Origin of the sequence: Gemmobacter nectariphilus DSM 15620, from assembly GCF_000429765.1 — a bacterium.
GTDB classification, from domain to species: Bacteria; Pseudomonadota; Alphaproteobacteria; order Rhodobacterales; family Rhodobacteraceae; genus Wagnerdoeblera; species Wagnerdoeblera nectariphila.
In genome coordinates this window covers 510,144-565,945 of the sequence record NZ_AUCM01000003.1, presented here as the reverse complement: position 1 = coordinate 565,945, position 55,802 = coordinate 510,144, and the positions used below count along the sequence as shown (strand labels likewise).

General features: G+C 67.1%; 55 protein-coding genes (2 of these 55 cut by a window edge). 31 read left to right on the top strand and 24 right to left on the bottom strand.

The genetic code is table 11. The features are described 5' to 3' along the window. Positions 1-243, bottom strand: partial view of a dual-specificity RNA methyltransferase RlmN gene (gene rlmN / locus G481_RS0102705; protein WP_028028630.1) — the 5' portion only. It extends 939 nt beyond the left edge of the window; the window shows 243 of its 1,182 coding nt (coding positions 1-243); it begins with the start codon at positions 241-243; the stop codon falls past the left edge of the window. Between the two features lie 152 nt (positions 244-395). Between rlmN and exbB the strand changes: the two genes are divergently transcribed. The 3 genes from exbB to G481_RS22665 are packed head-to-tail and all read left to right on the top strand — an operon-like array spanning position 396 to position 2,791. Next, the gene (gene exbB / locus G481_RS22675; protein ID WP_051294254.1) at positions 396-1,385 is read left to right on the top strand and encodes a tonB-system energizer ExbB; all 990 of its coding nucleotides are present in this window, start codon (positions 396-398) and stop codon (positions 1,383-1,385) included. Between the two features lie 3 nt (positions 1,386-1,388). After that, a complete protein-coding gene (gene exbD / locus G481_RS22670; RefSeq protein ID WP_035024809.1) occupies positions 1,389-1,814 on the top strand; it encodes a TonB system transport protein ExbD in 426 nt (141 codons plus the stop codon). Beyond that, positions 1,811-2,791, top strand: a complete 981-nt coding sequence (locus tag G481_RS22665) for an energy transducer TonB family protein (protein ID WP_035024806.1) — start codon at positions 1,811-1,813, stop codon at positions 2,789-2,791. The genes exbD and G481_RS22665 overlap by 4 nt, the downstream gene beginning before the upstream one ends. Before the next feature lie 183 nt (positions 2,792-2,974). Here G481_RS22665 and G481_RS0102685 read toward each other — a convergent pair whose 3' ends face one another. After that, the gene (locus G481_RS0102685; RefSeq protein ID WP_028028629.1) at positions 2,975-3,505 is read right to left on the bottom strand and encodes an invasion associated locus B family protein; all 531 of its coding nucleotides are present in this window, start codon (positions 3,503-3,505) and stop codon (positions 2,975-2,977) included. A gap of 187 nt (positions 3,506-3,692) precedes the next feature. Here G481_RS0102685 and G481_RS0102680 point away from each other — a divergent pair, with 187 nt between their 5' ends. Together G481_RS0102680 and G481_RS0102675 are read left to right on the top strand one after the other, a co-directional pair. Next, a complete protein-coding gene (locus G481_RS0102680; protein WP_035024803.1) occupies positions 3,693-4,685 on the top strand; it encodes an asparaginase in 993 nt (330 codons plus the stop codon). Positions 4,686-4,735: 50 nt separating this feature from the next. Beyond that, on the top strand, positions 4,736-5,641 hold the full coding sequence (locus G481_RS0102675; protein WP_028028627.1) for a DMT family transporter: 906 nt from the start codon (positions 4,736-4,738) through the stop codon (positions 5,639-5,641). Here the strand turns inward: G481_RS0102675 and G481_RS0102670 are convergent. From G481_RS0102670 to G481_RS0102660, 3 genes are all read right to left on the bottom strand, one after another. Next, the gene (locus tag G481_RS0102670) at positions 5,638-6,840 is read right to left on the bottom strand and encodes a UbiH/UbiF family hydroxylase (protein WP_028028626.1); all 1,203 of its coding nucleotides are present in this window, start codon (positions 6,838-6,840) and stop codon (positions 5,638-5,640) included. The two genes, G481_RS0102675 and G481_RS0102670, sit on opposite strands and share 4 nt — an antisense overlap. Before the next feature lie 75 nt (positions 6,841-6,915). Then, entirely contained in the window at positions 6,916-7,149 is a 234-nt protein-coding gene (locus tag G481_RS0102665; protein WP_028028625.1) for a hypothetical protein, read from the bottom strand. A gap of 81 nt (positions 7,150-7,230) precedes the next feature. Next, positions 7,231-7,887, bottom strand: coding sequence for a pyrimidine 5'-nucleotidase (locus tag G481_RS0102660; protein ID WP_028028624.1), 657 nt, complete (start codon positions 7,885-7,887; stop codon positions 7,231-7,233). Between the two features lie 81 nt (positions 7,888-7,968). On the opposite strand from G481_RS0102660, the gene G481_RS0102655 reads away from it, so the two are divergent. After that, a complete protein-coding gene (locus G481_RS0102655) occupies positions 7,969-8,649 on the top strand; it encodes a GntR family transcriptional regulator (RefSeq protein ID WP_051294253.1) in 681 nt (226 codons plus the stop codon). Here G481_RS0102655 and G481_RS22660 read toward each other — a convergent pair. Then, positions 8,553-10,691 (bottom strand): glycosyltransferase, encoded by a 2,139-nt coding sequence (locus tag G481_RS22660; RefSeq protein ID WP_084450594.1) that lies wholly within the window; start codon positions 10,689-10,691, stop codon positions 8,553-8,555. The two genes, G481_RS0102655 and G481_RS22660, sit on opposite strands and share 97 nt — an antisense overlap. Positions 10,692-10,759: 68 nt before the next feature. Continuing rightward, positions 10,760-11,917 carry a glutamine-hydrolyzing carbamoyl-phosphate synthase small subunit gene (gene carA / locus G481_RS0102645; RefSeq protein WP_028028622.1) on the bottom strand — a complete coding sequence of 386 codons (1,158 nt, stop codon included), beginning with the start codon at positions 11,915-11,917 and terminating at the stop codon, positions 10,760-10,762. 168 nt (positions 11,918-12,085) lie between these two features. Between carA and G481_RS0102640 the strand changes: the two genes are divergently transcribed. Next, positions 12,086-12,544, top strand: a complete 459-nt coding sequence (locus G481_RS0102640) for a GatB/YqeY domain-containing protein (RefSeq protein ID WP_028028621.1) — start codon at positions 12,086-12,088, stop codon at positions 12,542-12,544. 283 nt (positions 12,545-12,827) lie between these two features. Here G481_RS0102640 and G481_RS0102635 read toward each other — a convergent pair whose 3' ends face one another. Next, positions 12,828-13,142, bottom strand: a complete 315-nt coding sequence (locus tag G481_RS0102635; protein ID WP_028028620.1) for a DUF1476 domain-containing protein — start codon at positions 13,140-13,142, stop codon at positions 12,828-12,830. A gap of 145 nt (positions 13,143-13,287) precedes the next feature. Here G481_RS0102635 and G481_RS0102630 point away from each other — a divergent pair, with 145 nt between their 5' ends. After that, positions 13,288-14,049, top strand: a complete 762-nt coding sequence (locus G481_RS0102630; RefSeq protein WP_028028619.1) for a phosphoribosylaminoimidazolesuccinocarboxamide synthase — start codon at positions 13,288-13,290, stop codon at positions 14,047-14,049. Between the two features lie 18 nt (positions 14,050-14,067). Continuing rightward, a complete protein-coding gene (gene purS / locus G481_RS0102625) occupies positions 14,068-14,307 on the top strand; it encodes a phosphoribosylformylglycinamidine synthase subunit PurS (protein WP_028028618.1) in 240 nt (79 codons plus the stop codon). 158 nt (positions 14,308-14,465) lie between these two features. On the opposite strand, the gene G481_RS0102620 is transcribed toward purS, so the two are convergent. The 3 genes from G481_RS0102620 to G481_RS0102610 are packed head-to-tail and all read right to left on the bottom strand — an operon-like array spanning position 14,466 to position 16,195. Beyond that, on the bottom strand, positions 14,466-15,230 hold the full coding sequence (locus G481_RS0102620; RefSeq protein ID WP_028028617.1) for an RES family NAD+ phosphorylase: 765 nt from the start codon (positions 15,228-15,230) through the stop codon (positions 14,466-14,468). Further along, positions 15,190-15,570 (bottom strand): antitoxin Xre/MbcA/ParS toxin-binding domain-containing protein, encoded by a 381-nt coding sequence (locus G481_RS0102615; protein WP_028028616.1) that lies wholly within the window; start codon positions 15,568-15,570, stop codon positions 15,190-15,192. Before G481_RS0102615 ends, G481_RS0102620 begins: the two co-directional genes overlap by 41 nt. Positions 15,571-15,625: 55 nt before the next feature. Next, on the bottom strand, positions 15,626-16,195 hold the full coding sequence (locus G481_RS0102610) for a MarR family transcriptional regulator (RefSeq protein ID WP_028028615.1): 570 nt from the start codon (positions 16,193-16,195) through the stop codon (positions 15,626-15,628). Between the two features lie 83 nt (positions 16,196-16,278). On the opposite strand from G481_RS0102610, the gene G481_RS22655 reads away from it, so the two are divergent. Then, complete coding sequence (locus tag G481_RS22655; protein WP_051294252.1) at positions 16,279-17,163, top strand: sigma-70 family RNA polymerase sigma factor; 885 nt, start codon at positions 16,279-16,281, stop codon at positions 17,161-17,163. Between the two features lie 106 nt (positions 17,164-17,269). Here G481_RS22655 and G481_RS0102600 read toward each other — a convergent pair whose 3' ends face one another. The 3 genes from G481_RS0102600 to gloB all read right to left on the bottom strand — a co-directional run bounded on the left by G481_RS0102600 (position 17,270) and on the right by gloB (position 21,467). Then, complete coding sequence (locus tag G481_RS0102600) at positions 17,270-18,229, bottom strand: M23 family metallopeptidase (RefSeq protein ID WP_028028614.1); 960 nt, start codon at positions 18,227-18,229, stop codon at positions 17,270-17,272. After that, on the bottom strand, positions 18,229-20,547 hold the full coding sequence (gene clpA, locus G481_RS0102595; RefSeq protein ID WP_028028613.1) for an ATP-dependent Clp protease ATP-binding subunit ClpA: 2,319 nt from the start codon (positions 20,545-20,547) through the stop codon (positions 18,229-18,231). The genes G481_RS0102600 and clpA overlap by 1 nt, the downstream gene beginning before the upstream one ends. Positions 20,548-20,705: 158 nt before the next feature. Further along, positions 20,706-21,467, bottom strand: a complete 762-nt coding sequence (gene gloB / locus G481_RS0102590) for a hydroxyacylglutathione hydrolase (RefSeq protein ID WP_028028612.1) — start codon at positions 21,465-21,467, stop codon at positions 20,706-20,708. A gap of 61 nt (positions 21,468-21,528) precedes the next feature. Here gloB and G481_RS0102585 point away from each other — a divergent pair, with 61 nt between their 5' ends. From G481_RS0102585 to G481_RS0102555, 7 genes are all read left to right on the top strand, one after another. Further along, complete coding sequence (locus G481_RS0102585) at positions 21,529-22,299, top strand: class I SAM-dependent methyltransferase (protein WP_028028611.1); 771 nt, start codon at positions 21,529-21,531, stop codon at positions 22,297-22,299. A gap of 376 nt (positions 22,300-22,675) precedes the next feature. Next, a complete protein-coding gene (locus G481_RS0102580) occupies positions 22,676-23,236 on the top strand; it encodes a F0F1 ATP synthase subunit delta (RefSeq protein WP_028028610.1) in 561 nt (186 codons plus the stop codon). Continuing rightward, complete coding sequence (gene atpA / locus G481_RS0102575; RefSeq protein ID WP_028028609.1) at positions 23,236-24,774, top strand: F0F1 ATP synthase subunit alpha; 1,539 nt, start codon at positions 23,236-23,238, stop codon at positions 24,772-24,774. Before G481_RS0102580 ends, atpA begins: the two co-directional genes overlap by 1 nt. A 22-nt stretch (positions 24,775-24,796) precedes the next feature. Next, positions 24,797-25,666, top strand: a complete 870-nt coding sequence (locus G481_RS0102570; RefSeq protein ID WP_028028608.1) for a F0F1 ATP synthase subunit gamma — start codon at positions 24,797-24,799, stop codon at positions 25,664-25,666. Positions 25,667-25,687: 21 nt separating this feature from the next. Continuing rightward, a complete protein-coding gene (gene atpD, locus G481_RS0102565; protein ID WP_028028607.1) occupies positions 25,688-27,115 on the top strand; it encodes a F0F1 ATP synthase subunit beta in 1,428 nt (475 codons plus the stop codon). A gap of 12 nt (positions 27,116-27,127) precedes the next feature. Continuing rightward, positions 27,128-27,520 (top strand): F0F1 ATP synthase subunit epsilon, encoded by a 393-nt coding sequence (locus tag G481_RS0102560; protein ID WP_028028606.1) that lies wholly within the window; start codon positions 27,128-27,130, stop codon positions 27,518-27,520. 318 nt (positions 27,521-27,838) lie between these two features. Then, a complete protein-coding gene (locus tag G481_RS0102555; protein ID WP_035024799.1) occupies positions 27,839-28,906 on the top strand; it encodes an ornithine cyclodeaminase in 1,068 nt (355 codons plus the stop codon). Positions 28,907-28,917: 11 nt separating this feature from the next. Here the strand turns inward: G481_RS0102555 and G481_RS0102550 are convergent, their stop codons facing one another. Beyond that, entirely contained in the window at positions 28,918-30,102 is a 1,185-nt protein-coding gene (locus G481_RS0102550) for a cytochrome P450 (protein ID WP_028028604.1), read from the bottom strand. A 40-nt stretch (positions 30,103-30,142) separates the two neighbouring features. Further along, on the bottom strand, positions 30,143-31,282 hold the full coding sequence (mnmA, locus tag G481_RS0102545) for a tRNA 2-thiouridine(34) synthase MnmA (protein ID WP_028028603.1): 1,140 nt from the start codon (positions 31,280-31,282) through the stop codon (positions 30,143-30,145). A 119-nt stretch (positions 31,283-31,401) separates the two neighbouring features. Here mnmA and sciP point away from each other — a divergent pair, with 119 nt between their 5' ends. From sciP to recG, 4 genes are all read left to right on the top strand, one after another. Then, positions 31,402-31,680 carry a CtrA inhibitor SciP gene (gene sciP, locus G481_RS0102540; protein WP_028028602.1) on the top strand — a complete coding sequence of 93 codons (279 nt, stop codon included), beginning with the start codon at positions 31,402-31,404 and terminating at the stop codon, positions 31,678-31,680. A 94-nt stretch (positions 31,681-31,774) separates the two neighbouring features. After that, the gene (ctrA, locus tag G481_RS0102535; protein WP_028028601.1) at positions 31,775-32,485 is read left to right on the top strand and encodes a response regulator transcription factor CtrA; all 711 of its coding nucleotides are present in this window, start codon (positions 31,775-31,777) and stop codon (positions 32,483-32,485) included. 56 nt (positions 32,486-32,541) lie between these two features. After that, a complete protein-coding gene (gene ligA, locus G481_RS0102530) occupies positions 32,542-34,929 on the top strand; it encodes an NAD-dependent DNA ligase LigA (protein WP_028028600.1) in 2,388 nt (795 codons plus the stop codon). Then, positions 34,926-37,013 (top strand): ATP-dependent DNA helicase RecG, encoded by a 2,088-nt coding sequence (gene recG / locus G481_RS0102525; RefSeq protein WP_028028599.1) that lies wholly within the window; start codon positions 34,926-34,928, stop codon positions 37,011-37,013. Before ligA ends, recG begins: the two co-directional genes overlap by 4 nt. Positions 37,014-37,098: 85 nt before the next feature. Here the strand turns inward: recG and G481_RS0102520 are convergent, their stop codons facing one another. Beyond that, positions 37,099-37,650 (bottom strand): LOG family protein, encoded by a 552-nt coding sequence (locus tag G481_RS0102520; protein ID WP_035024950.1) that lies wholly within the window; start codon positions 37,648-37,650, stop codon positions 37,099-37,101. A 104-nt stretch (positions 37,651-37,754) separates the two neighbouring features. On the opposite strand from G481_RS0102520, the gene G481_RS24970 reads away from it, so the two are divergent. Both G481_RS24970 and G481_RS0102510 read left to right on the top strand, forming a co-directional pair. After that, complete coding sequence (locus tag G481_RS24970) at positions 37,755-39,113, top strand: LysM peptidoglycan-binding domain-containing protein (RefSeq protein WP_051294251.1); 1,359 nt, start codon at positions 37,755-37,757, stop codon at positions 39,111-39,113. Between the two features lie 97 nt (positions 39,114-39,210). Beyond that, positions 39,211-41,049, top strand: coding sequence for an ABCB family ABC transporter ATP-binding protein/permease (locus G481_RS0102510; protein ID WP_028028597.1), 1,839 nt, complete (start codon positions 39,211-39,213; stop codon positions 41,047-41,049). A 49-nt stretch (positions 41,050-41,098) separates the two neighbouring features. Here the strand turns inward: G481_RS0102510 and G481_RS24965 are convergent, their stop codons facing one another. Next, entirely contained in the window at positions 41,099-42,040 is a 942-nt protein-coding gene (locus G481_RS24965; protein WP_051294250.1) for a calcium-binding protein, read from the bottom strand. 156 nt (positions 42,041-42,196) lie between these two features. On the opposite strand from G481_RS24965, the gene G481_RS0102500 reads away from it, so the two are divergent. From G481_RS0102500 to der, 3 genes are all read left to right on the top strand, one after another. Then, positions 42,197-42,865 carry a hypothetical protein gene (locus G481_RS0102500; protein WP_028028596.1) on the top strand — a complete coding sequence of 223 codons (669 nt, stop codon included), beginning with the start codon at positions 42,197-42,199 and terminating at the stop codon, positions 42,863-42,865. 58 nt (positions 42,866-42,923) lie between these two features. Beyond that, entirely contained in the window at positions 42,924-44,270 is a 1,347-nt protein-coding gene (locus G481_RS0102495) for a PQQ-binding-like beta-propeller repeat protein (RefSeq protein WP_028028595.1), read from the top strand. 73 nt (positions 44,271-44,343) lie between these two features. Further along, positions 44,344-45,831: a ribosome biogenesis GTPase Der gene (der, locus tag G481_RS0102490; RefSeq protein ID WP_028028594.1), complete on the top strand. Its 1,488-nt coding sequence runs from the start codon at positions 44,344-44,346 to the stop codon at positions 45,829-45,831. A gap of 239 nt (positions 45,832-46,070) precedes the next feature. Here the strand turns inward: der and trpB are convergent, their stop codons facing one another. Together trpB and ssb are read right to left on the bottom strand one after the other, a co-directional pair. Then, entirely contained in the window at positions 46,071-47,303 is a 1,233-nt protein-coding gene (gene trpB, locus G481_RS0102485; protein WP_028028593.1) for a tryptophan synthase subunit beta, read from the bottom strand. Between the two features lie 124 nt (positions 47,304-47,427). Continuing rightward, on the bottom strand, positions 47,428-47,973 hold the full coding sequence (gene ssb / locus G481_RS0102480) for a single-stranded DNA-binding protein (protein ID WP_028028592.1): 546 nt from the start codon (positions 47,971-47,973) through the stop codon (positions 47,428-47,430). A 168-nt stretch (positions 47,974-48,141) separates the two neighbouring features. On the opposite strand from ssb, the gene G481_RS0102475 reads away from it, so the two are divergent. Together G481_RS0102475 and G481_RS0102470 are read left to right on the top strand one after the other, a co-directional pair. After that, positions 48,142-48,750 (top strand): lytic transglycosylase domain-containing protein, encoded by a 609-nt coding sequence (locus tag G481_RS0102475; protein WP_028028591.1) that lies wholly within the window; start codon positions 48,142-48,144, stop codon positions 48,748-48,750. Between the two features lie 12 nt (positions 48,751-48,762). Then, positions 48,763-49,089 carry an ArsC/Spx/MgsR family protein gene (locus G481_RS0102470; protein ID WP_028028590.1) on the top strand — a complete coding sequence of 109 codons (327 nt, stop codon included), beginning with the start codon at positions 48,763-48,765 and terminating at the stop codon, positions 49,087-49,089. A 158-nt stretch (positions 49,090-49,247) separates the two neighbouring features. Here G481_RS0102470 and aroQ read toward each other — a convergent pair whose 3' ends face one another. The 3 genes from aroQ to G481_RS0102455 are packed head-to-tail and all read right to left on the bottom strand — an operon-like array spanning position 49,248 to position 51,310. Further along, on the bottom strand, positions 49,248-49,682 hold the full coding sequence (gene aroQ, locus G481_RS0102465) for a type II 3-dehydroquinate dehydratase (protein ID WP_028028589.1): 435 nt from the start codon (positions 49,680-49,682) through the stop codon (positions 49,248-49,250). 15 nt (positions 49,683-49,697) lie between these two features. Further along, positions 49,698-50,120, bottom strand: coding sequence for a cupin domain-containing protein (locus tag G481_RS0102460; RefSeq protein WP_028028588.1), 423 nt, complete (start codon positions 50,118-50,120; stop codon positions 49,698-49,700). Next, positions 50,117-51,310 carry a phosphoglycerate kinase gene (locus tag G481_RS0102455; protein ID WP_028028587.1) on the bottom strand — a complete coding sequence of 398 codons (1,194 nt, stop codon included), beginning with the start codon at positions 51,308-51,310 and terminating at the stop codon, positions 50,117-50,119. The genes G481_RS0102460 and G481_RS0102455 overlap by 4 nt, the downstream gene beginning before the upstream one ends. A gap of 120 nt (positions 51,311-51,430) precedes the next feature. Between G481_RS0102455 and G481_RS0102450 the strand changes: the two genes are divergently transcribed. Both G481_RS0102450 and G481_RS0102445 read left to right on the top strand, forming a co-directional pair. After that, positions 51,431-51,940 carry a peptidylprolyl isomerase gene (locus G481_RS0102450; RefSeq protein WP_028028586.1) on the top strand — a complete coding sequence of 170 codons (510 nt, stop codon included), beginning with the start codon at positions 51,431-51,433 and terminating at the stop codon, positions 51,938-51,940. Then, positions 51,933-52,487, top strand: coding sequence for a peptidylprolyl isomerase (locus tag G481_RS0102445; protein ID WP_028028585.1), 555 nt, complete (start codon positions 51,933-51,935; stop codon positions 52,485-52,487). Before G481_RS0102450 ends, G481_RS0102445 begins: the two co-directional genes overlap by 8 nt. Positions 52,488-52,526: 39 nt before the next feature. Here the strand turns inward: G481_RS0102445 and G481_RS0102440 are convergent, their stop codons facing one another. Further along, complete coding sequence (locus tag G481_RS0102440) at positions 52,527-52,997, bottom strand: YbaK/EbsC family protein (protein WP_028028584.1); 471 nt, start codon at positions 52,995-52,997, stop codon at positions 52,527-52,529. A gap of 99 nt (positions 52,998-53,096) precedes the next feature. Between G481_RS0102440 and G481_RS0102435 the strand changes: the two genes are divergently transcribed. Beyond that, a protein-coding gene (locus tag G481_RS0102435; protein WP_028028583.1) for a bifunctional [glutamate--ammonia ligase]-adenylyl-L-tyrosine phosphorylase/[glutamate--ammonia-ligase] adenylyltransferase crosses the window boundary here: on the top strand, positions 53,097-55,802 show its 5' portion. Its footprint extends 66 nt past the window's final position; only the first 2,706 of its 2,772 coding nucleotides appear in the window; it begins with the start codon at positions 53,097-53,099; its stop codon lies beyond the right edge, outside the window.

Genomic DNA, 55,802 nt, shown 5'->3' with positions numbered 1-55,802 from the left:
CAGGGCGCGGTAATCCTTGGCCAGATTGGTCATCAGCGCAAAGTCGCGCACGCCCCAGTGATAGACCCATTGCCAGATCTGCCCCAGCCGCATCTTGGCCTGCTTTTCCGGCGTGCCCGCTGCGATCAGCGCGGCGCGCAGCTGATCGCGCGTCAGGCCGACGATATTGGTGCGCCCGCCCTCTGGCAGCTTGCGCGCAATCGTCAGAACATCCTGCGTGATGGGGGCGGTCGGGGCGGTCATGGCGTAATCCTGTAGCTAAGCGGCCTTCATACACTGAAACGGGTTGTGTATGAAAGCCCCGTCGCGCATGGCACAGCTGCGCTGCCACGGGGTGTTAATATCTGACTATTTTGCTATGTAATTCCCGAATCGCTCGAACGACCGGAAGACCCATGACCCGATCCAGCCTTGTTTCGATCTGCACTGCCGCGCTGCTGGCCCTGACGCTGGCGGCCTCGGGGCAGGCGCAGCCTGCAGGCGCCCAGGACCCGGGTGCGGCGCCGCTGGCGGCAGGCGGTGCGGGAATGCCTGTCGCCCCGGCCGAGCCGCCTGCCGTCCCCAACGCCGCGCCGGTGACCGAGGCCAAGCCCGATGGCGCTGCCGGCCCCGAACCAGCGGCCATTCCCGAAGGGATCGCCGCGCCGCCGGTCCTGCAGGACTTCGCCGCACCGCAAGCCGTTCCGCAACCGCTGCCCAGCCCGCATGATCTGTCGCCCATGGGGATGTACGCGCAAGCCGACTGGGTGGTGAAATCGGTCATCCTGGTGCTGCTGGCCGCCTGTTTCCTGACCTGGACGGTCTGGCTGTTCAAGACGGTCGAAACCTTTGTCGCCCGTCGCCGTGCGCGGGGCGCAGCGCGGGTGCTGACCCGTGCCCGCAGCCTGGCCGAGGCAGCCCGCAGCCTGTCGGGCCGGCGCGATCCGGCAGCCTTCATGGCCCATGCGGTGCTCGAGGAATACAAGCTGTCGGATCCGGCCATCGACCCTTCGGGGCCGGACGGGGTGAAGGAACGCGCGGCCTCGCTGGTCGGGCGGGTCGAGGTGCAGGCGCTGGCCCGTCTGCGGCGCGGCATGGGGCTGCTGGCAACGGTCGGATCGGTCGCGCCCTTTGTCGGGCTGTTCGGCACGGTCTGGGGTATCATGAACGCCTTCATCGGCATTGCCGAGACGCAGACCACCAACCTGGCCGTGGTGGCCCCCGGCATTGCCGAGGCGTTGTTCGCCACTGCCATCGGCCTTGTAGCGGCCATTCCGGCGGTAGTGATCTATAATCACTTCACCCGCGCGATTGCCAGCTACAAGCAGGTGCTTGGCGATGCGGGGGCGGCGGTGCAACGGTTGCTCAGCCGTGATATCGACTTTCGCCATGTGACGGGGGCCTGAGCCATGGCCGGGGGCATCCGCGACAGTGGCGATGACGACGACCTGGCGGAAAGCCATGATATCAACGTCACGCCCTTTATCGACGTGATGCTGGTGCTGCTGATCATCTTCATGGTGGCAGCGCCCTTGTCGACGGTGGGGGTGCCGGTCAACCTGCCGAAATCGAACGCCAGCCCGACCGAGCGGGTCGAGGATCCGATCTACATCACCCTGCAACCCGATCTGACCGTGTCGCTGGGCGACGATGCGGTGGCGCGTGACCAGCTGGGCGCGCGGTTGCTGGCAGCGACAGGGGGCGATGTGGACAAGCGCCTCTATCTGCGCGCCGATGCGGCGGTGCCCTATGGCGAGCTGATGGGGCTGATGAACCTGATCCGCCGCGCGGGCTTTACCAAGGTCGCGCTGATCGGACTGGAGGCCAGCCCATGACCGACTGGGCCGAACAGATCGCGCGGGGCCGGGCCTGGCTCGAGACCGCGCTGTGGCTGCTGGCGGCGGCGATCATCGCGCTGATGATGTCGGGCGCCATGGCGCTGTCCTCGTGGCTGAGCGTGGCGATGGGGCGCGAGGTGGCGCCCTCGCAGGCGATGATCATCGACCTGACCGAGCTGCCGGTGACCGAGGCGGTGGCCGAGGATGCAGCCCCGCCAGCGCCACCTGCGGTCGATCAGATGGAAGAGACTGCACCGCAGGCCGAGCCCGACCCCGAACCGACCCCGGAGCCCGAGCCGGTGGTGGAACCAGTGCCCGAGCCGGTGGTCGAGCGGGTGCCAGAGCCCGTTGTCGAACCGTTGCCCGCGCCGGAACCGATGCCCGAACCCGAGCGGGTGGTTCAGCCATTGCCGGAACCCGAGCCGCTGCCCGAGCCGGAACCCGTGGCCGAGCCGATCCCGGAGCCCGAGCCGGCGAAGCTGCCGGAACCGGAGCCCGAGGTCGAACAGGTCGCGGCCATCCCCCGGATCCGCCCCGAACCGCGGCCAGAGCCGGAGAAGGTGGAAAAGCCAGAGCCGGTGAAAAAGGCCCCTGCGAAAAAGGCCGAGGCGCCGAAGAAAAAGCCCGACAGCCCCCGCACGGTTGCTGCCAGCGCGGCCAGCGCCGGGGGGGCTGCGACATCGGCCAGCGGCTCGGCCGGTGCCGATGCCATGGCGCGCTGGAAGCGGACGGTCTTTGGCCAGCTAAGCAAGCACATGCAGCGCGAGAGCTTTACCATGCGCGAGGCCAAGGCAACGTTGGAGATCCGGATTGATGGCGGCGGGCGCGTGACGGGTGTCTCGCTGACCTCGGGCACGGGGAACCCGTCGCTGGATTCCCGGATCGTCGCCCATGCGCGCACGCGGCAAAGCTTTGCTGCGCCGCCCGAGGGCAAGCCGCAAAGGCTGCTTGCCCCGATCACCTTGCGGCGATAGGCCCGATCGCCGGGCGCATGTCAGCGCCGCAAGATCGCCGGCCCGAGCAACAGGCATTCAGACGATCACCTCGGACGGATCACCGCATCCGGGCGCTGCGGCAGGCGATGCAGGCTGCAGGGCCGGGCGCAAAGCAAAAGGCCGCCCCTTGGGCGGCCCCTGATCATTCCTCACGTCCCGCGCTTATTTGCAGCGGTTTTCAGCCTCTTGCATCGCGGCGCTGAAGCCCATGAGCGAGAAGGTATCCTTGGTGTTGGTCCCGCGCGCGGATTCGCCGGTCACGATGGCCTCGCTGCCCTTTTTCATCGCGGCCAGCAGGGCGGCATCGTCATTGGCATTCGCTGGCCAGGCCCATTCGCCATCAGTGAACAGCGTGAACTTGTCAGAGCCGATTTCCACCGTCACCTGCGCGCCCTTGGCATAGCCATAGCCCGGCGTGAACGAGATTTCGCCCTTGGCGCCCTGGCCGGGGCGGAAGGTCACGAACAGCATGGTATCGCCGCGGCGCACCTGGGCTGGCTTGCCACCACGGGTGTTCACCGATTCCTTGGGCGCCGACACGCCCCAGCATTCCTTGGGGCTGTCCCAGACGCAAACGCTCCAGTCCGTCTTGGCCGATACGCATTTCGTCTGCTGCTGCGCCTGTGCCGCGCCGGCCATGAAGCCCATCGCCAGAACCGCACCCGCCAGCGCGCCCGCCATCCGTATCGTCATATGCCCAGAGCCTCCAGCCGTTCCCCGCTGCCGTCGTTCGACCGCTTCACTTGCGGCATGACCTTTTACTGTGGCAGCAGTCATTGCAACTCGATATGCCGTCTTCTAGCGCGAAACCGCCGGGTGGTTAAACCCCTTTGGGCGCAAAATCGCGCATCTGTTATGCGATCTGGGGACGGAGGGGTCGATGGGTGCGGTGCCGATGGTAGAGCTGTGGCGCGGTGGGCGGATGGAAAGCCGCCATCTGGGCCATGCGGTGGTCTGGCATGCGACGGGCGGTCTGGTGGAAAGCTGGGGCAACCCGGCCGAGGTGATCTTTCCGCGCTCGGCCTGCAAGATGCTTCAGGCGCTGCCGCTGATGGAAAGCGGCGCGGGGGCGGGGCTGCGGCCCGAACAGCTGGCGCTGGCCTGCGCCAGCCACCAGGGCGCGGCGCTGCATGTGGGGGCTGTCTCGCGCTGGCTGGCCGATCTGGGGATGGGCGAGGCTGACCTGCGCTGCGGGTGCCACGAACCCTCGGACCGTACCGAACGCGACCGCCTGATCCGCGCGAACGAGGCGCCGTGCCAGATCCACAACAACTGTTCGGGCAAGCATACCGGCTTTCTGATGCTGAACCGCCACCTTGGGGGCGATGCCGACTATGTCCAGCCCGATCATCCGGTGCAAAGGGCGGTGCGGCAGGCCTTTGAAGAGGTGACGGGCGAGACCAGCCCCGGCTATGGCATCGACGGCTGTTCGGCGCCGAACTTTGCCACCTCGCTTTCGGGGCTTGCGCGGGCAATGGCGGCCTTTGCCGGGGCCAGCGGCGAGGGCGATGCCCGCGACCGGGCGATGGTCGCGCTGCGCAATGCCATGGCTGCCCATCCCGACTATGTCGCTGGTGAGACCCGCGCCTGCACCGAGCTGATGCGGGCCATGGGGGGGCGCGTCGCGATCAAGACCGGGGCCGAGGCGGTGTTCGTCGCCATGATCCCCGAAAGGCAGATCGGCATCGCCCTGAAGATCGCTGATGGTGGCACCCGCGCCTCGGAGGCTGCGATCTGTGCGCTTCTGGTGCGCCTTGGCGTGCTGGAGGCCGACCACCCGGCCACGCGCAAGCGCCTGAATGCGGTGCAGACCAACTGGCGCGGGTTTGAAACCGGGATGGTGCAGCTGGCGCCGGGCTTTCCTGCCGGCTGAGGCGGCCAGACGGGCTTGCGGCGGGGCGGGCATTGGGGCCTTGTGGGCGGATGAAAGAATCGTCGCTGAACCGGCCCGTCGCGGGCGTGCTCTGGATGGTGCTGTCGGGCCTGTGTTTCGTGTCGGTGACCGGCGTTGTCCGGTTTCTGGGCACCGACCTGCCGGCACCGCAATCGGCCTTCCTGCGCTTTGGCTGGGCCTTTGTCTTCTTGCTGCCAACGCTGGTGCCGCTGATGCGCGCCGGGTTGCCGAAAGGGTCCTGGCCGCTGGTGGCCGGGCGCGGGCTGGTGCATTCGGCGGCGGTGATCTTCTGGTTCTACGCCATGGCGCGCATCCCGGTGGCCGAGGTGACGGCGATCGGCTTTCTCAACCCCGTGGTGGTCACGCTGGGCGCCGCGCTGTTCTTTGGCGAGCGACTGGCCCTGCGCCGGCTGAGCGCCATCGGCATTGCGATCATCGGGGCGCTGATCGTGCTGCGCCCCGGCTTTCGCGAGATCGGCGCGGGCCAGCTGTCGCAGGTCTGCGCGGCCTTCTGCTTTGGCGGCAGCTATCTGCTGGCCAAACGGCTCAGCGCCAGCCTGCCGGCCGGGGCGATCGTTGCGCTGATGTCGGCCTCGGTCACCATCGCGCTGCTGCCCATTGCGCTGGCGGTCTGGGTGCCGGTCAGCTGGGAACAGGTGGCATGGCTGGGGCTGGTGGCGGCCTTTGCGACGGCCGGACATTACTGCATGACGCGCGCCTTTGCGGTGGCGCAGATGTCGGTGACGCAGCCGGTGGTGTTCTTGCAGCTGGTCTGGGCAACGATCCTGGGGGCCGTCGCCTTTGGCGAGATGGTTGACCCCTATATCCTGCTGGGCGGTGCGCTGATCATTGCCGCGATCAGCTACATCACCCTGCGCGAGGCGCAGATCAAGCGTGCGGGCGTGACCCCGGCCTCGGGTGCGGGCAAGCTTTAGCGCACGCCCAGCCCCGCCCGCATCAAGGCGCGGCGCACCGGGGCGATGCCATATAGCGCGCCCAGAACCCCGGCGCGCAGATCGCGCAGGGGCTGAGGTTCCAGCATCGAGGCACGATTGAGCAGGTCGATCCCCCGCGCCCGCACCTGCACATCCAGATGGCGGCGCTTTTCATAGGCGGCCAGCATCTCGGCGCTGCCTAGCGCCTCGGGTGCCTTGGTCGCCAGATCCAGCAGGGCGCGCAGATCGGCAAGGCTCATGTTCAGCCCCTGCGCGCCGATCGGCGGCACGACATGCGCCGCCTCGGCGATCAGGGCAGTGTGCGGCGCGGTCAGCCGGTCGGCCGTCTGGCCAATGATCGGCCAGACCGCGCGGCGGCTGGCCAGCGTCAGCGGACCGAACAGCCCGCAGGACCGTTCTGTGATCGCGGCCTCGAATTCGGGGACGGGCAGGGCGGCCAGCCGCTCTGCCTCGGGGCCGCGTTCCATCCAGACGATGGCAGAGGCCGGGCGCCCGTCGCGGTCGGGCAGCGGCACCAGCGTGAACGGGCCGCCCGAGCGGTGAATTTCGGTGGACACATTGTCATGCGGCACCTGATGCGTGACAGCAAAGACCACCGCCTTCTGCCCATAACGCGTGGTCCGCACCCCGATGCCAAGCGCCTGGCGCACTGCCGACTGGCGCCCGTCCGCCGCGACCAGCAGCCGCGCGGCGACCTGCCCGCCATCCGACAGGCGCACCAGCGCGGCATCGTCGCGGGCGGTGACGCCAGCCGTCGCGGTGCCGGGGCGGAACTCGACATTCGGCAGCTCGGCCAGCCGCGCGACCATCTCGCGCCGCAAGAGCCAGTTGGGCAGGTTCCAGCCAAAGGGCTGGTCGGAAACGTCTGCTGCATCGAAATCGCGCACGATCCGCGCGACAGGCTCGCGCCCGCCAGCATCGACGATGCGCATCACCTGCAAGGGGGCCGCATGGGGCGCCAGCCGCGCCCAGAGGCCCGCCGCCTCAAGCACGGGGATCGAGGGCTGCAAGAACGCCGTGGTGCGGATGTCGGCGCCTTCAGCAGCCTCATCCGTCACCGGGGGGGCAGGATCGACGCACAGAACGCGGAACCCGGCCGCCCCAAAGGCGGCGGCGGCCGTCAGCCCGGCCACCCCGCCGCCCGAGATCAGAACATCCACCTGCTGCCGGTCCGTCATGGCCATGCCCCCTTTGATCTTGCCGCCAATCTAGGCGCAACCGGCGGCAAGGGAAATGGGCAGCGGTGCCGCAGCCTAGCCGCGCGTGATGGCGATCAGCAGCACGAACATCACGGGCACCATGGTCAGCGCTGCCATTGCCAGCACCGGCAGGCCCCATTGCACGGTGGCGATGATCAGCAGGCTGAGGATGCCGACGATCAGGTAGAACACCGAATCCGGCTCGCGCGCGATGTCGCGGGCGATGATGCCGATGATGGGCAGGCGATACAGAATGCCGGTCGGGGCGGGGGCGTCGGCAAGGGCCATGGCGGTCTCCTGGAGAAAAGATATGCCATGGATTTGGCTTTTCGCGGCCCGCTTGCCCATCGGGCAGGATGCCGCGCTGCGTCAGCCTGCCGCAGTCAGGATGCGGCCCAGAAAGGCGGTCAGATCGTCGGTATGGTGGTGGATATGATCGGCCGGGGCAGGGTGCGGGGCCACATGCACCGTCTGCATCCCCATCGCATGGGGGGCGGCCAGGTTGCGCGCATCATCCTCGAACATCGCGGCCCGGGTCGGGTCCAGCCCGTCAAGGCCAAAGATCGTCTCGAAGGCGGCGCGTTCGGGTTTGGGGCGAAAGCCGGCCTCGACCACGCCATAGACCGCATCGAACAGACCCGACAGCCCGCGCGCCTCCAGCACCCGCTGGGCATAGGGCGTCGTTGCGTTGGTATAGACGATGCGCCGCCCTGGCAGCGCCGCGATGCGCGCGGCCAGCAAGGGATCGGGGCGCAGCGCGTGCAGCTCGATCTCGTGGACCTCGTGCAGATAGGGGTCGGGGTCGATGCCATGCTCGGCCATCAGCCCGGCCAGCGTGGTGCCGTACTGCGCCCAGTAATGGGCCCGCAGCCGGTTCGCCTCGGCCGCATCGACCTTCAGCGCATCGGCCACCCAGGCGGTCATTCGTGCCTCGATCTGGTCGAAAAGCCGCGCCGAGGGCGGGTAAAGCGTGTTGTCCAGATCAAAGACCCAGGCAGAGACATGGCGAAAGGCGTGTGCTGACATGGCGGCAAGCTAGGTCGGGGCGGCCGGAATGGCAATGCTTTGCCTTGAACGGGGCGGCGGCTGGCGCTAGCTTTCGCGCCCATGACCGCACAGGAACGCAAACCCCCGCCCGGACCGCCCAAGGATGCCTATACGCTGATCCTCGAGGCGATCGACCGCGGCATCTATCGGCCCGGTGACCGGCTGGTCGAATCGGAACTTGCCGACCGTTTCGGCGTGTCGCGCACCCCGGTGCGCGAGGCGTTGCAACGGCTGGAGACCCAGTCAATGCTGGCCCGCGACGGGCGCAGCCTGATCGTCGCCTCGCTCGACCACAACCAGCTCGCCGAACTTTATGTCGTGCGCGCCGAACTGGAGGGGCTGGCGGCCCGCCTGGCCGCCCAGCACGCCAGCGCCGAGGAAATTCGCGTGCTGCGCGCCATGGTCGAGGAAGACCGCCGCCTTCTGGGCGATCCCGGCGCGCTGGCGCGGGCGAACCGGCGGTTCCACAAGCAGATCCATCTGGCCTCGCACAACCGCTATCTGGTGCAACAGCTGGATCTGGTGCACCGGTCCATGGCGCTGCTGGCCTCGACCTCGCTGGCGGCCGAAGGGCGCGATGCGGCGGCGCTGGCCGAACATGAGGCGATCATCAAGGCGATTGCCGCCCGCGATGGCGATGCGGCTTATGATGCGCTGCGCACCCATATCTCGCGCGCCTTCGAGACGCGCCTGAAGATCGACGCAGGCGAGGTGCGCATGCGCGGCGGCAAGGACGACTGAGCGGGCAAGGCGGCCAGTCGCATGTCCTGCGCCAGGGTCCGGCTGATCCGGCTGGCGGCGGTCTCGAACGGGGCCATGTCGCGGGCCTCAACGGCCGGATGCGCCGCGCGGAAGGGCGAGCGGTTCACGGCGATCGCCGGCGGCGCAGGGTCGGCCCCGTCGGATTTTGCCGCCGCATCGCCGGCCGCATGGTCGAAATGCCCGTGGCTGGTCTTGGCCCAGTAGAACGGGTTGCGAAATGCCTCCCACAGGGCGCGCCATCCGGCGATGGCCCCAAGCGGGTGATAAAAGTGCAGCAGCGGCGCGATCGGCCATAGCCCCCGGTGCCGGGTGCGCGACAGGCCGACAATGCCGGTCGCCATGACCAATCCTTCGGACAGCAGGAACAGCCCGGCCAGCGCCCAGATGCCGCCCGGCGGCAACAGGGCCTGCACCGGATGCGGCAGGCCCGCCAGCACCGCCCAGAAGGTCCACATCAGCGGCGCCAGCAGAACCTGGCTTTGGGCGCCCAGAAAGACGACCTGATAGCCCAGAAACCCGCGCCATCCCAGATCGCGCCACAGCCCGAGCGGATCGCGCATGTGGATGGCCCAGGTCAGGATATGCCCCTTGATCCAGCGCGAGCGTTGCTTGACCCAAGGCTTGACGCGGCAGTTCGCTTCCTCGTGCGTGGTGGTGGGCAGCATTTCGGTGCGCAGACCATGGCGGGCCAGGCGCACGCCCAGATCGGCATCCTCGGTGACGTTGTGGGCATCCCAGGCGCCCACCCGTTCAAGCGCGTCGCGCCGCATGAACAGCGTGGTCCCGCCCAGCGGCATCGGCAGGCGCAGATGTTCCAAAGCTGGCATCACCACCCGGAACCAGCTGGCATATTCGGCGGTGAACAGCCGGGCCAGAAGGTTGGTGCGCGGGTTGTAGTAGTCCAGGCAGCCCTGAAGGCAGGCCACCTCGGGCCCGCGTTCGGCGAATCGCTGCACCACCTTGCGCAGCTGGTCCGGGTCTGGGGCGTCTTCGGCATCATAGATGCCGATGAGGCTGCCACGGCAAAAATCCAGCGCATAGTTCATCGCCCGCGGCTTGGTCGTGATCGGCCCGTCCGGCACGGTGACCACCCGCATCCAGCCCGGCAGGCGACACCCCGCCAGTGCGGCGCGGGTTTCGGTATCCTTGGCCTCGAGCACGATCAGAACGTCCAGCAGCGCGCGCGGATAATTCAGCCGGCCCAGTCGTTGCAGCAGGCGCGGGGCGATGCCCGGCTCGCCATAGAGCGGGACAAGGATCGAGATGACTGGCAGACGCAAGGGCTGGGCCGCCGGCGGATCGGCAGGGGCACCCCCTCGCCGCAGCGCCAGCAGCAAGGCGGTGGCCCGCAGCACTGTGGTGGCACCAAGCGCCAGCACCAGCCAGCCCAGCACCAGCGAAAGCACCATCAGCGGCGCCAGCGCGATCAGCCCGCCCATCAGCCCGATCCCCAGTGCCAGCCGCCAGCCGCCCAGCCCGCGCCAGCCGCGCACGCTGATCGGCTCTGGCACCCGCTCCTCGGCCAACAGGCGCAGGTGCAGCCCGCAAGCGTCGGATATCGCTTGCTGGATCGCCTGCAACGGCGCATGGGACAGGCGAACCGGGCCAAGCGCCGCTGTCACCTCGGCCGCGTGGCGGGGCCATTCGGCCGGGCGGGCCAGGGCGATCAGCACCTCGCCCCCGCTGCGGCGCAGTGGCAGCACCCCAAGCGCAAGGCAGCGGCGCGGCCCCAGCCGATCGATCAGCCGGGGATCAGGCGGGTTTGCGACAGGATCGGTTAGCGGCAGGCCCGCCAGCCGGGCGGTCGCGCGCGCCAGATCAGCTGCAGACACCAGCCCCTCGCCCAGCAGTGCATCGGCCAGCGGCAGGTTCAGATCAATGGCGATGTCCTGCCCGCGGCGCAGATCGGACGGGCGCAGCGCACGCATGGCCAGCAGCAGATCGGCCAGACGGCTGTCGCCGTCCAGACGATCCGGCACGATCCGGCGTTCGGCAATGAACTGCGTGGGCTGTAGCTGCATCTGCCTCTCCTGACCCGCATAGGTTGCAGGGTCAGGGTTAACAGGCGGTTAATGCAGCCCGCGCGCGATCAGGCGGCCCGGCGATCCCGCATCGCAGCCGCGAAACGCTCGAACAGGTAATAGCTGTCCTGCGGGCCGGGGCTGGCCTCGGGGTGATATTGCACCGAAAACACCGGCTTGCCATCCACCGCGATGCCGCAGTTCGACCCGTCGAACAGCGAGACATGGGTTTCGCTGACGCCAGCAGGCAGGGTCTGGCTGTCAACGGTGAAGCCATGGTTCATGCTGGTGATCTCGACCTTGCCGGTGGTCAGATCCTTGACCGGATGGTTCGCGCCATGATGGCCGTGGTTCATCTTGACCGTGCGCGCCCCAAGCGCCAGCGCCAGCATCTGATGCCCGAGACAGATGCCGAACACCGGCACATCGGCTGCCAGCACGCCCTGGATCATCGGCACGGCATAGTCGCCGGTCGCCGCCGGATCGCCAGGGCCGTTCGACAGGAACACCCCCTCGGGGTTCAGCGCCAGCACGTCTTCGGCGGTGGCGGTTGCGGGAAGCACCGTCACGTCGCACCCGGCCGAGGCCAGACACCGCAGGATGTTGCGCTTGGCACCATAGTCGATGGCAACCACCCGCAGGCCCGGACCTTCACGGCGGGCATAGCCGCCCGGCCAGGCCCACCGCATTTCATCCCAGCGGTAGGACTGGGCGCAGGTCACATCCTTGGCCAGATCAAGGCCGACCAGACCTTTCCAGGCCCGGGCCTTGGCGACCAGCGCCTCGATGTCGAAGTTCCCGTCCGGATCGTGGGCCAGCGCAACATGCGGCGCGCCCTGCTGGCGGATCGCCCGGGTCAGGCGGCGCGTGTCGATCCCGCCGATCCCGATACGGCCCTTGCTTTCCATCCAGTCGCGCAGATCGCCGGCGGCGCGCCAGTTCGACGGCTCGGTCGGATCCCATTTGACCACCATGCCGGCGGCCACGGGCTCGGTCGTCTCGTCATCCTCGGGGGTGACGCCGACATTGCCGACATGCGGGAAGGTGAAGGTCACCACTTGCCCGGCATAGGACGGGTCGGTCATGATTTCCTGATAGCCGGTCATGGCGGTGTTGAACACCAGCTCGGCCACGGTTTCGCCTGCGGCGCCAAACCCTTGTCCGAAGAACAGCGTTCCATCGGCCAGCGCAAGGCAGGCAGTCGGGCGGGGGGCAGCGTTTGGCATGGGCGACTCCGGCATAAACGGGCGCAAACTAGGCGCGGGCGGGTTCGGGGTCAACCCCCAATGCCAAATGCGTTGTTGTTTGAAAACAATGGGTTGCGCGGACGGGCGCGGGTTGCCGGCTTGGACGCGTCGGGTTATGCTGCGCACGCAAATCCAAGGAGAGCCCCGATGAGCCTGCGCGAGCGCCTGACGACAGCCCTGAAAGAGGCCATGAAGGCGCGCGAAGCCGACCGCACCTCGACGCTGCGCCTGATCAACGCCGCCATCAAGGACCGCGACATCGCCGCGCGCACCGAAGGCGGTGCAGACGGCGTGACGGATGCCGACATCATGGCGATCCTTGGCAAGATGGTCAAACAGCGCCAGGAAAGCGCCCGCGTCTACGAAGAAGGCGGGCGGCTGGAACTGACGGAAAAGGAACTGGCCGAGATCAAGGTGATCGAGGAATTCCTGCCGCGCCAGCTGGCAGGCGACGAGATCGGCGCCGCAATCGACGCCGCCATTGCCGAGGCGGGTGCAGGCAGCATTCGCGACATGGGGCGCGTGATGGCGGCGCTGAAGGCAAAATACACCGGCCAGATGGATTTCGGCGCCGTTGGTCCCATGGTCAAGGACCGGCTGGGCTGATCGGGCCGCAGCGCGTTCAGCTTGTGGATGGTCAAGCTGACCGTCGCTGACGGGCGCGGCTAGGGCCCATATGCGCCCAAAAGGCCCGTGGTGGCCGGCTCATATGGCAATCGCGCCCCAATGGGCTCACCTTGACCCTGCGCTGATAGATGAAAGACGGGCCGGGAAGCTTTCTCCCGGCCCGTCTTTCGACTTGATCCAAATATCCTGGGGGAGGCGCGGCACGCACCGTGGGGGCAAGGCCCCCATCCGCAGGGGCCCCCCGGTGCCGGCACAAAGGCCCTCAGGCCTCGGACGCCAGCTGGCCCTTGGCCTCGATCAGCAGCGCGTCCAGCTTCATGCGGATATCCTGCGCGCTGGCCTTGCCGTCCAGATCGGCGGCCACCTTGCGCACCACATCCTCGTCGCCGGCTTCCTGCAGATCCGACTTCACCACTTCGGCCGCATAAGCCTCGGCCTCGGCGCCGGTCTTGCCCAGAAGGCTGGCGGCCCACAGACCCAGCAGCTTGTTGCGCCGCGCGGTGGCACGGAACTGCATTTCGGCATCATGGGCATATTTCGATTCGAAGGCGCGCTCGCGGTCGTCGAAGGTGGTCATGGGAATCCCCTATGGCTGATCCTTGCGGTTACGTCCCATATGCCCGCCATGCGCCAGCGCCGCAAGAGGCGCGCGCTTGCGGCATCGCGTCATCTGCACTAATACGCAGGCAAAAGGGCGCGCGGCGCCCGGGAACCGAGGTCCGATGGCACGGCGCAAGAAAGTCTACGAAGGCAAGGCGAAGATCCTGTACGAGGGGCCGGAACCTGGCACCCTCATCCAGTATTTCAAGGACGACGCTGCCACCCAGGCCACGCACAAGGCGGGGCCTGCGGATGGGCGCGGCGTTCTGAACAACCGTCTGTCGGAATTCTTCATGTCCGGGCTGAATGCCATCGGGGTGCCGACGCATTTCATCCGCCGGCTGAACATGCGCGAGCAGCTGATCCGCATGGTCGAGATCATTCCGCTGATCGTCACGGTGCGCAATTTCGCCGCAGGCGATCTGTCGAACCGGCTTGGCATTCCCGAAGGCACGCCGCTGCCGCGCCCGATCGTGGAATTCTACTTCAAGGATGACAAGCTGGGGAACCCGCTGGTCACCGAGGAACATGTGATCGCCTTTGGCTGGGCCAGCCAGCAGGATCTGGATGACATGGTCGCCCTGGCGCTGCGGGTGAACGACTTCCTGTCGGGCGCCATGCTGGGCGCCGGCATCCGGCTTGCCGATTTCCACATCGAGGTGGGCCGGATCTGGGAAGGCGATTACATGCGCCTGATCGTCGCCGACGAGATCAGCCCCGACAGCTGCCGTCTGTGGGATCTGCGCGCCGCCGAAACGCCCGACCGCGATGGCCAGACCCGCGAGCCGGGTCCGCTGGCCGATGTCTATACCGAACTTGCGCGGCGGCTCGGGGTTCTCCCGTCCAACGTCACGCACACCACCAAGCCCACGCTCATCAACTGAAAGGCCTGTCCCATGGCGCTGAAGGCAACCGTTCATGTCATGCTGAAGGATGGCGTTCTGGACCCGCAGGGCGAGGCGGTGCGCCACGCGCTTGGCTCGCTGGGTTTTGGCGGCGTGCAGGCCGTGCGCCAGGGCAAGGTGATCGAGCTGGATCTGGAGGCGACCGACAAGGCCGCGGCCGAGGCCGAAGTGCGCGCGATGTGCGAAAAGCTGCTGGCCAATACGGTGATCGAGAAGTTCACGGTCACGGTGGCCTGACCGGCGCCCGGCCGCAGTCACGAGAGTGCCATGGGGGCAGGCGTGCCCCTTGGCTGAGACCCGGCTCTCGACTTGTCCGGGCCGAGCCTGCCCTGCGGACCGCCGGATATGGCAAGGCCCGGCAGGGCGGGGTTCACCCGGCCAATCCGCGTGCTTCCTTACCGGCGATCCCAGGTCATCCCTGCAAGGCGCGGATCGTCAAAGGCATCGCGCGCGAATTCCAGCCCCAGCCGGGGATAGTCCCGCAGCGCCTGCGCGCCGAAACGGCCGATGCGGATGCGCCAGGTCTGCCGCTCGGTCGGCGCGGTGCTGCGAAAGGCACGGCAGGTCAAGACCGCCAGATTGGCCCCCCGCGCCGGATCGCGGACCGAGGCATAGCGCAAGATCTCGGCCCCCGCCTCGCGCGCGGTGTCGGCCAGGGTCTGGCAGGCGGCATAGTCCGTCACATGGGTCCAATGCTCTGCATCCCGCGCCAGCGCGCCCGAGGTCAGATCCAGCGCCGCCCCGCTGCCCAGTTCGGCGGCAAAGGCGGTATATTCGGCAGCATCGTCGGGGAAGGGTGTTCCGGGGCTCTCGGCGTAGAACAGAAAGCGATAGAACACCATTTCCGCCGCCGCCGTCTCGGGCCGTTCGGCGCCATACCAGACCCCGGGCGTCAGCCCGGCGCGGCGAAAGCGCGAGCCATGCGGATAGGGGCGATAGCGGAAGGGCGTCGCCAGCAGATAATCCAGATGCCGGCAATCCGCGGGCACCGGGGGCTTGGTGGCTTCCAGGATATCCTCGAGCGTCTCCTGCTCGGACAGGGTATCGACCAGCTTGAGCGTTGACACGCGGTGCTGAGCCTCGACCAGGCGCCAGGCGGGGCCAGCAAGCGCGATCAGTTCAAAGCGGAGCGCGTCGGGCGTCCAGATAGGTGACGACATCGACAAGACCCTGAACGCTAAGGATACGATCAGCCGGGCAGGCGCCCAGCACGGAATTGGGCGCGGTCAGCCAGGCGCGGGCCACCCGCTCATCCCCGCCTGTGATCGCATCGAGCGAGCGGAACGCGCGCACCAGCAAGGCTGCAAGCTCGAAGGGTTTCGACTGTTCCGACAGCGCCGCCTCGCCACTGCGAAAGCGCGAGATCTGCGCCTCGGAGACGCCCAGAACCTCGGCCAGACGGCGCCCCGAGATGTCCAGCCGCTCGGCCGCGCGGATCGCGGCCTTGGTCAGGATCGCGCCGCGATCAGGCACGGTCGCATGGGTCTGAAGGTTCAGCATGGCAATCCCCCTTTCCTGTGGAAATATAGGCAGGAAAGATTGCTGTGGAAAGGGGTCAGTCGCGCAAACGCGGCGGCGCGCAGCCATCAAAGTTGACGCACAGCAGGTTGACCTCGGGCGCTGAAATCATCCGGGCCATGCAGGCGCAAAAGGCATCCTGCGGGGCGCCTTCGAAATGGCGGCAATCGTGACAGGTGCCGAAACTGGGCGCCTCGCGCCGGCGGGCAAGTTCGGCGACCAGCAGCGGCATGGCCTCGGCCAGCGCGTCATACAGCTTCGGGGGCAGGGCGGCCACCGTGGCCGTCAGATCGCGCAACGGATCATGCGCAAGCAGGGCGCGGCCGCCTTCGGTCAGATCATAGCACACCTTGCGGCCATCGCGCTGCAGCGCGCCGCGACAGATCAGCCCCTTGGTCTCCAGCGCCTTCAGCGTTTGCGTCGCGGTGCCGCGCGTGGTGGCATGGAAGCTGGCAAAGGCCGAGGGCGTGCGGCTGGAGGTATTGGCGCGGGACAGAAAGCGCAGCGCCGTCCACTGGGCAGGCGTCAACTGGGCATCCTGATCCTCGGCCCGCGCGGCGCGGCCAAGGTGGATCAGAAGTTCGGCGATTTCGTCGGCGGTTGTCATGGCAAGATCATAGCGTTTCGAAACTTGTTTGACAATCCGCCCCGGAGTGATAGTTTCGATTCGAAATCATCAGCGGTGATGCCATGAACAAGCCCTTTCGTCCCCCCCAGCGCCGCCGCGGCACCGCCTTCAGTGCCGAGTTCCTTGACGCCAAGACCGAGGCCGATCTGGCCCGCGCCTGGCGCGAGAAGGGCGATGAAAAGGCGCGTGACCGGCTGGTTCTGGCGCATCGGGCCCTGGCCTGGTCGGCGGCGGCGCGGATCACGCGGGGCGGGCGCCCGGACGAGGATCTGATCCAGCAGGCCAATCTGGGGCTGCTCAAGGCGGCTGACAGATTTGACCCCGACATGGGCTTTCGCTTTTCCACCTATGCCACATGGTGGGTGCGGGCGGAAATTCAGGACTATACCTATGGCGACTGGTCGCTGATCCGGCTGCCGGGCTCGTCGTCCTTGCGCCGGGTGTTCTTTGGCCTGCGCAAGGCCGAGGCGGAGCTGAAGGCCGAAGGCGTCGCGCCCGAGGAACTGGATGCCGCGATCGGTGCGCGCTTCAATGTCGAGGCTGACAAGGTTGCCCTGATCCGCGAACGACTGGCCGGGCGCGACATGTCGCTGAACCAGCCGCTTTCGGCCGGCGAGGACGCCGGGGCCGACTGGCAGGACATGCTGGCCGACCCCGACCCGCAAGCCGATGCCGAGATCAAGGTCGGCGCCGCCCGCGCGCAAGAGCGGCTGGCCGCGCTGGTGGCCGAACATCTGGCCCGGCTGCCGGCGCGGGACCGGCAGATCATCGAAGGGTCGGTGATGGAAGACGATCACCGCACACTTGCCGATCTGGGCGACGAGTTCCGCATCTCGCGCGAGCGGGTGCGCCAGCTGCGCGAGCGGGCATTGGTCAACCTGCGCAAGGCATTGGCCGAGGATCCGGCCGCACGCGATCTGTTGGCCGAGGAAGGCGTGACGGTCTAGCCAGCCGGGCCATCTTGCGCGCCCGAGCAGCAGTGACAGGTCTGGCCCGGCATGTTTCCCGACAGAGGAAATGACATCGGCGTCCCGCGAGGGGCGCCGTTTTCCGTCAGCGCAGCGATGTGCTGATCGTTCCGGTGTCAAGCACCTTGTTGTCGCGGATCAATGTCACCTCGGCGGTATAGGGGCCGGGGGGCCAGCCATTTGGCGGCGTGCGGCGGCCGGAATAGCGAAAGCTGCGCGCCTGATCCTTGTCCAGCAGGACCGTTTCCTCGACAACGCTTCCCTGGGGCCCGGTCAGGCGCATGATCAGCCGGTCGCCCACCGAGGGGCCCATCAGCACGGCCCAGACCAGCAAGGCCGGGCCATTGGTCGCAAGCGTGTCAGGGGTCGCAAGGCCGGCCAGTGCGGCGTCAAAATCCGGGGGCGAGGCAGCCATGCCAATGCCGGTGATTGCGGCGGGCAGATAGGCCAGCGGCTTGGCCCACAGGCTGGGGCCGGGTGCCGGATCGCAGCTATCGGTGCCCGAGGGGTGGAACGGGTCGATCTTTTGCCCGTTCTTGCGCACCGACAGGTGGACATGGGGAAATTCGGTATGGCCCGACAGACCGATCCGCCCGATCGGCTGGCCTGCGGTGACCTGCGCGCCTGTGGTCACCTGGATCGAGCCTTTGGCCATATGGCACAGTTGCGTCACCCAGCCGCCGCCATGGTCGATGGCAACCCCATTGCCGCAATCGCGCCCGTTCAACGGCGGGGCGCCAGGGGCATTGAAGGCGATGTCGGGCATGCCGTCGCGCGTGCCCAGAACCTTGCCATCGGCCGGGGCCAGAACGTCAACGCCGGCCTGCATCGCAGCCAGTGTGGGCAGGGCGAAATCGGTGCCATCGTGACCATCATAGCTAAGGTGCCCGCAGGCGAAATCGCGCCGTCCGGGGCCGGGGTCGGTGTCAAAATAGTTCTGGATGAAGCAGGTGTCCCCCAGTGTGCAATCCACCGGGGGAACCATGGCGAATTCGGCCTGCGCCGCGCTGGCGGCAAGCAGCAGGGCTGCCGCCAGCGCACGCATCAGTCGGCCGTCAGCAGCGGCGGCTTTGCCCCTGCGATCCGGGGCTTTTGCGGCTCTTCGATCTGAAGGTCGATTTGACCGTCCTTGACCGCGACCCGCACCGTGCCACCCTTGGTCAGCCTGCCGAACAGCAGTTCTTCGGCCAGCGGCTTCTTGATGTGTTCCTGGATCACCCGGCCCAGCGGACGTGCGCCCATCTTTTCGTCATAGCCTTTCTCGCCCAGCCAGTCGGCGGCCTCTTCCGTCAGCTCGATATGCACGCCTCGGTCGATCAGCTGTGCTTCTAGCTGCATGACGAACTTTTCGACCACCTTGTGAATGGTGCTGCGCTGCAACGGGGCAAAGCTGATCACCGCATCCAGACGGTTGCGGAATTCCGGCGTGAACGTCCGCTCGATCGCTGCCGTATCCTCGCCCGTGCGGGTCGAGCGGCCAAAGCCGATGGCAGTCTTGGCCAGTTCCGAGGCGCCGGCGTTCGAGGTCATGATCAGGATCACGTTGCGGAAATCCACCTGCCGGCCGTTGTGGTCGGTCAGCTTGCCGTGGTCCATCACCTGCAACAGGATGTTGTAGACATCCGGATGCGCCTTTTCGATCTCGTCCAGCAGCAGCACGCAATGCGGGTGCTGATCGACGCCATCGGTCAAAAGACCGCCCTGGTCAAAGCCGACATAGCCCGGAGGCGCGCCGATCAGCCGCGAGACTGCGTGTTTCTCCATGTATTCCGACATGTCGAAGCGCAGGAGTTCCACCCCCAGCGTTGCGGCAAGCTGTTTTGCCACCTCGGTTTTGCCGACGCCGGTGGGGCCTGCGAACAGGTAGTTGCCGATCGGCTTTTCGGGCTCGCGCAGGCCGGCGCGGGCCAGCTTGATCGCCGAGGACAGCGCCTCGATCGCATTGTCCTGACCAAAGACCATGCGTTTCAGCGTTGCCTCGAGATCGCGCAGCACCTCGGCATCGCCTTTGGAGACGGTCTTCGGGGGGATGCGGGCGATTTTCGCCACCACCGCCTCGATTTCCTTGGGACCGATGGTCTTGCGCCGCTTGCTCTCGCTCAGAAGGTGCTGGGCGGCGCCGGCCTCGTCGATGACGTCGATGGCCTTGTCGGGCAGCTTGCGGTCATGGATGTAACGGGCCGACAGTTCCACCGCGAGACGGATCGCGTCCTTGGTGTAGTTCAGGCCGTGGTGTTCCTCGAAATGGGGTTTCAGGCCCATCAGGATTTTCACCGAATCCTCGACCGTGGGTTCGTTCACGTCGATCTTCTGGAACCGGCGCGACAGCGCGCGGTCCTTTTCGAAATGCTGACGGAATTCCTTGTAGGTCGTGCTTCCCATGCAGCGCAGCTTGCCGCCCTGCAACGCGGGCTTGAGCAGGTTCGAGGCATCCATCGCCCCGCCAGACGTGGCGCCGGCGCCGATCACCGTATGGATCTCGTCGATGAACAGGATCGCGTCGGGGTGGTCTTCCAGTTCCTTGACCACGGCTTTCAGCCGTTCCTCGAAATCGCCGCGATAGCGGGTGCCGGCCAGCAGCGCCCCCATGTCCAGGCTGTAGATCGTGGCACCGGACAGGATGTCCGGCGTCTCGCCCCGGGTGATCTTGAGCGCGAGCCCTTCGGCAATGGCGGTCTTGCCCACGCCAGGATCGCCCACCAGCAACGGGTTGTTCTTGCGCCGGCGGCACAGCACCTGAATGCAGCGCTCGACCTCGGATTCGCGGCCGATCAGCGGGTCGACATCGCCCTTGCGCGCCTTGACGTTGAGGTCGACGCAATATTTCGACAGGGCCGATTCCTTGGCCTCGCCCGCTTCGGCCTTGGGGGTTTCCTGATGTTCCTCGGCCCCTTGCACCGGGCGGGGTTCGCCATAGGCCGGGTTCTTGGCAACGCCATGCGCGATGAAGTTCACCGCATCATAGCGCGTCATGTCCTGTTCTTGCAGGAAATAGGCGGCATTCGATTCGCGTTCCGCAAAGATCGCGACCAGCACATTGGCCCCGGTCACTTCGCTGCGGCCCGAGGATTGCACATGGATCGCCGCGCGCTGGATCACGCGCTGGAAGGCGGCGGTCGGCACGGCCTCGGACCCTTCGACATCGGTGATCAGGTTCGACAGATCCTCGTCGATGAAATCGACCAGCGTCTTGCGCAGGGCGTCAAGATCGACGGAACAGGCCTTCATCACCCGCGCGGCGTCGGGTTCGTCAATCAGGGCCAGAAGAAGATGTTCCAGGGTCGCAAGTTCGTGGCGGCGGGCGTTGGCCTGCGCCAGGGCACCATGGATGGCTTGCTCGAGCGTGGATGTGAACGACGGCACTTCGGTGCTCCTTGTCCTGCGGGCGGGCCCTTGGGCTTACCCTCGCCTCATAAGATTAAACTTCGGTTTTCTCGGGCACTCTTCAAGGCCTATTTCGGGCCGCCTGCGCTTTCTTCCGGCAAAAGCCGAAAAAGTGATCGGTTTGACCGGGCAGGGGCTCAGAACCTGTCCTTGCGGGCACGGATTTCGGCGAAAACTTCGGCATCAGCGGCCTGTGTCAGACCAAGCAATGCCTTGATTTCGGGCTGTGAGGCACGCAGGAACGGGTTGGTCGCCAGTTCCTCGGCCAAGGTGGAAGGGACGGTCGGATGACCGGCACTGCGGGCGGCGCGCACGGCCTGGGCGCGCTCCATCAATCTGGGATTACCAGGCTCGATCGTCAAGGCAAAGCGGGCATTGGCTTCGGTATATTCGTGGCCCGAACAGATCAGCGTGTCGGGCGGCAGGGTGGCCAGACGCGACAGGCTGGCCCACATCATCGGGGCCGTGCCTTCAAAGAGACGCCCGCAGCCAAGCGCCATCAGGCTGTCGCCGGTGAAGGCATGGCCGGGAAAGGCAAAGGCAACATGGCCGACGGTATGGCCGGATACGTCAATGACCGTGCCCTCTTGTGCGCCGATCCTCACCCGATCACCCGGCTGGAGCGCATGATCGAGCGGCGGCAGGCGGTGGGCATCGGCAGCGGCCCCCGTCACCCTGGCGCCGGTGGCGGCGACCAGGTCGGCGACGCCGTCGATATGATCGGGGTGATGATGGGTCAGCAAGATGTCGGTCAGTTTCCAGCCGCGATCGCGCAGGGCGGCCAGAATCGGCGCGGCCTCGGGCACATCGACGCAGGCGATGGCGCCGGTTTCGGGATCGCGCGCCAGAAAGGCATAATTGTCGCGCAGGCAGGGAATGGTGACGAGTTCGAGCGGCATGGCGTTTTTCCCTGTCGTGGCTATGGTGGGTCCAGCATCCCTTGGGAGGGCCGGCAACGCAATGCATCTCGACGTGCTCGACCTGCGCAATTTCTATTATCGCACCCGGCTGGGCCGGGCCGCGCAAAAGGCGATCCGCGATCAAGTCGTCGCGCTGTGGCCGCCGCGCGCGGGCGAGACGGTGGTGGGCTTTGGCTTTGCCGTGCCCTTGCTGCGCCCCTATCTGGCCGATGCGCGCCGGGTGATCGGGTTGATGCCGGGGCCGCAAGGGGTGATGCCATGGCCGGCCGGCATGCCCAATGTCAGCGTCCTGTGCGAAGAGGTGCTGTGGCCGCTGCCCAACGAAAGCGTCGATCGCCTGATCCTGATGCACGGGCTGGAGACATCGGACAACCCCACCGCGGTGCTGGAGGAATGCGCGCGGGTTCTGGCGCCCGAAGGGCGGCTTCTGGTGGTCGTGCCGAACCGGGCGGGCCTGTGGTCGCGCGGCGACGGCACGCCCTTTGGCTTCGGGCGGCCCTATTCGTCGGGTCAGCTGGAAAGCCAGCTCAAGCGCAACGGGTTTCTGCCCGAGCGCACGCTGTCGGCGCTGTATCTGCCCCCGAACAGCGGGCGGTTCTGGCTGCGCACTGCCGAATTCTGGGAACGCAACATGGGCCGGCTGATGCCCTGGCGCGCGGGCGGGGTGATCATGGTCGAGGCGAGCCGCCAGCTGTGGTCGCCGCGCAAGGGCGGGCTGGGGGCCGTGGTGCGTGCGCCGCTGCGAGTGCTGGAAGGTGCCGGACGCCCGGTGGCCGAGCCGGGAACGGCGCGCGGGCGGGCAGGCGGGTAGGGGGGCCAGCCCCCCTCTTGGCCGTGCCGGCCAATTCACCCCCCGGGATATTTTCGGACAGATGAAAGAGCGGGGGAAGGCGCCAGATTCGCCCCGCCCCGGGGCGCCTGCCACGGGCTGCACCGGGCAAAGGCGCGGGGGGCAAAAATGGCGGGCCGAACGGCGCCCGGGGGCCCATGGATCGCGCGCATTCAAATGTTTGCGACGAACATGGCAGCGATCCGATGCCTTCGCGGTTGCGGCACATAAAGTCCTCTGCTAGACGCAACCCGAATTTGAGACGCAGGCCACGGGTCTGCGCCACGGGTGGACCTTGACCGGGCGTTCGGCAGTCACGCCGCGCGCTCGCAAGGCAAGAAACAACGGAAGGGCTGACGTGTCCGAACCAGCTTCGATTTCCCAGGGCATCGCGGCGCGTTATGCGCAGGCATTGTTCGACCTGAGCAAGGAAGCCAAGGCGCTGAAAGCGCTCGAGGCCGACACGGATGCGCTGGATGCCGCCCTGAAAGCCAGTGCGGATCTGCGCGACATGATCGCCTCGCCCGTGCTGACGCGCGACGATCAGGCCCGCGCCATCGCTGCGGTCGCCGCCAAGATGAAACTGTCTGATCTGGCCGCGAACACGCTGGCGCTGATGGCCTCCAAGCGCCGACTGTTCGTGCTGCCCCAGCTGGTGGCCGATCTGCGCGCCCGCATCGCCGAGGAAAAGGGCGAAGTGACCGCCGAGGTCGCTTCGGCCGTGGAACTGACCGCCGAACAGGCGAAGGCGCTGGCGGAAACGCTGAAGGCCTCGGTCGGCAAGACCGTGAAACTGAACACGACCGTCGATGAGTCGCTCATCGGTGGTCTCGTCGTCAAGGTGGGCTCGAAGATGATCGATACCTCGATCCGCTCGAAGCTCGCATCCCTGCAGAATGCCATGAAAGAGGTTGGGTGATGGGAATCCAGGCTGCTGAGATCTCTGCGATCCTCAAGGAGCAGATCAAGAACTTCGGCAAGGATGCCGAAGTGGCCGAAGTCGGCCGCGTGCTGTCGGTCGGCGACGGGATTGCCCGCGTCTACGGCCTCGACAACGTGCAGGCCGGCGAAATGGTGGAATTCCCCGGCGGCATCCGCGGCATGGTGCTGAACCTCGAGACCGACAACGTCGGTATCGTGATCTTCGGTGACGACCGCGACATCAAGGAAGGCGATGTCGTCAAGCGCACCAAGGCCATCGTGGACGTGCCCGCGGGCGAGGCGCTGCTGGGCCGCGTTGTCGACGGTCTGGGCAACCCGATCGACGGCAAGGGTCCGATCGCCGCGACCGAGCGCCGTGTGGCCGACGTCAAGGCCCCGGGCATCATTCCCCGGAAATCGGTGCACGAGCCGATGGCGACCGGCATCAAGGCCATCGACGCCATGATCCCGATCGGCCGCGGCCAGCGCGAGCTGATCATCGGTGACCGGCAGACCGGCAAGACCGCCGTGGCGCTGGACACCATTCTGAACCAGAAGTCCTACAACGAGGCGGCTGGCGACGACGAATCGAAGAAGCTGTACTGCATCTACGTCGCCGTCGGCCAGAAGCGTTCGACCGTGGCCCAGCTGGTGAAGAAGCTGGAAGAAACCGGTGCGCTGGCCTACACGATCGTCGTGGCCGCGACTGCCTCGGACCCGGCGCCGCTGCAATATCTGGCGCCCTATTCGGCGACCGCCATGGCGGAATTCTTCCGCGACAACGGCCGCCATGCGCTGATCATCTATGATGATCTGTCGAAACAGGCCGTGTCCTACCGTCAGATGTCGCTGCTGCTGCGCCGTCCGCCGGGGCGTGAAGCCTATCCGGGCGACGTGTTCTATCTGCACTCGCGCCTGCTGGAACGTTCGGCCAAGCTGAACGACGATTTCGGCGCCGGCTCGCTGACCGCCCTGCCGGTTATCGAAACCCAGGCGGGTGACGTGTCGGCCTATATCCCGACCAACGTGATCTCGATCACCGACGGCCAGATCTTCCTGGAAACCGAACTGTTCTACCAGGGCATCCGTCCGGCCGTGAACACCGGTCTGTCGGTGTCGCGCGTGGGCTCGTCGGCTCAGACCAACTCGATGAAGACCGTGGCTGGCCCGGTGAAACTGTCGCTCGCCCAGTACCGCGAGATGGCGGCCTTTGCCCAGTTCGGTTCGGACCTCGACGCCTCGACCCAGGCGCTGCTGAACCGTGGCGCCCGTCTGACCGAGCTGATGAAGCAGCCGCAGTATTCGCCGCTGACCAACGCGGAAATCGTGGCCGTGATCTATGCGGGCACCGCTGGCTTCCTCGACAAGGTTGCCGTGAAGGACGTGGGCCGTTTCGAAGCTGGTCTGCTCAACTTCCTGCGCACCAAGCGCAAGGACATCCTGGACTGGATCACCAACAGCGATCCCAAGATCAAGGGTGCCGATGAGCAGAAGCTGAAAGACGCGATCACCGAGTTCGCCCGCGACTTCGCCTGACCCGGCCTGAAAGGATAGGGACATGCCCAGCCTTAAGGACCTTAAGAACCGTATCGGAAGCGTGAAGAACACGCGGAAGATCACGAAGGCGATGCAGATGGTTGCTGCCGCGAAACTGCGCCGGGCGCAGGACGCGGCAGAGGCCGCCCGCCCCTATGCCGAACGCATGACCGCCGTGATGGCCGGTCTTGCGGCCTCGGTTGGCGGCTCGGAAGGCGCACCGCGCCTTCTGGCCGGGACGGGTTCCGACCAGGTCCACCTGCTGGTGGTCATGACGGCGGAACGCGGCCTGTGCGGCGGCTTCAACTCGACGATCGTGCGGCTTGCCCGCGCCCATGCCCAACGCCTGCTGCATGCTGGCAAGACGGTGAAGATCCTCACCGTGGGCAAGAAGGGGCGCGAGCAGCTCAAGCGCGACATGTCGGCGTATTTCGTCGGCCATGTCGACCTGAGCGAAGTGAAAAAGCTTGGCTATGCCGATGCCCATGGCATCGCGCAGAACGTGCTGGATCGCTTCGACGCTGGCGAGTTCGACGTTGCCACCATCTTCTTCAACCGCTTCCAATCGGTGATCAGCCAGATTCCGACCGCGCAGCAGATCATTCCGGCCAAGTTCGAATCCGGGGCGCAGACCAATGCGCTTTACGATTACGAACCCACGGAAGAGGCGATCCTTGCCGACCTGCTGCCGCGCGGCGTTGCCACGCAGATCTTCACGGCTCTGCTGGAAAACGGCGCCTCGGAACAGGGTGCGCGGATGTCCGCCATGGACAACGCGACGCGCAACGCGGGTGACATGATCAACAAGCTGACGATCCAGTACAACCGGAGCCGTCAGGCCGCGATCACCAAGGAACTCATCGAAATCATCTCGGGCGCCGAGGCGCTCTGACGACCTGAACGGAGATAGACAATGGCTAAAGCGAAGGCTAACGGCAAGGTGACCCAGGTCATCGGCGCCGTCGTCGACGTGCAGTTCGATGGCGCTCTGCCCGCGATTCTGAACGCGCTGGAAACCGAAAACAACGGCAAGAAGCTGGTGCTTGAAGTCGCCCAGCACCTTGGCGAAAACACCGTCCGCACCATCGCCATGGACGCGACCGAGGGCCTCGTGCGCGGCGCCCCGGTGGCTGATACCGGCGCGCCGATCTCGGTGCCGGTGGGCGACGCGACCCTGGGCCGCATCCTGAACGTCATCGGCGAGCCGGTGGACGAAAAGGGCCCGGTCGAAGCGACCGAAACCCGCGCCATCCACCAGAAGGCCCCGGATTTCGCGTCGCAGTCGACGGAATCGCAGGTTCTGGTGACCGGCATCAAGGTCATCGACCTGCTGGCCCCCTATGCCAAGGGCGGCAAGATCGGCCTCTTCGGCGGCGCCGGCGTGGGCAAGACGGTTCTGATCATGGAACTGATCAACAATATCGCGAAAGTGCACTCGGGCTACTCGGTGTTCGCGGGCGTTGGCGAGCGGACCCGTGAAGGGAACGACCTCTACCACGAGATGATCGAGTCGGGCGTTATCAAGGTTGACGACCTCTCGGCCTCGAAAGTGGCGCTGGTCTATGGCCAGATGAACGAGCCTCCGGGGGCGCGTGCCCGCGTGGCGCTGACCGGCCTGACGCTGGCCGAACAGTTCCGCGACCAGTCGGGCACGGACGTGCTGTTCTTCGTGGACAACATCTTCCGCTTCACCCAGGCAGGTTCCGAAGTGTCGGCTCTGCTGGGCCGTATTCCTTCGGCCGTGGGCTATCAGCCGACGCTGGCGACCGACATGGGCGCGCTGCAGGAACGCATCACCTCGACCAAGAACGGCTCGATCACCTCGGTGCAGGCGATCTACGTTCCGGCCGACGACCTTACCGACCCGGCGCCGGCGACCTCGTTCGCCCACCTCGACGCCACCACGGTTCTGTCGCGTGCGATCTCGGAACTCGGCATCTATCCGGCCGTGGACCCGCTCGACTCGACCTCGCGTCTGCTGGACCCGGCGGTCATCGGCGAAGAGCACTACAACGTCGCCCGTCAGGTGCAGGGGATCCTTCAGCGCTACAAGTCGCTGCAGGACATCATCGCCATCCTTGGCATGGACGAACTGAGCGAAGAGGACAAGCTGACCGTGGCCCGCGCCCGGAAGATCCAGCGCTTCCTGTCGCAGCCGTTCGACGTGGCGAAAGTGTTCACCGGCTCGGACGGTGTGCAGGTTCCGCTGGAGAAAACCATCGCCTCGTTCAAGGCGGTTGTGAACGGCGAATATGACCACCTGCCGGAAGCCGCCTTCTACATGGTCGGCGACATCGACGAGGTGATCGCCAAAGCCGAGAAGCTGGCCGCCGCGGCCTGAGGAGAGTAGCCCATGGCCAACACGGTGCAATTCGACCTTGTGTCGCCGGAACGGAAGCTTGCTTCCGTCGCCGCGTCCGAGGTGCAGATCCCCGGCGCCGAAGGCGACCTGACGGCGATGGAGGGGCACACCCCCACCATCACCACGCTGCGGCCCGGCGTGCTGAAGGCGGTTTCCGCCAGCGGCACCCAGGCCTATGCGGTGACCGGCGGCTTTGCCGAGATCACGGCCTCGTCGGTGTCGGTGCTGGCCGAGCAGGCGATCCCGCTGGCCGAGGCAACCGCCCCGGTGCTGGATGCGCTGATCGCCGACGCGCAAAAGCGTGCGGCAAGCGCAACCGACCGGGCCACGGCCGACAAGTTCGTGGCTGACATGGTCGCGCTGAAGGCTGCTGTCGGCGCCTGATCGGACAAGACATTGCGAAAGCCCCTGTGCCAGTCGTGGCGCGGGGGCTTTTGCATGGGGCCGATGCGTCTGGCGGCTGCGAAGGACGGGGGGCCTTGCCCCCCGGGTCGCGTGCCGCGACCTCCCCCCAGGGTATTTGTCGAAAGATGAAGAGGGCGGGCCGAGCGAGGCGGTTTCGCGCCGCGCGCCAAAGGGTGGCAAAGATGTCGCCGCAGTGCGGGCAAGCTGGGCAGTCTGCCTGATTTCGCTACGCTTTGCAGCTCCAGATCGGGCGGAATGAAGGGCATATTGGGCAGATCGCCAATCCAGGAGCCCATGATGTCCGCCGCCCTTGCCACTGCCCCCGCACCGTCCGCCCTGGCGCTGATCCCGTTTGTCAGCGTCTCTGCCATGATGCGGCTGGTCAACCGGATCGGGGTTGAAACCGTGCTGGCTGAACTGGCCGATGCGGTCGAGGCCGATTTCCGCCGCTGGCCGGCCTTTGACAAGACGCCGCGTGTGGCCTCGCATTCGCAGGTGGGGGTGATCGAGCTGATGCCCGCGTCGGATGGCGATTTCTACGGGTTCAAATATGTCAACGGCCATCCGGCCAATCCGGCGCGCGGCCTGCAGACGGTCACGGCCTTTGGCGTGCTGGCCGAGGTGGCGACCGGCTATCCCGTGCTGCTGAGCGAGATGACGCTGTTGACCGCGCTGCGCACTGCGGCGACCTCGGCCATGGCGGCGCGGCATCTGGCGCCCAAGGGCGCGCGGGTGATGGCGATGATCGGCAATGGGGCGCAGTCCGAATTCCAGGCGCTGGCGTTCAAGGCGGTTTGCGGCATCGACGAGGTGCGGCTGTGGGACATTGACCCGGCCGCGACAGCCCGCTGTGCGGCCAATCTTGCGGGCTGTGGGCTGGTGGTGACGCCGTGCCGCAGCGCGGAAGCGGCCATTGAAGGCGCGCAGATCGTGACCACCTGCACTGCCGACAAGGCCCATGCGACGATCCTGACCGACAATATGGTCGGGGCCGGGGTGCATCTGAACGCGATTGGCGGGGATTGCCCGGGCAAGACGGAACTTGCGCCGGCGATCTTGCAGCGGGCGTCGATCTTTGTCGAATACCCGCCCCAGACCCGGATCGAGGGCGAGATCCAGCAGCTTGCCCCCGATCACCCGGTGACCGAGCTGTGGCAGGTGATCACCGGGCAGGCGCCGGGCCGGACCGATGCGGTGCAGATCACGCTGTTCGATGGCGTCGGCTTTGCCATCGAGGATTTCAGCGCGCTGATGTGGCTGCACAAGCGCATCAACGGGACGGGGCTTGCGCAGATGCTGGACATGATTGCCGACCCGGACGAGCCGCGCGATCTGTATGGCATGTTGTGCCGCGCCGGGGTCTGAGCGCCTGATCGTCAGGCGCGCACCATCAGCCGTTCAAGCCCATGGAAATGATAGACATTGGCATAGCGCGGCTTGCCTGACAGATGCAGGCCGGGCAGGGCGGCAAACAGCACGGGCAGGGCGATCTGCAACTCCAGCCGGGCCAGCGGTGCGCCAACACAGAAATGCAGCCCGGCGCCAAAGGACAGATTGCCCTGATCGGCGCGGGCCGGCTTGAACTTTTGCGGCGCATCGTAAAGGCGCGGGTCGCGGTTGGCCGCGCCCAGAAGGCAGGCCACCTGATCACCGCGCCGGAAGCTGTGGCCCATCACCTCGATGTCCTCATAGGCCCAGCGGGTGAACAGGTGCAGCGGCGGATCCCAGCGCAGGATCTCCTCGACCGTGGCGCCGATCCGGTCGGGGGCCAGCGCCTCGGGGCCGGTCTTGTGCTGCAGCAGCGCCTTGACCCCGTTGCCAAGGGTGTGAACCGTGGCTTCGTGCCCGGCGTTGAGCAACAGGATGCAGGTGGTGATCAGCTCGTCGGTGGACAGCCGCTCGCCCTCGGTCTCGGCGGCGATCAGATGGGTGATCAGATCGTCGGCCGGCTTGGCGCGGCGCTCGACGACATAGGCGCGCAGAAAGTCGGAAAAGTCTTGGGCGGCCGTCACGGCGGCCTCTTCCATCGCCGGGGTGCGGGCCGCCTGATACATGCCGACCATGGCATTCGACCAGCGCAGCAGATCGGGGGCCATCGTCTCGGGCACCCCCAGCAGGCGGGCAATGATGCGCACCGGCAGCGGCTGGGCAAAGCCGGTCAGCAGATCGAAGGGGGCATCGCGCGGCAGGGCAGCGGCCAGCTCTTGCGCCAGCGCCGTGATGTCTGGCCCCAGCGCGGCAATCCGGCGCGAGGTGAAGGCGCGCAGCACCAGGCTGCGCAGCCTTGTATGGCGGGGCGGCTCCAGCTCCAGCATGGAATGGGCCTCGACGGCGTAGAACGGGGCCAGCCGGTCGGGGATGGGCTGGCGCTGTTCGGCCGGTTCCTCGCGGCCAAAGCGGCGGTCGCGCAGGATGGCATTCACCGCCGCGTGGCTGACGGCGGCGGGCATGTCATAATCCTCCCACCAGAAGATCGGGCCAAAGGCGCGGGCGCGGTCATAAAAGGCGTAAGGATCCTGCACAAAGGCCGGATCGGCGGGCGATTGGGAAAGGCGTTGCATGGTGTCCTGCGGCTGGTCGTCGCCGCAGGATAGGCGCAGATCAGCGCCCCCGCCAGATCCAGCCGCCACCCAGCACGCGGCTGCTGTCCGGGGCATAGAACACACAGGCCTGCCCGGCGCTGACGCCATCTTCGGGGGTGAACAGCTCTACCTCGGCCTCGGTGTCCGAGAGGGGGCGGATGATTGCGGGCCGCGGCGGGCGGGTCGAGCGGACCTTGACCGCCACCTCCCATTCGGGCCGCGACGACAGCGGTTCATCGCCCAGCCAGTTCACCTCGCGCACCGGGACGGTGCGGGTGGACAGCGCCTCTTTGGGGCCGACGATGACGCGGCGGGTGTCCGGGTCCAGCCGCACGACATAGAGCGGCTCGGCCAGCCCGCCGATGCCCAGCCCCTTGCGTTGCCCGATCGTGTAATGGATCACCCCGCGATGTTCGCCCAAGGGGGTGCCGTCCATGTCGACGATCTGCCCCGGATCGGCCGCACCAGGGCGCAGCTTTTCGATCACGCTGGCATAATTGCCGTTCGGCACGAAACAGATGTCCTGACTGTCCGGCTTGTCGGCCACCGGCAGCCCGTATTTCGCCGCCAGCGCCCTGGTTTCCGCCTTGGATTTCAGATGCCCCAGCGGAAAGCGCAGGTAATCCAGCTGCTCCGGTGTGGTCGAGAACAGGAAATAGCTCTGGTCGCGGTTCGCATCGGCCGCACAATGCAGCTCGGGCCCCGCCGCGCCCATCTTGCGCTGGATGTAATGGCCGGTCGCCATGCAATCGGCATCCAGCTCGCGCGCGGTATTCAGCAGGTCCTTGAACTTCACCCGTTCATTGCAGCGGATGCAGGGCACCGGGGTCGCGCCGGCCAGATAGGCATCGGCGAATTCCTCGATCACCGCCTCGCGAAAGGTGTTCTCGTAGTCCAGCACATAATGGGGGAACCCCATCGTCTCGGCCACGCGGCGCGCATCGTGAATGTCACGCCCCGCGCAGCAGGCGCCCTTTTTCGCCAGTGCAGCGCCATGGTCATAAAGCTGCAGGGTCACGCCGACGACATCATAGCCCTCTTCGGCCAGCATGGCCGCGACGACCGAGGAATCGACGCCGCCCGACATCGCCACGACGACGCGGGTATCGGCAGGGGCTTTGGGCAGGCCCAGCGAGTTGGGGGGCACATCACGCGGCATGGTCGGTCTCCCGGAATGCAAAGGGATATAGGAAAATGCTGCGCATTCTCCAACCCCCTGCTTCACCGCTCCTTAAGCCTGTCCGCGCAGCATCGCAGGCCAAGGATAGGGGAATGCCGATGTATCTCAAACGTGTCGAGGGGCCGCGCCAGATTACCTTGCCCGATGGCAGCATCCTGTCGCGCGCCGATCTGCCACCGCCCGATACCCGTCGCTGGGTGGCCAGCCGCAAGGCCGTTGTGGTCAAGGCGGTGATTCATGGCCTGATTCCGCGCGACGAGGCGCTGGAACGCTATGCGCTGTCGGATGAGGAATTCGAATTGTGGTGCAGCGCGGTGCAGACCCACGGGGAAAAGGCGCTCAAGGTCACGACGTTGCAGAAATACAGACAACTTTAGATTGTATTCTGGAAATGTTCTGCCAAGGTAACCTGCGATTAACCATTGCTCGCGAAAGTCGTTCGTGACGCGGCTGCCAAAGCGGAGACATCATATGCGCATCCTGCTGGTCGAAGACGATCCCACGACCTCCCGCAGCATCGAATTGATGCTGACCCATGCCAACCTCAATGTCTATTGCACCGATCTGGGGGAAGAAGGGATCGATCTTGCGAAGCTTTACGATTACGATCTGATCTTGCTGGATCTGAACCTTCCCGACATGAACGGGCACGAGGTTCTGCGTCAGCTGCGCATTGCGCGGGTCGACACGCCCATCCTGATCCTGTCCGGGGCCGACGATACCGACAGCAAGATCAAGGGCTTCGGCTTTGGGGCAGACGATTACCTGACCAAGCCCTTTCACCGCGAAGAGCTGGTGGCCCGCATTCATGCGATCATCCGCCGGTCCAAGGGGCATTCGCAATCGGTGATCCGCACGGGGCGCGTGTGCGTCAACCTTGATGCCAAGACCGTCGATGTCGAGGGCAAGACCGTCCATCTGACCGGCAAGGAATATCAGATGCTGGAACTGCTGTCGCTGCGCAAGGGCACGACGCTGACCAAGGAGATGTTCCTCAACCATCTTTACGGTGGCATGGATGAACCGGAATTGAAGATCATCGATGTGTTCATCTGCAAGTTGCGCAAGAAACTGGCCGAGGCGACGGGCGGCCAGAACCATATCGAAACCGTCTGGGGCCGCGGCTATGTGCTGCGCGATCCGGTGACGGGCGAGGGGGACCGGCTCGCGGCCTCGGCCTGACTTCCCTTATCGCGCGCGCGCCCCTAAACAATGGGGCGAGTGCTGCGGAGGGTGTCATGGGCGAAAAGCCGGCAGAACAGATGACGAAGACCGAGGCTGCGGCGGAATGGGCCGATCTGGCCGGCAAGGTCGCTGGGGCAAACATCGCCTATCACCGCGACGATGCGCCAACGATCAGCGATGCCGACTATGACGCGATGAAGCGCCGGCTGGCCGCGCTGGAACAGGCGTTCCCCGAACTGGCCGATTCGCTCAGCCCGACCGCGCAGGTGGGTGGCCCCCTGGCCGAAGGGTTCGGCAAGGTCCGCCATCAGGTGCCGATGCTGAGCCTCGAAAACGCGTTCGACGCCGAGGAGGTGCGCGATTTCGTCGATCGGGTGCGCAAGTTCCTGGCGTTGCCCGCAGCCCCTGCCTTCACGGCCGAGCCCAAGATCGACGGGCTCAGCCTGTCGCTGCGCTATGAGAACGGCGTTCTGGAGCAGGCCGCAACCCGCGGCGATGGCGAGGTGGGCGAAAATGTCACGGCCAACGCCCTGACCATCCCCGATATTCCCCAGCGGCTGATCGGTGCCCCCGAGGTTCTGGAGGTGCGGGGCGAGGTCTACATGAGCCACGCCGATTTCGCCGCGCTGAATGCCGCGCAGGAAGAGCGGGGCGACAAGCCCTTTGCCAACCCCCGCAATGCTGCCGCCGGCAGCCTGCGCCAGCTGGATGCCACGATCACCGCCGCCCGCCCGCTGCGCTTCTTTGCGTATGCCTGGGGCGCGCTCAGCGCGCCGCTCTCGGAAACCCAGCTGGGCGCCATCGAGCGGCTGCACGCGTTTGGCTTTCAGACCAACCCTTTGACCGTGCTGTGCAATTCGCCAGATGCCTTGCTGGCCCATTACGCCGTGATCGAGGCGCAGCGCGCCACCTTGGGCTATGATATCGACGGCGTGGTCTACAAGGTCAACGATCTGGCGCTGCAACAGCGGCTTGGGTTTCGCGCCAATACGCCCCGCTGGGCGATTGCGCACAAGTTCCCGGCCGAAACCGCCTGGACGCGGCTGGAGGGGATCGACATTCAGGTCGGCCGCACGGGCGCCCTGTCGCCGGTTGCGCGGCTGACCCCGGTGACGGTGGGCGGTGTGGTGGTGTCGAACGCGACGCTCCACAACGAGGACTACATTGCCGGCCGCGACAGCCAGGGCGCGCCGATCCGGGGCGGCAAGGACATTCGCATCGGCGATTGGGTGCAGGTCTACCGCGCGGGCGATGTGATCCCCAAGGTGGCCGACGTGGACCTGTCGCGCCGCGAGCAGGCAAGCCAGCCCTACGCCTTCCCCGAAACTTGCCCTGAATGTGGCAGCCCCGCCATCCGCGAGGCGGGCGATTCTATCCGGCGTTGCACCGGCGGGTTGGTCTGTCCGGCGCAGGCGGTGGAAAAGCTGCGCCATTTCGTCAGCCGTTCGGCCTTTGACATCGAAGGGCTGGGCAGCAAGCAGGTGGAATTCTTCCATGCGCTTGGCCGGGTGGCGGAGCCAGCCGACATCTTCTTGCTGAAGGACCGCGATGGATCGGACGCCGCCATCGCTGCCGATCCCGGTCGCCATCTGGGCGATCACTGGACGCAGGCCCATGCCGCCCTTGCCGAAATGCTGCGCGCCGCCGGTATTCCGGTCGAGGAGGGCAACGCTGGCCATCTGGTCACCGCGCTGCGCCATCTGGCCACCCGCCCGCTGGCCCAAGTCAAGGGATGGGGCGAGCAATCGGCCGCCAAGCTGTTCGCCGCCATCGACGAGCGGCGCCGCATCCCGCTGGCGCGGCTGATCTTCGCCCTTGGCATCCGCCATGTCGGCGAAGTGGCAGCCAAGGATCTGGCCCGCCATTTCGGCAGCTGGCCCGCGCTGGCCGAGGCGGTGGATGCCGCCTTGCCCGCCGCGCGTCGCCATCTGGAGGCCGATGAGGCGGAATCGGCCGAACGGTCCGATGCCGCGCTGACCGGCCGCCGGGCCGAAATTGCCCGCTCGCGCGATCGGGTCTGGTCCGCCACGCCGCTGCCCCCCGGCGCCCGGGCCGCCTGGGACGATCTTCTGGCGATCGAGGGGGTGGGCGCCGTGCTCGCGGTCTCGCTGGTCACGACGCTGGACAAGGGCGGGCACGAACGCGCCGCCGTCGACCGTCTGGTGGCCCAGCTGTCCGAGATCGAGCCCCCCGAGGCCCGCGCCAGCGCCAGCCCGGTGACCGGCAAGACCGTCGTCTTTACCGGAACGCTCGAACAGATGACCCGGGCCGAGGCCAAGGCCCGCGCCGAATCGCTGGGGGCCAAGGTGGCGGGGTCGGTCTCGGCCAAGACCGATTATCTGGTGGCCGGTCCAGGCGCAGGGTCCAAGGCCACCAAGGCCGCTGAGCTTGGCATCACCGTCCTGACCGAAGCCGAATGGCTGGAGATGATCGGCGGATGAGCCGGCCCGAGTCCCTGTTTCCGCTGTTCGCAGGGCTGGAAACCCTGCCAGGTGTGGGCGAGAAATCGGCCCGCGCCTTTCAGGGGCTTGATATTGCGCGCCCGCGCGATCTGATTTTCCTGCTGCCGCATTCGGTGGTGGACCGGCGGCGCCGCGAGTCGATCCGCGATGTGACGCCGCCTTGCGTGCTGACCGTCGAGGTCGAGGTCGGCGCCCATTTCCCGGCGCGGCGCAAGGGGGGCGCCTCGCGGGTGATGGTGCGCGATGCGCTGACCGAATTCCCGCTGGTGTTCTTTCATCAGCGCGGGGAATATCTGCAAAGGCAGTTGCCATCCGGCCAGCGCCGCCTGATCTCGGGCAAGGTCGAGCTGTTCGACGGTATCGCCCAGATGGTCCACCCCGACCATATCCTGCCCCCGGATGAAGGCGCCGATCTGCCCGAGTTCGAGCCGGTCTATCCCGCCGCCGCCGGGCTGACGCAAAAGCTGATCCACAAGGCGGTGCACGGCGCGCTGGCCCGCCTGCCACAGGCCCCCGAATGGATCGACCCGCATCTTCTGACGCGTGAGGGCTGGCCCGGCTGGAATGCCGCCGTGGCCGCCGTCCATGCGCCGCAAGGCATCGCGGATCTGGCGCCCACCGCGCCTGCGCGCCAGCGCCTTGCCTATGACGAACTCTTTGCCCATCAACTGACGCTGGCACTGGCCCGGGCCCAGGCGCGCCGCAAGCCGGGACGTCAGACACGCGGCCATGGGCGGCTTCAGGCGCAGGTGCTGGCCGGCTTGCCCTATCGCCCGACCAACGCCCAGGTCCGGGCGGTTTCGGAAATCGCCGGTGACATGGCGGCGGCGCAGCGGATGAACCGGCTGCTTCAGGGCGATGTGGGCGCAGGAAAAACGCTGGTCGCCCTGCTTGCGCTGCTGATCGCGGTCGAGGCAGGCGGGCAGGGCGTGATGATGGCCCCCACCGAAATCCTGGCCCGCCAGCACTGGGATGGTCTGAAACCGCTGGCCGATCTGGCCGGTGTGCGGCTGGAACTGCTGACCGGCCGCGACAAGGGCTCGGAACGGGCGGCCAAGCTGGCGGCGCTGGCCAGCGGCGAGATCGGCATTCTGGTCGGCACCCATGCCGTCTTTCAGAAGGATGTCGAATTTGCCGACCTGCGCCTTGCGGTGATTGACGAACAGCACCGGTTCGGCGTTGCCCAGCGGATGGAACTGGGGGCCAAGGGGCAGGCAGTCGATGTGCTGGTGATGACGGCCACGCCCATTCCGCGCAGCCTTGCACTGGCGCAGTTTGGCGACATGGATATTTCGGTGCTGGACGAAAAGCCGCCCGGGCGAACGCCGGTGAAAACCGTGCTGATCCCCAATTCCCGCATCGACGAGGTGGTCGCCCATCTTGCCCGCGCGGTGGCCGAGGGGCGGCAGGCCTATTGGGTCTGCCCGCTGGTCGAGGAATCCGAGGCCGTGGATCTGACCGCCGCCCAGGACCGCTTCGTGCATCTGCGCGCGGCCCTTGGCGAGGGGGTGGTCGCGCTGGTCCATGGCCAGATGCCGCCGGCCGACAAGGATGCCGCCATGGCCCGCTTCGTTGCGGGCGAGGCGCGGGTTCTGGTTGCCACCACGGTGATCGAGGTGGGGGTGAACGTGCCCAATGCCTCGATCATGGTGATCGAGCGCGCCGAAAGCTTTGGCCTGGCCCAGCTTCACCAGTTGCGGGGCCGCGTCGGGCGCGGATCGGCCGAATCGACCTGTCTGATGATGTATCAGGGGCCCTTGGGCGAAACCGCCCGCCGGCGCCTGCAGATCTTGCGCGACACCGAAGACGGCTTTCGCATCGCCGAAGAGGATCTGGCGATCCGCGGCGCCGGCGATCTGATCGGCACGGCGCAATCGGGCCTGCCGCGCTTTCGCACCGCCGATCCGGAACGTCAGGCCGGGCTGATGGCCACCGCGCAATCCGATGCGCGCGCCCTCTTGGCCGCTGATCCCGGGCTCGAAAGCCCGCGCGGCCAGGCGGCGCGGTTCCTGCTGTGGCTGCTCGATCAGGACAAGGCGATCCGGCTGATCGGCGTCGGCTGACCTGTCTTTGCCTTTTTCCAAATACCCCACGGGGAGGTCCGGAGGGGTGTGAAACCCCTCCGGGCGCAGGGCCGGGCGCGCGCTGTCAGCTCAGCGCCGCCTTCAGCCTCTGGGCCAGCGTCTCGACATCGGGCACGACCGCGGCATAATTCGCCAGCGCGGGTTCCGCGAACCCTTCCGCGATCACATGGGACATCAGCGCCAGCAACGGATCCCAATAGCCGCCGACGTTCAAAAGGAAGATCGGCTTTTCATGCAGCCCGATCTGCCGCCAGGTCAGAACCTCGAAGAATTCGTCCAGCGACCCCGCCCCGCCCGGCAGCACCACGATGGCGTCCGAGTTCATGAACATCACCTTCTTGCGCTCGTGCATGTCATCGGTGACGACCATGGTGGTCAGGCGCTTGCGGCCCTTCTCGCGGCTCATCAGATGCTGCGGGATGACCCCCATCGCCTGCGCGCCAGCGTTCTGCGCCGCCTCGGCCACCAGCCCCATCAGCCCGACATCGCCCGCGCCATAGACCAGGCGCCAGCCGCCTTCGGCAATGATGCGGCCGGTGGCACGGGCGCTTTCGGCATAGATGTCGCGCGCGCCTGTGCGCGAGCCACAAAAGACACAGACGGATCGGGGGGCGATGGACACGGGTTCTGCTCCTGCACAGAGGCTTTGACCTCTGTTACAAGGCTTCCTATGGTCGCTTCAAGCACGCCTCCGGGGAAAGGGGCGGCAAGGGGATGGGTATGACGGAAAAGACGGGGCAGTCCGGTGTGATGCTGGGCGCGGTTGCGGGTGGCGTGGCCGTGGTTGTGGCGGTGCTGGGCTGGCAGTTCTGGCCGCGCGATCCACGCGTGCCTGCGGTGGTTTCCGCACCGCCCCCGGCCGCCCCTGCGCCGGCCGTTCCGGCATCGGCACCGCAAGCCCCTGTCGCCACGCCCCCCGTGGCCAGCAAGCCTGCACCGCCAAGCTTTGATACCTTTCGCCTTGGCGATGATGGCACCGCCATCGTGGCCGGCATCGGGGCTGGCGGGCCCGAGGTGGCCATCGTGATCGACGGGGCCGAGGCCGCGCGGGCGCCGGTCGATGCCTCGGGGCGCTTTGCAGCGATCTTCTCGCTCGATGCGGCGGCCGTGCCGCGTATGATGGTGCTGCGCTTGATACTGGCCGATGGCAGCACGATCGACTCGGCGGACAGTGTGGTGATCGCGCCTGCGATCCTGACGACGGCCGCAGCCGAGGCCCCCGCAGAACCGCCGGCTCCGCAGGCCACGCCCGACCCGGCGCCTGCGGCGACGGCAGAGCCCGGGACTGCCCAGATCACGGCCGCCCCCGCGCCCGCCGCCACTGTCCCGCCCGCCGCCGCGCCCGAGGCAGCCGCAGTCAGCGTGCCGCAAGTCCCGGCAGAGGCGCCGCCCCCGCCGCTCGCCGCCGCCCCCGTCGCGGCGCCCGAGCCTGGCGCCGCGCCCCGCCCCGCCCCGCCCGCGGTTGCCAGCGCCCCGCCCCAAGCCCCGCCCGCGGCCGAGCCTGCCCCCGTGGCCGCCGCGCCCACCCCTGTGCCGGCGCCAGGCGCGGCGCAGGCGAAACCGGCCAACCTGCTCGTCTCGGACGCCGGGGTCCAGGTTCTGCGGCCAGCCCCGGATGCGGCGCTGGCGATCGACAGCATTTCTTATACCGAGCGCGGCGCCGTGCAGGTGGCAGGCAAGGGCGGCGCGGGGGCGTTCGTGCGGCTCTATCTCAACAACGCGCCGCAACTCGATACGCTGGTCGATGAGGCAGGCGCATGGCGCGGAACCTTGCCGCCGGTCGACCCGGGGCTCTACACGCTGCGCGCCGATCTGATGGACAAGGCGGGCAAGGTGCAGGCGCGATCCGAAACGCCGTTCCTGCGCGAGGCGCCAGAGGTTCTGGCCGCGGCCGGGACGGGCGCAGGCGCTGCGCAGGTGGTGACGGTTCAGCCCGGTTACACCCTGTGGGGGATTGCCCGGCGCACCTATGGCGCGGGCATCCTGTATGTGAAGGTCTTCGAGGCGAACAAGGATCAGATCCGCAATCCCGACCTGATCTATCCTGGCCAGGTCTTTGCCTTGCCGCAGCAGGACTGACGCCTGCGGGGTTTACGCGCTGCTGTTCCTTGGATAGGTGAGAGGTCTCAATTCCCACCTGGGGGCGGGCATTGGACCTGCCCCATGGAAGGCTATGATGCGCGGCAACCGTCCCGATCCGTCCCCGTCCCGCAATCCCGCACCGCAGGACGTGCCCCGCGCCCCGGCGCGCGAAACCTTGCGCCGGGTGATCCCCTATCTGTGGCCCGAGGGTCAGTCCTGGGTCAAACGGCGGGTGGTCTTTGCGCTGATCGCGCTCTTGCTGGGCAAGCTGATCTCGGTGTCGGTGCCGTGGTTCTTCAAGGCGGCGGTGGATACGCTGGGGGGCACGGCGCCCTCGGGTCTTGCGGCGGCGGTAGGGCTGGGGGCGGTTGGCCTGACGGTTGCCTATGGCCTTGCGCGGCTGCTGAACACCGTCTTTGCCGAATTGCGCGATTTCGTCTTTGTCCGCGTGGGCCAGCGCGCCTTGCGCCTGCTGGCGCTGGAAACGTTTCGCCATATCCATGCGCTGTCCTTGCGCTATCACATCACCCGCAAGACGGGGGGCCTGTCGCGGATCATCGAGCGCGGGGTCAAGGGCGTCGACTTCCTGTTGCGGTTCCTGCTGTTCTCCATCGGGCCGCTGATCCTGGAACTGGTGCTGGTCTCGACCATCTTCGCCACCTATTTCGGCCTGTCCTACATGCTGACCGTGGTGGGGGTGATCACCGCCTATATCGTCTTCACCTTTCGTGTCACCGAATGGCGGGTGCAGATCCGCCGCCGCATGAACGAGCTGGACACCGAGGCGAACCAGAAGGCCATCGACAGCCTGCTCAACTTCGAGACGGTCAAATACTTTGGCGCTGAAAAGCGCGAGGCTGAACGCTATGACCGCGCGATGGAGGGCTATGAGAAATTCGCCATCCAGACCGGGCAGTCGCTGAACTTTCTCAATGTCGGTCAGACGCTGCTGCTGACCATCGGGCTGGTGGCCGTGATGGTCATGGCGGCGATGGGCGTGCAGGCGGGCACGCTGACCGTGGGCGATTTCGTCATGGTCAACGCCTACATGATCCAGATCACCATGCCGCTGAACTTCCTGGGCTCGGTCTACCGCGAGATCCGCCAGGCGCTGGTCGATATGGGCGAGATGTTCGGCCTGCTGGGCCAGCCTGCGGAAATCGTCGACCAGGCCGGCGCCCCCGATCTGAAGGTGTCGGGCGGCGAGGTGGTGCTGGACGATGTGCATTTCGGCTATGACCCGGCGCGCCCGATCCTCAAGGGCGTGTCGGTGACGGTTCCGGCCGGGCATACGCTGGCGCTGGTCGGCCCGTCCGGGTCGGGCAAGTCGACCATCGGGCGGCTGCTGTTCCGCTTTTATGATGTGACGGGCGGCGCGCTGCGCATCGACGGTCAGGACGTGCGCGCGGTGACGCAGGACAGCCTGCACGCGGCCATCGGGGTCGTTCCGCAAGATACCGTGCTGTTCAACGATACGGTGCTTTACAACATCGCCTATGGCCGCCCCGAGGCCAGCCGCGCGGAAATCGAGGCGGCCGCCAAGGCCGCGCGGATCCACGATTTCATCATGTCGCTGCCCGAAGGCTACGAGACCAAGGTGGGCGAGCGGGGCCTGAAGCTGTCGGGCGGCGAAAAGCAGCGGGTGGGCATTGCGCGCACCTTGCTGAAGAACCCGCCGATCCTGCTCTTGGACGAGGCGACCAGCGCGCTGGATACCCAGACCGAACGCGATATCCAGGAATCCTTGCGCGAGATGGGGCAGGGCCGCACCGTCATCATGATCGCGCACCGGCTGTCGACGGTGGCCGATGCCGACGAGATCGTCGTTCTGGAACACGGTCAGATCGTCGAGCGTGGCCGGCACGAGGCCTTGCTGGCCAAGGGCGGCCGCTATGCGGCCATGTGGGCCCGCCAATCGGCCGAGGTCGCATGAGCGCAGGGATCGCCCGGATGACCGGGCGGTCCTGTCGGCTGCGGCAGGCTCAGGCCGGGATCAGCCGGATCATGTCCAGCGTCAGCGCCTGGGCCGTGGCCGATGTGATCTGCGCCACCGCATCACCATCGACCGTCAGGCTCCAGCTGCCTTGACCGTTGCCAGCGATCTCGATCTGCGGGGCCATCGGCTGGCCGGCTGCATCCAGCTGCGGGGTATAGAGCAGCTCCAGCATGTCCTGATCGGGGTCGAAATCCAGCACCTGTGCCGGCCCGGTCAGATCCGGGTTGGTCTCGTCCAGCCGGAACGTGTCGGCCCCCTCGCCGCCAAGGCCGATGTCTTGCGCGCCCATCAGCAGCAGATCGTCGCCCGCCCCGCCAAGCAACGTGTCGATTCCGTCAAATTCGCCAAGATTGGTGTTCGCGGTATCGGCCGCCAGACCGGACAGCACGTCAGTGCCATCGTTGCCGACGACCATGTCGTTGCCGCTGCCGCCGGTGACCGTATCGTCGCCCGACCCGCCGAACAGCGTGTCATCGCCGCCATTGCCGGTCAGGCGGTCATCGCCCTCTTCGCCCGAGACCCGGTCATCGCCGACGCCAGCGTCGATCCGGTCGTTGCCGGCGCCGCCCAGGGCAATGTCGGACCCCGCGCGCATGTAAAGAACGTCGTCGCCGGCGCCCCCATCGGCGAAATCCGCGCCGTCCGATGCATCCAGCGCATCGTCCCCATCGCCCAGATACCATGCCAAATCGCGCGCTGATCCGGCGGTCAATGCGTCGCTGTCCTCTGTGCCGCGCACCTCGGCGCTGTAATCGCCTGTCTCCAGGGTGCCTCGGTCATCGTCGGCGGTGTCGTCAAACTCTGATGATCCGGTATCGTCCTCTGGGGGTGGCAGATCGTCGCTGTCATCGGCCGCAGCGGTGCGGTTGTCGAGCAGGCCAAGTTCGCCCGCCATCAGCAATGCAAAAAGCCCCGCATAGATCAGCATGGGTCATCCTTTCCGTTCGGTTCCGTCCTGCCGGGGCAATCGGGCCGAAATGCGGAGATCGGGCGGCGCAGTCGTGGCCGGGTGCCGGGGGCGCCGGGGGTTGGCAAGCCCGCGCGCTTGCGTGTAAGACGGGCCGACCCTGAACCGGAGGCGACCTTGTCGAACACCGACAGCTTCATCGACGAAGTGACAGAAGAGGTCCGCCGCGACCGGCTTTTCGGCTATTTCCGCCGCTATGGCTGGATCGGCGTCGTGGGCGTCGTGGCGCTGGTGGGCGGGGCGGCCTATTACGAATGGCAGGCCCATCAGGCCCGCCAGAAGGCCGAGCGCTTTGGCGATGCCGTGATGGCGGCGCTGGATGCGGGCGATGCGCCCGCGCGGGCCGAGGCGCTGGCCGCCATTCCCGCAACCGGCGATGATGCCGCGCTGCTGCGCCTGATGGCCGCGGGCGAGGCGCTGGCTGGCCCCGAGGGCGCGGCGCGCGACAAGGCGCTGGCCGATCTGGCGGCAGTGGCGGCGGATGGAACCGTCTCGCCGCTGTGGCGCGATCTGGCCGCGCTGCGCCGGCTGTCTGCGCCGGGCGGGGTGGTTCCGGCGGCCGAACGCGCCGCCGGGCTGGCCGCGCTGGCCGAACAGGGACGCCCGTTCCGCCCGCTGGCGCTGGAACAGATCGCGCTCGACAAGCTGGCAGGCGGCGACAAGGCTGGCGCGCTGGCGGATTTCCGTGTGCTGGCAAGCGATCCGCAGGCGCCTTCGGCCTTGCGCGCGCGGGCTGGGCAGATGATTGTGGTCCTGGGCGGCGGGACCGAACCCGCACAGAACTAGGCCGGACACCGCCTTTCAGGGCGTGGAACCGCGGCAAAAGGGCAGGGGAAGACGTATCGTGGCAAGGATCCTTGGGTTGATGGGGGCGGTCGCGCTGGTCGGTGCCTTGGCATCGTGTGAACGTGCGACGATTCTTTCCGGGCAACGGTTCGACACCCGGACCCCGCTGGATGAAACCTTGCCGGCGTCCGAAGGGGCGCGGGTGCCCGATGCGGCCTTGCCGGAAAACCGCAGCCTTCCGGTGTCAGTGGGGGCCGCAGTCAGCAATGCCGACTGGTCGCACCGTGCGGGCAGCCCGTCGCATGCGATGCCCAATCTGGCCCTGTCGGCCGCGCCGCAGCGGATCTGGGCGGCCGCGATCGGTGCTGGCGACAACCGCCGCAACCGGATTGCGACCGCGCCGATCGTCTCGGGCGGCAAGGTGTTCGCCATGGATGCCCGCAACCGGCTGACGGCCCTTGCCGCCGCGTCGGGTGGGGTTGTCTGGACGCTGGATGTGACCCCCACGGGCGAGAGCTCCGAGGCGGCAAGCGGCGGCGGGCTGGCTGCGGGCGATGGCAAGCTGTTCGTGACGACCGGCTTTGGCGAATTGCTGGCGCTGAACCCGGCCTCGGGCGCGGTGCTGTGGCGCCAGCGGTTTGATGGCCCGGTCTCGGGCGCGCCGACGGTCGTGGGCGGCACGGTCTATGTCTCGGGCCGCGATGGCGCAGGCTGGGCGGTGAACGCGGCCGATGGCAAGCTGACCTGGGTGCAGGGCGGCGTGCGCAGCGGTGCGGGCGTCACGGGCGGCGTGGCCCCGGCGGTGTCCGACCGGCTGGTCGTGCTGCCCTATTCCTCGGGCCAGGTCATTGCGCTCGACCGCACCAGCGGCGAGGTGAAATGGCAAGCTGCCGTCGTTGGCCAGCGTGCCGGGCGCGCGGCGGCCTTTGTCTCGGAGGTCAGCGGCGATCCGGTGATCACGGGCGGCAAGGTCTATGTCGGCTCGGCAGCCGGCCGCACGGCAGCTTTTGCCGCCGACACGGGCGCCATGCTGTGGGAAGCCCGCGAGGGCGCCATGGGCCCGGTCTGGCCGGCTGGCAATGCCGTGTTCCTGATCTCGGACATTGGCGATCTGGTCCGGCTGGATGCCACCACGGGCGAGACGGTCTGGTCGGTGCCGATGGGCCATTTCGTCAAGGACAAGGTCAAGCGCCAGCGCGATGTGCGCGCCCATTTCGGCCCGATCATGGCAGGCGGGCGGCTGGTCGTGGCCTCGTCCGACGGGCTGGTGCGGTTCTATGCCCCGGACAGCGGCGCCCCGCTTGGCATGATCGAGATGCAATCGGGCGCTGCTGCCCCGCCGGCGGTGGCCGGCGGCACCCTGTTCGTCGTTACCGAAAACGGGCAGGTTCAGGCTTTCCGCTGAACGCGAAAGCGTGTAGGACGCTGGTTTTGGTGCGGGGTATCCGATCCCGTGCCCGACCGGAGACCGTGACGCCATGACCTTTACCCTTGCCATCGTCGGCCGCCCCAATGTGGGCAAGTCCACGCTGTTCAACCGACTGGTCGGCAAGCGGCTGGCGCTGGTCGACGATCAGCCTGGCGTCACGCGCGATCTGCGCGAGGGGGACGCGCGGTTGATGGACATGCGCTTTACCGTGATCGACACGGCGGGTCTGGAAGAGGTCACCGATGACAGCCTTCAGGGCCGGATGCGCCGGTTGACCGAACGCGCGGTGGACATGGCCGATGTGTGCCTGTTCCTGATCGACGGCCGGGTCGGGGTGACGCCGACCGACAAGGTCTTTGCCGACATCCTGCGCCGCAAGCAGGCCAAGGTGATTCTGGGCGTCAACAAGGCCGAGGGCCGCGCCGGCGAATCCGGCGCCATCGAGGCCTGGGAGCTGGGCCTGGGCGAGCCGCTGCGCCTGTCCGCCGAACACGGCGAGGGGATGGAGGATCTGTATCAGGTCCTGCGCCCGATCGCCGGCGAATTCGCCGAACGCGCGGTGCAAGATGCCCCTGAAGTCGATGTGGACGTCCCCGAGGACAGCGAGGAGGAAGACACCGCCCCGCTGATCACCGCGGCGAAACCCCTTCAGATCGCCATCATCGGCCGCCCCAACGCGGGCAAGTCGACGCTGGTGAACAAGATCCTTGGCGAGGACCGCATGTTGACCGGCCCCGAGGCCGGCATCACGCGCGATGCCATCTCGGTCAAGGCCGAATGGCAGGGCACGCCGATCCGCATCTGGGACACCGCCGGGATGCGGAAAAAGGCCAAGGTGGTCGAGAAGCTGGAAAAGCTCTCGGTTGCTGACGGCCTGCGCGCCGTCCGGTTTGCCGAGGTGGTCGTGGTGCTGCTTGATGCCGCGATCCCGTTCGAGACGCAGGATCTGCGGATTGCCGATTTTGCCGAGACCGAGGGGCGGGCGGTCGTCGTTGCAGTGAACAAATGGGATCTGGAGGACGACAAGCAGGAAAAGCTGGTCGAGCTGAAGGAGATGTTCGAACGCCTGCTGCCCCAGCTGCGCGGTGCGCCGCTGGTCACGGTTTCGGCTCGGACCGGGCGGGGCATCGACCGGCTGCACGCCGCCATCCTCAAGGCCCATGCGGTCTGGAACCGCCGTGTGCCGACCGCCAAGCTGAACCAGTGGCTGGGCGCCATGACCGAAGCTCACCCGCCGCCGGCCCCGGGCGGGCACCGCATCAAGCTTCGCTACATGACCCAGGCCAAGACCCGCCCGCCGGGTTTCGTGGTGAAATGCTCGCGCCCCGACGAGCTGCCGGAAAGCTACAAGCGCTATCTGGTGAACGGGCTGCGCGAGACCTTTGACATGCCGGGCACGCCGATCCGCATCTTCCTGCGCGGGCAGGGCGATCAGAACCCCTACCGCGAGAAGAAGTTCCACACGCCCTCGCGACTGCGCAAGCATATGGACGGCAAGGCCGGCAAGAGCGGCAAGGAACGCTCGGGCCGGACCTGACGGCGGGCGGCGGCGGGGGCTGCTGCCCCCGCACCCCTGCTTCAAGGGGGCACGCCCCCTTGAAAATCCTGTGGGTATTTTCTGAAAGATGAAGCGAGCACCGGCGGTCCGCCATGACGGTCGCGGCGCAGCAATGCTTGCCGCGCGAGGGTCTTTCCAGTCCCTTCCCAGACCGACCGGAGCGCAGCGCGAGGCCCAAAAGGCTGCGGCCCGCCGTGGACGGCAGGCCGCCAGCCCGATCATACCTTCATGTCAAAGCCCAGGTGCTTGGCGACCGTGAAGATGTCCTTGTCGCCGCGGCCAGAGAGGTTGATCACGATGATCTGGTCCTTGGGCAGGGTGGGCGCAAGTTTCGCCACCTGGGCAAGGGCATGCGAGGATTCGAGTGCCGGAATGATCCCTTCCTGCGCGCAGCACAGCTGGAACGCCTCGAGCGCCTCTGCATCGGTGATCGAGACATATTCGACCCGGCGCATGTCGTGCAGCCAGGAATGTTCCGGCCCGATGCCCGGATAGTCGAGACCGGCCGAAATCGAATAGCCTTCGAGGATCTGGCCATCGGCATCTTGCAGCAGATAGGTGCGGTTGCCGTGCAGAACGCCCGGCCGCCCGCCGGTCAGCGAGGCGCAATGTTCCATGCGGTCGTCGACGCCCTTGCCGCCGGCCTCGACCCCGACGATGCGCACCGACGGGTCATCGAGGAACGGGTGGAACAGGCCCATGGCGTTCGATCCGCCCCCGACAGCGGCAACCAGCACGTCGGGCAGGCGGCCGGGGCCTTCCTGTTCCTCGAGCTGCCAGCGGGTTTCGCGGCCGATGATCGACTGGAAATCGCGCACCATCGCCGGATAAGGATGCGGGCCCGCGACGGTGCCGATGCAATAGAACGTGTCGCGCACATTGGTCACCCAATCGCGCAGCGCGTCGTTCATCGCATCCTTCAGCGTGCCGCGGCCTGAGGTGACGGGCACGACCTCGGCGCCCAGGAGGCGCATGCGGAACACGTTGGGGGCCTGGCGTTCCACATCATGCGCGCCCATGTAGACCACGCATTTCAGCCCGAACTTGGCGCAGACCGTGGCCGTGGCCACCCCGTGCTGACCGGCGCCGGTTTCCGCGATGATGCGTTCCTTGCCCATGCGGCGCGCCAGGATGATCTGGCCCAGCACGTTGTTGATCTTGTGCGCGCCGGTATGGTTCAGCTCTTCGCGCTTGAGATAGATTTTCGCGCCGCCGAAGTGCTGCGTCAGCCGTTCCGCATAGTAAAGCGGCGAGGGGCGACCGACATAGTGTTTCCACAGATAATCCATCTCGGCCCAGAAGGTCGGGTCGGTCTTGGCGATGTCGTATTGGCGTTCAAGTTCAAGGATCAGCGGCATCAGCGTTTCAGACACGAAACGCCCGCCAAAGATGCCGAAGCGGCCGGAATCATCCGGTCCGGTCATGTAGCTGTTCACCGCGGTATCCGCCATGTCGTCCCCCTGAGCTGTCGCCCCCATATAGCAGGCGCGGCGGGAATGGGAACAGGGCGAGCGAATGTGCAACGCCGCGCAGAGGGCTGCGCGGCGTCAAATGTGATCCAGTCTGGCCGTGGGCTCAGAACGGGATTTCGTCGTCGAAATCGCTGCTGCGCCCGCCGCCGAAACCGCCCTGATCGCGCCCGCCGCTGGCGCCCGAGCCGCCACCAAAGCCGCCCTGATCGCGCCCGCCGCCTGAATAGCCGCCGCCGCCCGAGCCGCCACCCGAATAGCCGCCCTCATAGCCGCCACCGCCGCCCGAGCCGCCTTCGCCGCGACCGTCAAGCAAGGTCAGCTCGCCCCGGTAGGGACGCAGCACGATTTCCGTCGTATAGCGGTCCTGGCCGGACTGGTCCTGCCATTTGCGGGTTTCCAGCGCGCCCTCGATATAGACCTTGGATCCCTTGCGCAGATATTGCTCGGCGATCTTGGCCAGCGGTTCGGAAAAGATCGCGACCGAATGCCATTCGGTGCGTTCCTTGCGCTCGCCCGAGGTGCGGTCACGCCAGGTTTCCGAAGTGGCGATGCGCAGGTTGACCACCTTGCCGCCATTCTGGAAGCTGCGCACCTCGGGGTCGCGGCCCAGATTGCCGACGATGATGACCTTGTTGACCGAGCCTGCCATGCGCTTCCCTTTCCGCTGTGCCGGACTGACCGGCGTCTTGACTTCGCGTATAGCCCGGCCCGGACGTGATCGCAATCGGCGCCGACTTGCCAAGGGGCGGCGCAGGGGTGGCGAAAGACGCAAAATCGGGTATAGTCCCGCGCGGAACGATTGCGGGTGACGTGCACGATGCGGGCGATCTTGCTGGCGGTGGCCGTGGCGGGGCTTGGTCTGGGGGCCGGGGCGGCTGCGGCGCAGGGGTTGAAACCGGGAACGGCCAAGGGGCGCGATGCGCTGTTCGCGCAGCAAAAGAAGCTGCTCGATACCCGGCTTTCGCGGCAATATGCCAATTCCGTCTCGTTGACCCCGAATGGCAAGAAACTGAAGGCGACCGCCTCGACCAGCGGGATGATCCCGCGCTATGCGGGGCGCTATCAAGGCGAATATCTGGCGACCGCCCGCGCGGCGGCGCAGCGCCATGGCATCCCCGAGGATCTGTTCCTGCGCCTTGTGCAGCAGGAATCGGGCTTCAATCCGCAGGCCGTGTCGCCCAAGGGGGCCACGGGGCTGGCACAATTGATGCCCGATACCGCGCGGCTGCTGGGGGTCGACATCAACGATCCGCACCAGAACCTTGATGGCGGGGCGCGCTATCTGAAACGGATGTATGCCCGCTTTGGCAACTGGCGCCACGCGCTGGCGGCCTATAACGCTGGGCCCGAGGCGGTGGAAAAGCACAACGGCATTCCGCCCTATGCGGAAACGCAGGCCTATGTCGTGGCGATCTTGGGGAACTGACGGATGGCTGACCTGACGCTTTATGGCATTCCGACCTGCGACACCTGCAAGAAGGCGCAGAAGGCGCTGGCGAACGAGGGGCACGCGGTGACCTTCCGCGATGTGCGGATGAACCCGCTGTCCGAGGCCGAGATTGCCGAGTTCGTCACCGAATTCGGCCCTGCGATCATCAACCGGCAATCGACGACCTGGCGGTCCTTGTCGGATTTCCTGCGCGAATCCGAACCCGAGGCGCAGCTGGCCGCCCAGCCCACCCTGATGAAACGCCCGGTGATCCGCGGGCCGCAGGGGCTGACGCTCGGCTGGACGGCCGAGGTGATGGCGGGCTACGGGCTTTAGGGGCAAGGGCGCCCCCGCCAGCCAGTGGAATGATTGCGCGCCCGGCCGGCCTGCTTTGCCTTTTTCCAAATACCCATCGACGCCCGGGCCAGGCGCCGGGGCCGACGCAAGGTCGCTCCGGCCCTGCCGATACCCCCGGAGGCGAAGCGGCGGCCGCGCTACCCGATCAGCCGCGCCAGCCGTTGCACGGCCAGCTCATAGCCCTGCACGCCGCAGCCTGCGATCACGCCCTCGGCGCGCAGGCTGACATAGGAATGATGGCGGAACGATTCGCGTTTGTGGATGTTCGAGATATGCACCTCGATCACAGGCGCCTCGAAGGCATTCAGCGCATCGAGCAGCGCGACCGAGGTATGGGTGAAGGCGCCGGGGTTGATGATCAGCCCCGCAGCCTGACCCCGCGCATGGTGGATCCAGTCGATCAGCTCGTATTCCCGGTTCGACTGATGCGCGACCAGCGACAGGCCAAAGCCTTGCGCCAGCTTGGTGCAGGCTGCGACCACATCGGCCAGCGTCTCGCGCCCGTAGATCTCGGGCTGGCGCTGGCCCAGCAGGTTCAGGTTGGGACCGTTCAGCAACAGGATCTGGCGCATGGCGACCTCCGGGGATCAGGCGCGGGGAATGTCGAAACCGGGCGGGGCAAGGGTGAAGCCGTCGAACCGGAACCCCGGCGAGACGGTGCAGGACACCAGCGTCCAGACGCCGGTCGTGCGCGCCGCCTGCCAGTGATGCGGCGGCACGATGAGTTGCGGCATCTCGCCCGCCAGAACGTCCGGCCCCAGCACGCGGTCCTGCGCGGGGCCAGCATCGGTTTCCGCGGTGGACAGGATCAGCGGCGCGCCGGCGTGGAACAGCCAGATCTCGGCCGCGTCCACCCGGTGCCAATGGCTGGCCTCGCCCTCCTGCAACAGGAACAGGATGGCGGTGCCTGTCGGGCGGCCGTCATTGTCGGCCGCCCAGGTCTGGCGATACCAGCCGCCTTCGGGGTGGGGTGCCAGCCCCAGGCGGTCGATGATCGCCCTGGCGCTCACTGGTTCAGTGCCTCGACACCCGGCAGGGGCTTGCCTTCCATCCATTCAAGGAAAGCCCCGCCCGCGGTGGAGATATAGCTGAACTTGTCCGCGACGCCCGCACGGTTCAGCGCGGCCACCGTATCGCCCCCACCCGCGACCGAGATCAGCTTGCCCTCGGCCGTCAGCGTGGCGGCCGCTGCGGCAGCGGCATTGGTCGCAGCATCGAACGGCTCCAGTTCAAAGGCGCCCAGCGGGCCGTTCCAGATCAGCGTGCGGCAGCCGGCAAAGACCTGTTCGATATGCGCGACCGCCTGTGGTCCGGCATCCAGGATCATCGCATCGGCCGGGCAGGCGGTGGCCGGCACGGTTTCATGCGGCGCGTTGGCGCGGAATTCGTGCGCGACGACCACATCGACCGGCAGATGGATCGTGCAGCCCGAGGCCAGCGCCTTGGCCATGATCTGCTTGGCCGTCTCGGCCATGTCGCGTTCGGCCAGGCTTTTGCCGACCTCGATCCCTTGCGCCACCAGGAAGGTGTTGGCCATGCCGCCGCCGATCACCAGATGGTTGACCCGCGTCACAAGATTGCCCAGCAGATCCAGCTTGGTCGAGACCTTGGCCCCGCCCACCACGGCCACCACCGGGCGCACCGGGGTGCCAAGCGCGGCTTCCAGCGCGCGCAGTTCCGCCTGCATCTGGCGCCCGGCACAGGCCGGCATCAGCCGCGCGATTCCATCGGTCGAGGCATGAGAGCGGTGCGCGGCGGAAAACGCATCGTTCACATAGACATCGCCAAGCGCCGCCAGCGAGGCGGCCATCATCGGATCGTTCTTTTCCTCGCCCGGGTGAAAGCGGGTGTTTTCCAGCAGCACCACATCGCCCGGCTGCATGGCCGTCACCGCCTGCTTGGCCGGGGCGCCGATGCAATCCTCGGCAAAGGTCACGCGGTGGCCGGGCAGGGCGGCCTGAAGCGCCGGGAACACCTGGGCCAGGCTCATTTCCGGCACGACCTTGCCCTTGGGCCGGTCGAAATGCGCCAGCAGCACCGGACGGCCGCCCTTGGCGATCACATCCTCGATCGTCGGCACGATCTTTTCGATCCGCGTGGCATCGGTGACCTTGCCGTCTTCCACCGGCACGTTGATATCCACCCGGATCAGCACCGTCTTGCCTTGCAGATCCATGTCGTCAAGCGTCTTCCAGGCCATCGTATCCCCCGAACTGGTCGGCCTCTATTCCCAAGGGATCGCGGCAACGTCAACCGCTTTGGCCTTCCCCTTGGGCAGACTTCCCCCTAGTGTCGCGCGCGAGCGAAAAGGAGGCACATCATGGCCGAGATCAAGGATCCCGAAAACACCATCATCATGACGCTGAAGGACGGCGATGTGGTGATCGAGCTGCTGCCGGCGGTGGCGCCCAAGCATAGCGAGCGGATGAAGGAACTGGCCCGCGCCGGCGCCTATGACGGCGTGGTGTTCCACCGCGTGATCGAAGGCTTCATGGCCCAGACCGGCGATGTGGAAAACGGCAATGCCGACAGCCCGGCCTTCAACATCCGCCGCGCGGGGACGGGTGGCAGCGATCTGCCGGACCTGCCGGCCGAATTCTCCAAGCTGCCGCATGACCGTGGCACGCTGGGCGCTGCGCGCTCGATGAACCCGAACAGCGCGAACAGCCAGTTCTTCATCAACTTCAAGGACAACCATTTCCTGAACGGCCAATACACCGTCTATGGCCGCGTGCTGTCGGGGATGGAATTCGTTGACAAGATCGTCCGCGGCGAGCCGCCGGCAAGCCCCGACAAGATGATCAAGGTCCGGGTGGCCTCGGATGCGTAAGCTTCTGGGCGCTGTCGCGGCGCTGGCGCTGATGACGGGCGCGGCGCTGGCCGGGCCGAAACTGGCGATCGAGGTGTCGGGCGATGCCAAGGGCACCGTCGTCATCGAGCTGCGCGACGATCTGGCGCCAAAGCATGTCGAGCGGATCGTGAGCCTTGCGAAAGAGGGCGCCTATGATGGCGTCGCCTTTCACCGGGTGATCGAGGGGTTCATGGCCCAGACCGGCGATGTGGAATTCGGCAAGGGCCCCGACATGTCGCGTGCCGGCATGGGCGGATCCAAGCTGCCGGACCTCAAGGCCGAATTCTCCTCGGCCCCGTTCGATCGCGGTGTCGTCGGCATGGCGCGAGCGATGGATCCGAACAGCGCGAACAGCCAGTTCTTCATCATGTTCGCCCCGGCCCCGCATCTGAACGGGCAATATACCGTGGTTGGTCAGGTCGTGTCGGGCATGGACGTCGTGGACGCGATCAAGCGCGGATCCGGCCAGTCGGGCGCCGTGCGCGGCGTGCCGGACGTGATGGCAAAGGTCACGGTTCAGGACTGATCAAAGGGGGCCTTCGGGCCCCCTTTGCACGGCCGGGGGTCAGCCCGCAAAATCCGCCCGGACCGCCCCGGTGATCCGCACCAGCGTTTCGGCGTCGATGGCGAAGATGTGGCGCGGGGTGCCGGCGGCGGCCCAGAGTTGCGGAAAGTCGAACAGCCGCGGGTCGATCCAGACCGGCAGGTCGGTCAGGTGGCCGACCGGGGCGACACCGCCGATGGCAAACCCCGTCTCGGCGCGGATCAGGGCGGCATCGGCCTTGCCCAGCGGCTCGCCCGCCAGCGCGCTGGCCTTGGCGGCATCCACCTGATTGCCGCCCGCCGTCAGGAACAGCTTGACGTGGCCGGACTCCAGCCCCTTGAAGATGATGGATTTTGCGATCTGGTCGATTTCGCATCCGGCGGCGGTGGCGGCTTCGGCGGCGGTGCGGGTGCTGTCGGGCATCTCGCGCACCTCGGTTGCGACGCCTGCGGTGGCAAGGGCGGCCTTGACCCGTTCCAGACTGCTGCTCATGGCGGTTCCTTTCCGTTGCGTCCAAAGGCTTAGCGGCCGTGGCACCGCGCCGCAAGGCGGGGCGTTGACGGCGCCGGGGCGCCCGCGCAATCTGCGCCCATGTCCTTTGCATCGCGCCTCACCCGCCAGCCCATTGCCTATGATCCCGATGCGGGGGCCGATGCGGCCCGCGCCTTTGGCGATTTGGCCCCAGAAATTCGCGGCCTGATCGAAGGGACCGCCGGTTGCAGCCCCTATCTCAAGGGCCTGATGGGGCGCGAGGGTGAGTGGCTGCGCGCCGCGCTGGCCGCCGACCCTGATGGGGTGCTGGCGGCGGAACTGGACCCGCTGGCGGCTGTGGCGCTGGCTGACCTGCCAGCCGCCCTGCGCCGGGCCAAGCGGCGCATCGCGCTTTATGCCGCGCTGGCCGATCTGGGCGGGGTCTGGCCGCTGGAGCGGGTGACGGGCGCGCTGACGGCACTGGCCGACCGGGCGGTCGATCTGTCGCTGAAACGGTTGGTGGCCGAGGAGATCCGGCGCAACAAGCTGCCGGGGCAGGGGCCGGATGATGCCGAGATCGCAGGCGGCATGGTGGCGCTGGCCATGGGCAAGATGGGCGCGGGCGAGCTGAATTATTCCTCGGACATCGACCTGATCTGCCTGTTCGACGAAACCCGCTATGAAGGTCTGGACGCGCAAGAGGCGCGGGCGGCCTTTATCCGTGTCACACGCAAGATGAGCGGGATTCTGTCCGACATCACCGGCGATGGCTATGTGTTCCGGTCCGACCTGCGGCTGCGCCCCGATGCCAGCGTGACGCCGGTCTGCATTTCGATGGCGGCGGCGGAACAGTATTACGAATCGGTCGGGCGCACCTGGGAACGCGCGGCCTATATCAAGGCGCGCCCCTGCGGCGGCGATCTGGAGGCCGGCTGGCGGTTCCTGCGCACGCTGACCCCGTTCGTCTGGCGGCGGCATCTGGATTTCGTGGCCATTCAGGATGCCCATGACATGCGGCTGCGGATCCGCGATCACAAGGGCCTTGCCGGGCCGGTGGTGATCGAGGATCACGACATGAAGCTGGGCATTGGCGGCATCCGCGAGATCGAGTTCTTCACCCAGACCCGCCAGCTGATCGCCGGGGGCCGCGATCCCGATCTGCGCGATCGCACCACGGTGGGCGGGCTGGCGGCGCTGGCGTCCAGGGGCTGGATCTCGCAAGCGGTGGCCGACGATCTGACCGGCCTTTACCGCCAGCACCGCGAGGTGGAACACCGCCTGCAAATGGTCAACGATGCCCAGACCCACCGGATGCCCGCGACGCCCGAAGGCATCGACCGCATCGCCCGGTTCTGCGGCGAAGGCGATACGGCGGCCTTCCGCAAGGCGCTCAAGGGTCGGCTGACGCAGGTGGCCGAACTGACCGAAAGCTTCTTTGCCCCCGGCGAGGCCGCCGATGGCCCCGAGCTGTCACCGCAGATGACCGGGATCGTCGATGGCTGGCGCAGCTATCCGGCGCTGCGGTCGGAACGCGCCCAGCGCATCTTCAAGCGGCTGCGCCCGCAACTGCTGGCCCGCATGATGCGCGCGGCCAACCCGGACGAGGCGCTGAGCGCCTTTGACGGGTTCCTGTCGGGCCTGCCGGCCGGGGTGCAGCTGTTCGCGCTGTTCGATGCCAACCCCTCGCTGATCGACCTGATCGTCGATATTGCCGCAACGGCCCCGGAACTGGCGCGTCATCTGTCGCGCAATTCGGCGGTGCTGGATGCGGTGATCGGGGGCAGCTTCTTTGCCCCCTGGCCCGGCGTGCCGGTGCTGGTGCAAGGGCTGACGGCCCAGCTGGACACCGTCGCGGACTATGAGAAGAAGCTGGATCTGGCGCGCGCCTGGATGAAGGAATGGCATTTCCGAATTGGCGTTCACCATCTGCGCGGGTTGATCGACGCCTTTGAAGCCGGCAAGTGCTATGCCGAGCTGGCCGAGGCGGTGCTGGTCGCGGTCTGGCCGGTGGTTCTGGCGGAATTTGCCCGCAAGCATGGGTCCCAGCCGGGGCGCGGGGCGGTGGTGCTGGGCATGGGCTCGCTGGGGGCGGGCCGGTTGAACGCGGGTTCGGATCTGGACCTGATCGTGATCTATGATGCCGAAGCGGTCGAAAGTTCGGACGGGCCGCGGCCTTTGGCCACGCGCACCTATTTCGCGCGGCTGACTCAGGCGCTGGTCACGGCGCTGTCCGCGCCGATGCCGAACGGGCGGCTTTACGAGGTCGACATGCGGCTGCGCCCGTCGGGGCGGCAAGGGCCGGTGGCAACCTCGTGGCCTGCGTTCCGTAGCTATCAGGAAACCGAGGCCTGGACCTGGGAGCACCTGGCGCTGACCCGTGCCCGCCCGCTGACGGGCAATCTGGACCTGGGGGCCGAGGTCGAGGACTTTCGCCGCGCGCTGCTGGCGGACAAGGGCAAGGGCGCATCGGTACGCGGGGATGTCGCGGACATGCGGGCGCGTCTGCTGGCCCACAAGCCGGGCGGCGGCTGGGAGGCCAAGGCCGGCCCTGGCCGCATCATGGATATCGAGCTGACGGCCCAGACCTGCGCGCTGATCGCTGGCGATCCGGCCCGCCGGGTCGAGGCGCAGCTGCGCGCCGGGGCGCGGGCCGGGGTGCTGTCACGGCCCGAGGAAGAGCGGCTGTTGTCGGCCTATCGCCTTCTGTGGCGGGTGCAGGCGGCGGGGCGGCTTCTGTCGGTTGCGGTGCCCGATCCGGGCCAGATGGGCGAAGGCGCGCGGGCCTTTGTGCTGCGGGAATGCGGGGTCGAGACGGCCGAGGCCCTG

Coding starts and splice junctions, on each gene's coding strand:
- exbB (WP_051294254.1), top strand. CDS start 396: ATGACCCGATCCAGCCTTGTTTCGATCTGCACTGCCGCGCTGCTGGCC.
- exbD (WP_035024809.1), top strand. CDS start 1,389: ATGGCCGGGGGCATCCGCGACAGTGGCGATGACGACGACCTGGCGGAA.
- G481_RS22665 (WP_035024806.1), top strand. CDS start 1,811: ATGACCGACTGGGCCGAACAGATCGCGCGGGGCCGGGCCTGGCTCGAG.
- G481_RS0102685 (WP_028028629.1), bottom strand. CDS start 3,505: ATGACGATACGGATGGCGGGCGCGCTGGCGGGTGCGGTTCTGGCGATG.
- G481_RS0102680 (WP_035024803.1), top strand. CDS start 3,693: ATGGGTGCGGTGCCGATGGTAGAGCTGTGGCGCGGTGGGCGGATGGAA.
- G481_RS0102675 (WP_028028627.1), top strand. CDS start 4,736: ATGAAAGAATCGTCGCTGAACCGGCCCGTCGCGGGCGTGCTCTGGATG.
- G481_RS0102670 (WP_028028626.1), bottom strand. CDS start 6,840: ATGACGGACCGGCAGCAGGTGGATGTTCTGATCTCGGGCGGCGGGGTG.
- G481_RS0102665 (WP_028028625.1), bottom strand. CDS start 7,149: ATGGCCCTTGCCGACGCCCCCGCCCCGACCGGCATTCTGTATCGCCTG.
- G481_RS0102660 (WP_028028624.1), bottom strand. CDS start 7,887: ATGTCAGCACACGCCTTTCGCCATGTCTCTGCCTGGGTCTTTGATCTG.
- G481_RS0102655 (WP_051294253.1), top strand. CDS start 7,969: ATGACCGCACAGGAACGCAAACCCCCGCCCGGACCGCCCAAGGATGCC.
- G481_RS22660 (WP_084450594.1), bottom strand. CDS start 10,691: ATGCAGCTACAGCCCACGCAGTTCATTGCCGAACGCCGGATCGTGCCG.
- carA (WP_028028622.1), bottom strand. CDS start 11,917: ATGCCAAACGCTGCCCCCCGCCCGACTGCCTGCCTTGCGCTGGCCGAT.
- G481_RS0102640 (WP_028028621.1), top strand. CDS start 12,086: ATGAGCCTGCGCGAGCGCCTGACGACAGCCCTGAAAGAGGCCATGAAG.
- G481_RS0102635 (WP_028028620.1), bottom strand. CDS start 13,142: ATGACCACCTTCGACGACCGCGAGCGCGCCTTCGAATCGAAATATGCC.
- G481_RS0102630 (WP_028028619.1), top strand. CDS start 13,288: ATGGCACGGCGCAAGAAAGTCTACGAAGGCAAGGCGAAGATCCTGTAC.
- G481_RS0102620 (WP_028028617.1), bottom strand. CDS start 15,230: ATGTCGTCACCTATCTGGACGCCCGACGCGCTCCGCTTTGAACTGATC.
- G481_RS0102615 (WP_028028616.1), bottom strand. CDS start 15,570: ATGCTGAACCTTCAGACCCATGCGACCGTGCCTGATCGCGGCGCGATC.
- G481_RS0102610 (WP_028028615.1), bottom strand. CDS start 16,195: ATGACAACCGCCGACGAAATCGCCGAACTTCTGATCCACCTTGGCCGC.
- G481_RS22655 (WP_051294252.1), top strand. CDS start 16,279: ATGAACAAGCCCTTTCGTCCCCCCCAGCGCCGCCGCGGCACCGCCTTC.
- G481_RS0102600 (WP_028028614.1), bottom strand. CDS start 18,229: ATGCGTGCGCTGGCGGCAGCCCTGCTGCTTGCCGCCAGCGCGGCGCAG.
- gloB (WP_028028612.1), bottom strand. CDS start 21,467: ATGCCGCTCGAACTCGTCACCATTCCCTGCCTGCGCGACAATTATGCC.
- G481_RS0102585 (WP_028028611.1), top strand. CDS start 21,529: ATGCATCTCGACGTGCTCGACCTGCGCAATTTCTATTATCGCACCCGG.
- atpA (WP_028028609.1), top strand. CDS start 23,236: ATGGGAATCCAGGCTGCTGAGATCTCTGCGATCCTCAAGGAGCAGATC.
- G481_RS0102570 (WP_028028608.1), top strand. CDS start 24,797: ATGCCCAGCCTTAAGGACCTTAAGAACCGTATCGGAAGCGTGAAGAAC.
- atpD (WP_028028607.1), top strand. CDS start 25,688: ATGGCTAAAGCGAAGGCTAACGGCAAGGTGACCCAGGTCATCGGCGCC.
- G481_RS0102560 (WP_028028606.1), top strand. CDS start 27,128: ATGGCCAACACGGTGCAATTCGACCTTGTGTCGCCGGAACGGAAGCTT.
- G481_RS0102555 (WP_035024799.1), top strand. CDS start 27,839: ATGTCCGCCGCCCTTGCCACTGCCCCCGCACCGTCCGCCCTGGCGCTG.
- G481_RS0102550 (WP_028028604.1), bottom strand. CDS start 30,102: ATGCAACGCCTTTCCCAATCGCCCGCCGATCCGGCCTTTGTGCAGGAT.
- mnmA (WP_028028603.1), bottom strand. CDS start 31,282: ATGCCGCGTGATGTGCCCCCCAACTCGCTGGGCCTGCCCAAAGCCCCT.
- sciP (WP_028028602.1), top strand. CDS start 31,402: ATGTATCTCAAACGTGTCGAGGGGCCGCGCCAGATTACCTTGCCCGAT.
- ctrA (WP_028028601.1), top strand. CDS start 31,775: ATGCGCATCCTGCTGGTCGAAGACGATCCCACGACCTCCCGCAGCATC.
- ligA (WP_028028600.1), top strand. CDS start 32,542: ATGGGCGAAAAGCCGGCAGAACAGATGACGAAGACCGAGGCTGCGGCG.
- recG (WP_028028599.1), top strand. CDS start 34,926: ATGAGCCGGCCCGAGTCCCTGTTTCCGCTGTTCGCAGGGCTGGAAACC.
- G481_RS24970 (WP_051294251.1), top strand. CDS start 37,755: ATGACGGAAAAGACGGGGCAGTCCGGTGTGATGCTGGGCGCGGTTGCG.
- G481_RS0102510 (WP_028028597.1), top strand. CDS start 39,211: ATGCGCGGCAACCGTCCCGATCCGTCCCCGTCCCGCAATCCCGCACCG.
- G481_RS24965 (WP_051294250.1), bottom strand. CDS start 42,040: ATGCTGATCTATGCGGGGCTTTTTGCATTGCTGATGGCGGGCGAACTT.
- der (WP_028028594.1), top strand. CDS start 44,344: ATGACCTTTACCCTTGCCATCGTCGGCCGCCCCAATGTGGGCAAGTCC.
- trpB (WP_028028593.1), bottom strand. CDS start 47,303: ATGGCGGATACCGCGGTGAACAGCTACATGACCGGACCGGATGATTCC.
- ssb (WP_028028592.1), bottom strand. CDS start 47,973: ATGGCAGGCTCGGTCAACAAGGTCATCATCGTCGGCAATCTGGGCCGC.
- G481_RS0102475 (WP_028028591.1), top strand. CDS start 48,142: ATGCGGGCGATCTTGCTGGCGGTGGCCGTGGCGGGGCTTGGTCTGGGG.
- aroQ (WP_028028589.1), bottom strand. CDS start 49,682: ATGCGCCAGATCCTGTTGCTGAACGGTCCCAACCTGAACCTGCTGGGC.
- G481_RS0102455 (WP_028028587.1), bottom strand. CDS start 51,310: ATGGCCTGGAAGACGCTTGACGACATGGATCTGCAAGGCAAGACGGTG.
- G481_RS0102450 (WP_028028586.1), top strand. CDS start 51,431: ATGGCCGAGATCAAGGATCCCGAAAACACCATCATCATGACGCTGAAG.
- G481_RS0102445 (WP_028028585.1), top strand. CDS start 51,933: ATGCGTAAGCTTCTGGGCGCTGTCGCGGCGCTGGCGCTGATGACGGGC.
- G481_RS0102440 (WP_028028584.1), bottom strand. CDS start 52,997: ATGAGCAGCAGTCTGGAACGGGTCAAGGCCGCCCTTGCCACCGCAGGC.